This is a genomic window from Lysobacter sp. (assembly GCA_013141175.1).
Taxonomy (GTDB): domain Bacteria; phylum Pseudomonadota; class Gammaproteobacteria; order Xanthomonadales; family Xanthomonadaceae; genus Lysobacter_I.
On the sequence record JABFRN010000001.1, the window covers coordinates 852437 to 910107 of the forward strand.

At 62.8% G+C, this 57671-nt stretch carries 39 protein-coding genes, 1 tRNA gene, 1 pseudogene and 2 riboswitches (2 of these 43 running past the window's edge); of the genes and pseudogenes, 22 read left to right on the forward strand and 19 right to left on the reverse strand.

The annotated features are described in order from the left end of the window. From HOP03_03990 to HOP03_04010, 5 genes and pseudogenes are all read right to left on the reverse strand, one after another. Window positions 1-4302 carry the 5' portion of a hypothetical protein gene (locus HOP03_03990; protein NOT87325.1) on the reverse strand. It extends 975 nt beyond the left edge of the window, so the window shows 4302 of its 5277 coding nt (coding positions 1-4302); the start codon lies at window positions 4300-4302; its stop codon lies off the left edge, out of view. Window positions 4303-5209: 907 nt separating this feature from the next. After that, the gene (locus tag HOP03_03995; protein NOT87326.1) at window positions 5210-6904 is read right to left on the reverse strand and encodes a cellulase family glycosylhydrolase; all 1695 of its coding nucleotides are present in this window, start codon (window positions 6902-6904) and stop codon (window positions 5210-5212) included. A 4476-nt stretch (window positions 6905-11380) separates the two neighbouring features. Beyond that, window positions 11381-11656 (reverse strand): annotated as a pseudogene (locus HOP03_04000) (hypothetical protein). Between the two features lie 99 nt (window positions 11657-11755). Next, the gene (locus HOP03_04005; protein NOT87327.1) at window positions 11756-13384 is read right to left on the reverse strand and encodes a hypothetical protein; all 1629 of its coding nucleotides are present in this window, start codon (window positions 13382-13384) and stop codon (window positions 11756-11758) included. 263 nt (window positions 13385-13647) lie between these two features. Then, window positions 13648-14499 (reverse strand): hypothetical protein, encoded by an 852-nt coding sequence (locus HOP03_04010; GenBank protein ID NOT87328.1) that lies wholly within the window; start codon window positions 14497-14499, stop codon window positions 13648-13650. Window positions 14500-14785: 286 nt separating this feature from the next. On the opposite strand from HOP03_04010, the gene HOP03_04015 reads away from it, so the two are divergent. Both HOP03_04015 and HOP03_04020 read left to right on the forward strand, forming a co-directional pair. Next, window positions 14786-18793: an amino acid adenylation domain-containing protein gene (locus tag HOP03_04015; protein ID NOT87329.1), complete on the forward strand. Its 4008-nt coding sequence runs from the start codon at window positions 14786-14788 to the stop codon at window positions 18791-18793. Between the two features lie 170 nt (window positions 18794-18963). Continuing rightward, window positions 18964-19110 (forward strand): hypothetical protein, encoded by a 147-nt coding sequence (locus HOP03_04020; protein NOT87330.1) that lies wholly within the window; start codon window positions 18964-18966, stop codon window positions 19108-19110. Between the two features lie 432 nt (window positions 19111-19542). On the opposite strand, the gene HOP03_04025 is transcribed toward HOP03_04020, so the two are convergent. The 5 genes from HOP03_04025 to HOP03_04045 all read right to left on the reverse strand — a co-directional run bounded on the left by HOP03_04025 (window position 19543) and on the right by HOP03_04045 (window position 28499). Beyond that, window positions 19543-19764, reverse strand: coding sequence for a hypothetical protein (locus HOP03_04025; GenBank protein ID NOT87331.1), 222 nt, complete (start codon window positions 19762-19764; stop codon window positions 19543-19545). A gap of 248 nt (window positions 19765-20012) precedes the next feature. Beyond that, window positions 20013-20936, reverse strand: coding sequence for a hypothetical protein (locus HOP03_04030; protein NOT87332.1), 924 nt, complete (start codon window positions 20934-20936; stop codon window positions 20013-20015). A 211-nt stretch (window positions 20937-21147) separates the two neighbouring features. After that, complete coding sequence (locus HOP03_04035) at window positions 21148-23649, reverse strand: prolyl oligopeptidase family serine peptidase (GenBank protein NOT87333.1); 2502 nt, start codon at window positions 23647-23649, stop codon at window positions 21148-21150. 95 nt (window positions 23650-23744) lie between these two features. Next, a complete protein-coding gene (locus HOP03_04040; protein ID NOT87334.1) occupies window positions 23745-25553 on the reverse strand; it encodes a hypothetical protein in 1809 nt (602 codons plus the stop codon). A 6-nt stretch (window positions 25554-25559) separates the two neighbouring features. Beyond that, window positions 25560-28499 (reverse strand): hypothetical protein, encoded by a 2940-nt coding sequence (locus HOP03_04045; GenBank protein NOT87335.1) that lies wholly within the window; start codon window positions 28497-28499, stop codon window positions 25560-25562. A 195-nt stretch (window positions 28500-28694) separates the two neighbouring features. Further along, window positions 28695-28779: riboswitch (S-adenosyl-L-homocysteine riboswitch) on the forward strand. A gap of 48 nt (window positions 28780-28827) precedes the next feature. Between HOP03_04045 and HOP03_04050 the strand changes: the two genes are divergently transcribed. The 4 genes from HOP03_04050 (at window position 28828) to HOP03_04065 (ending at window position 32593) form a co-directional block, all read left to right on the forward strand. Continuing rightward, a complete protein-coding gene (locus HOP03_04050; protein NOT87336.1) occupies window positions 28828-30270 on the forward strand; it encodes an adenosylhomocysteinase in 1443 nt (480 codons plus the stop codon). 489 nt (window positions 30271-30759) lie between these two features. After that, on the forward strand, window positions 30760-30954 hold the full coding sequence (locus tag HOP03_04055) for a hypothetical protein (GenBank protein ID NOT87337.1): 195 nt from the start codon (window positions 30760-30762) through the stop codon (window positions 30952-30954). Then, window positions 30951-31892 (forward strand): RimK-like protein, encoded by a 942-nt coding sequence (locus HOP03_04060; protein ID NOT87338.1) that lies wholly within the window; start codon window positions 30951-30953, stop codon window positions 31890-31892. Before HOP03_04055 ends, HOP03_04060 begins: the two co-directional genes overlap by 4 nt. Next, complete coding sequence (locus HOP03_04065) at window positions 31889-32593, forward strand: hypothetical protein (protein ID NOT87339.1); 705 nt, start codon at window positions 31889-31891, stop codon at window positions 32591-32593. The genes HOP03_04060 and HOP03_04065 overlap by 4 nt, the downstream gene beginning before the upstream one ends. A gap of 93 nt (window positions 32594-32686) precedes the next feature. Here HOP03_04065 and HOP03_04070 read toward each other — a convergent pair whose 3' ends face one another. Then, a complete protein-coding gene (locus tag HOP03_04070) occupies window positions 32687-33244 on the reverse strand; it encodes a DUF3228 family protein (GenBank protein NOT87340.1) in 558 nt (185 codons plus the stop codon). 154 nt (window positions 33245-33398) lie between these two features. On the opposite strand from HOP03_04070, the gene metF reads away from it, so the two are divergent. Then, entirely contained in the window at window positions 33399-34220 is an 822-nt protein-coding gene (gene metF, locus HOP03_04075) for a methylenetetrahydrofolate reductase [NAD(P)H] (protein NOT87341.1), read from the forward strand. Window positions 34221-34332: 112 nt separating this feature from the next. Here metF and HOP03_04080 read toward each other — a convergent pair whose 3' ends face one another. The 4 genes from HOP03_04080 to HOP03_04095 form a co-directional block, all read right to left on the reverse strand. After that, entirely contained in the window at window positions 34333-35265 is a 933-nt protein-coding gene (locus tag HOP03_04080) for a hypothetical protein (GenBank protein ID NOT87342.1), read from the reverse strand. 9 nt (window positions 35266-35274) lie between these two features. Beyond that, window positions 35275-36222 (reverse strand): NAD(+) diphosphatase, encoded by a 948-nt coding sequence (gene nudC, locus HOP03_04085; protein NOT87343.1) that lies wholly within the window; start codon window positions 36220-36222, stop codon window positions 35275-35277. Window positions 36223-36229: 7 nt separating this feature from the next. Further along, window positions 36230-36607, reverse strand: coding sequence for an iron-sulfur cluster insertion protein ErpA (erpA, locus tag HOP03_04090; GenBank protein NOT87344.1), 378 nt, complete (start codon window positions 36605-36607; stop codon window positions 36230-36232). Window positions 36608-36687: 80 nt separating this feature from the next. Beyond that, window positions 36688-37371 (reverse strand): hypothetical protein, encoded by a 684-nt coding sequence (locus HOP03_04095; protein NOT87345.1) that lies wholly within the window; start codon window positions 37369-37371, stop codon window positions 36688-36690. A gap of 623 nt (window positions 37372-37994) precedes the next feature. Here HOP03_04095 and HOP03_04100 point away from each other — a divergent pair. The 4 genes from HOP03_04100 to HOP03_04115 all read left to right on the forward strand — a co-directional run bounded on the left by HOP03_04100 (window position 37995) and on the right by HOP03_04115 (window position 43898). Then, window positions 37995-38579 carry a DUF4126 domain-containing protein gene (locus HOP03_04100; GenBank protein ID NOT87346.1) on the forward strand — a complete coding sequence of 195 codons (585 nt, stop codon included), beginning with the start codon at window positions 37995-37997 and terminating at the stop codon, window positions 38577-38579. Window positions 38580-38693: 114 nt separating this feature from the next. Then, window positions 38694-40565 (forward strand): EAL domain-containing protein, encoded by a 1872-nt coding sequence (locus HOP03_04105; protein ID NOT87347.1) that lies wholly within the window; start codon window positions 38694-38696, stop codon window positions 40563-40565. Between the two features lie 160 nt (window positions 40566-40725). Then, window positions 40726-43230, forward strand: coding sequence for a response regulator (locus HOP03_04110; protein ID NOT87348.1), 2505 nt, complete (start codon window positions 40726-40728; stop codon window positions 43228-43230). A 167-nt stretch (window positions 43231-43397) separates the two neighbouring features. Continuing rightward, entirely contained in the window at window positions 43398-43898 is a 501-nt protein-coding gene (locus HOP03_04115) for a CZB domain-containing protein (GenBank protein NOT87349.1), read from the forward strand. Window positions 43899-43996: 98 nt separating this feature from the next. Here the strand turns inward: HOP03_04115 and bfr are convergent, their stop codons facing one another. The 3 genes from bfr to HOP03_04130 form a co-directional block, all read right to left on the reverse strand. Then, on the reverse strand, window positions 43997-44467 hold the full coding sequence (gene bfr, locus HOP03_04120; GenBank protein NOT87350.1) for a bacterioferritin: 471 nt from the start codon (window positions 44465-44467) through the stop codon (window positions 43997-43999). Window positions 44468-44531: 64 nt separating this feature from the next. Beyond that, the gene (locus tag HOP03_04125) at window positions 44532-44732 is read right to left on the reverse strand and encodes a bacterioferritin (protein NOT87351.1); all 201 of its coding nucleotides are present in this window, start codon (window positions 44730-44732) and stop codon (window positions 44532-44534) included. A gap of 96 nt (window positions 44733-44828) precedes the next feature. Next, complete coding sequence (locus tag HOP03_04130) at window positions 44829-45389, reverse strand: RNA pyrophosphohydrolase (GenBank protein ID NOT87352.1); 561 nt, start codon at window positions 45387-45389, stop codon at window positions 44829-44831. Between the two features lie 159 nt (window positions 45390-45548). On the opposite strand from HOP03_04130, the gene HOP03_04135 reads away from it, so the two are divergent. From HOP03_04135 to HOP03_04160, 6 genes are all read left to right on the forward strand, one after another. Continuing rightward, a tRNA-Met gene (locus HOP03_04135) sits at window positions 45549-45625 on the forward strand. Between the two features lie 62 nt (window positions 45626-45687). After that, window positions 45688-46041, forward strand: coding sequence for a 6-carboxytetrahydropterin synthase QueD (gene queD / locus HOP03_04140; GenBank protein ID NOT87353.1), 354 nt, complete (start codon window positions 45688-45690; stop codon window positions 46039-46041). Between the two features lie 173 nt (window positions 46042-46214). Beyond that, window positions 46215-46616 (forward strand): phasin family protein, encoded by a 402-nt coding sequence (locus tag HOP03_04145; GenBank protein NOT87354.1) that lies wholly within the window; start codon window positions 46215-46217, stop codon window positions 46614-46616. Between the two features lie 205 nt (window positions 46617-46821). Next, the gene (locus HOP03_04150) at window positions 46822-47610 is read left to right on the forward strand and encodes a helix-turn-helix transcriptional regulator (GenBank protein NOT87355.1); all 789 of its coding nucleotides are present in this window, start codon (window positions 46822-46824) and stop codon (window positions 47608-47610) included. Then, window positions 47607-48827, forward strand: a complete 1221-nt coding sequence (locus HOP03_04155) for an efflux RND transporter periplasmic adaptor subunit (protein NOT87356.1) — start codon at window positions 47607-47609, stop codon at window positions 48825-48827. Before HOP03_04150 ends, HOP03_04155 begins: the two co-directional genes overlap by 4 nt. 81 nt (window positions 48828-48908) lie before the next feature. Further along, window positions 48909-52064 (forward strand): MMPL family transporter, encoded by a 3156-nt coding sequence (locus HOP03_04160; GenBank protein ID NOT87357.1) that lies wholly within the window; start codon window positions 48909-48911, stop codon window positions 52062-52064. A gap of 17 nt (window positions 52065-52081) precedes the next feature. On the opposite strand, the gene bioD is transcribed toward HOP03_04160, so the two are convergent. Next, window positions 52082-52783 (reverse strand): dethiobiotin synthase, encoded by a 702-nt coding sequence (gene bioD, locus HOP03_04165; GenBank protein ID NOT87358.1) that lies wholly within the window; start codon window positions 52781-52783, stop codon window positions 52082-52084. 77 nt (window positions 52784-52860) lie between these two features. On the opposite strand from bioD, the gene HOP03_04170 reads away from it, so the two are divergent. The 5 genes from HOP03_04170 to HOP03_04190 all read left to right on the forward strand — a co-directional run. Further along, entirely contained in the window at window positions 52861-53355 is a 495-nt protein-coding gene (locus HOP03_04170) for a GAF domain-containing protein (GenBank protein ID NOT87359.1), read from the forward strand. A gap of 41 nt (window positions 53356-53396) precedes the next feature. After that, window positions 53397-53777, forward strand: a complete 381-nt coding sequence (locus tag HOP03_04175) for a TfoX/Sxy family protein (protein ID NOT87360.1) — start codon at window positions 53397-53399, stop codon at window positions 53775-53777. A gap of 40 nt (window positions 53778-53817) precedes the next feature. Continuing rightward, a riboswitch (cobalamin riboswitch) is annotated at window positions 53818-54059 on the forward strand. A gap of 133 nt (window positions 54060-54192) precedes the next feature. Next, window positions 54193-56040, forward strand: a complete 1848-nt coding sequence (gene btuB, locus HOP03_04180; GenBank protein NOT87361.1) for a TonB-dependent vitamin B12 receptor — start codon at window positions 54193-54195, stop codon at window positions 56038-56040. A gap of 174 nt (window positions 56041-56214) precedes the next feature. Further along, window positions 56215-56715 carry a hypothetical protein gene (locus HOP03_04185; GenBank protein ID NOT87362.1) on the forward strand — a complete coding sequence of 167 codons (501 nt, stop codon included), beginning with the start codon at window positions 56215-56217 and terminating at the stop codon, window positions 56713-56715. Window positions 56716-56747: 32 nt separating this feature from the next. Next, window positions 56748-57671: the 5' portion of a S8 family serine peptidase gene (locus tag HOP03_04190; GenBank protein NOT87363.1), read on the forward strand. It continues 744 nt past the right edge of the window; the window shows 924 of its 1668 coding nt (coding positions 1-924); the start codon lies at window positions 56748-56750; its stop codon lies beyond the right edge, outside the window.

The following is a 57671-nucleotide window of genomic DNA, read 5'->3' on the forward strand; positions in this document are numbered from 1 at the left end:
AAAGTGACGTATCAATGCGTGCAAAATTGGAAACGGCCCTCCCGGGAGGATCGAGATTCCGCCATATCCCCAAATGAGGCTACTGCTCTCAGGATCGCTATCTGCTGCCGACGTTTCCGGCTCCTCATCTCCTTGTTCATCACCATCGATGGTTTGGATGTCCTTGGCTTCAGCCCGGAGCCAGCTTCTCATTGTCTCAATGAGGGCGTCGCTCAGAGTTACATTTCGGCTCAACATTGCTTCGATGGCTCTCGCTGCTGAAGCCTGAAATTCGAGACTCCCAAAACCTCGTTGGGCTAAGGCAGCAATCAGTACCTGCAGCTCATTCGGATCAACTACCTCAGCCATTTCCGCTATAGCGGCTCCTGCACCGCGCTCGCCGAATGTCGGTTCAAAACGGGAAATCAGGCGAAGCGTACGCTCGGGGTTTGACCTAGAAAAATTGGCAAACTCCCTAGAAAGTTGGATATTTCCACCTTTGCGGTGGTCACTTGGATGATCCCAATCAGTGGCATCGGGAATCTCTCTGAACGCATTCAAGATGTCATCGTCTTTGGCCCGGCCCATAGCAACCGCGCTCATGACCGAAGCCGGCGAGTAGACCCCGCTGAACGTTACTCCTAAGCGTCTATCCCCAATTGCACGCTCCTCCGTGCGAACAAGTTCTGCAGTTTCACGAGCTCGCTTGTTCGTTGGTAGCGCTCTCAGCAAACCCAGCCGTCGAATCCGTAATATCCGACTCCAGCTCCTACGTCCCTCAGGATACTGAAGATCAACTGGCACACTAGGCTTGTAGTCTCGTATATGCTGCTCGTAAGTAGCGATTTGTCCTGACGTCCAAAATGGGGCAACGGTAGAAACTAGGTCTGTCGTCGTCGCACTGGGGTCCCCTAAGTGACCAAGCGACCAACGGCGTTCGTCGGCAAGGATATAGTCGAGCGCATCGGCGGCGAACGCGGATGGGTTGCTACGGAAGGCATGCGCAATCAAGCGATGGACGGGCATATATTGCAGATCTCTTGCCGACGAGATCCAAGCCTTCAACCTATCGATGTCATGAGTCGCGAGCTGCTCGATGGCTATTCTAAGGGCAGCTGGGATCGAAGGCTCTGGCAGGTCCAAGCCATCCTCGCCCTCGAAGCGGAAATCTGCCACATACTCCAGAGCATAGTACGGGCGATCGCGGATCTCATAATAATTTGCGAGCGCGTCAAGTGCTTTCACGAACCAAGGCCAGAGAATCTCAATGGTCTCGAAGGGTGCTCGCTCGCCCAGTGAACGGAGCATGTCCCATTCGTTCGACGTCTCCAGCAGATGCTTAATCGGCTGCCTTGGATCGTTGCGTATCCTCCAGACAGAAAACTGCTCTGTATCGACCTCATTAGGCGGGGTCTCTGCTGCCAGCTTTGCTCCCTCGGACTGAGCTTCGGCAAGCGCGCGATCCAGCGCAGCTCGAACGAGCAGTAGAGCCTCGCGCGGCTGTTCGACGCCCAACGACCCAACAATATGATCGAGATACAAGGATGCGACCTTCGAACGACGAAGAATTACGATCCCCATCTCAAGCATAGCTTCGTTCCACGAAGGCGCATCTTGGAGCGCTGACCACGACCGATAATCATTCTCTGGAAGCGCGAGCCAGTGCCGCTTGATGAGGTCGACCACCTCGTCCGGCGAAAAATGGATGGCGGCAGACAGCACACGAACCACACAATCGAGCTGCGTTCCTTCGCCTGTCATTGCCTGAGTAATCACTGAATGCTTGAGCCTCGCGAACCAACCAGGGCTGCCGGCGATCCCGCGAAAAGCAAACGAACGATCATCGTTAAGGGCAAATGCCGATAGCATCAAGAACTCTTCGCCATTTGTCGGCTCGCGCTGCTGGCCTAAGAACTCGATCAGAAGTATGCGTAGATGGCGTCGCAAGTCATTAGCGTTCCATAGCAAGCCGACTTCTTCTTCGTAACCTTGAGGATCAGCGCCCCGGAGATAGGTGAGCCCAGCCCAAACCTTTGGCCGGCAAAATATCGAGGCTTGCCGTTCAAGAACAAACGCGGACAGCCTGCCTTTTTCCTTTGCGAAGGCGCGTGCAAGCGCATAGTCGAACACTGTCTGGTGAGCAAAGCCAACGCTTGATCCGGCAGCATTTGGCGTGAGGATACCCATCCCGATAAGCGCATCTACCTCAGCCTTCATGTCATCCAGCTTGGCACGCGGCAGCCACAGACTTTCTTCATCCGCCATCTGGTCGGCGAGACCAACTGCAACGCGGGAGCGCTTGACGCCATCCAATCCTGACAGGACCCGCTCATCCCAGAGTCGGTCGAGCATTGCTTGGTAGCTAAGAAGCGGCTCGGAACGCACCCTCTCATCCAATTGCAGGTAGATCGCGAGGGCTTGAGGAGCACGGAGAACCTCTTGCGCATCAATCGGCCAACCTGCGGCAGCGATGCCTTTCGCTTGGAGCAGTTCCAACACTACGCTCCAGCTCGGTAACTGCAATTGTAAGCTTTCCGCTGATATCGCACGCAAGCGCACATCATGCTCGTACTCGAATTTTCTTACTGATAGCACTATGTGAATGTTGTCGGTCTTACCAAGACAACGCACCAAATTGAGGAGGGCGTTCAAGCGGCCGGTGCGGATATCGAGATAACCTGCCAGTGCATCAAGCTGGTCGATCAGTAAGAAAGTCGGCCGCAAGGCCGAAAGTCGAGTAAGGAGCGACGATGGACGATTAGACAGCCCCAGTCGCTTTTGCAGGTCAACCTCGTTGGTGATGTCGGTATCGAGTAGGTCCGCCTTGATGGCGAGGACCGGATGGCCGGCCTCAACCAGACGTTTGCCAAGCATGGCGAGAAGCGCGGATTTGCCTGATCCAGGATCCCCGATGACTGCAGTCACAGAGCGGTTGTGCTCGATCGGGAGCGCGAGGAGCTGCTGCAGCTCCGGGCGTTCAAACCGTTCACCACCAGGCAGTGTGTCAGGCCAATGGAGGAGATCGTGAGAAGCGATATGCAGTTCATTCTTGACTTCTCTCAGATCTTTCAGACTTTTCTCGGGCACGAAACCTAGAAGCTTTAATGAGAAGCGTTTCTCAAGTTCATCGCGGAGCCTATGCGAACCAATCGCCTCAAGCGTCGCCGTAGGATCACATACGATCAGTCGCAGTGAGCCCTCTTCAATACGTTCTACTGAGATGCCGGGCTCACCCGCGAGTTCGCGCAGCAACACCTCAATAGCGGCGATGCGTTCGGCCGAGACCGACCCCACCTCGGCGTCAATGTTAAGTACATAGCGAGCGACAGGCGCGTTAGCGCCCGGCTCACTTAAACCAGTTGGAGCCTCTGGTGGACTTACAATTTCTGGAATCGACTTTACGTTACTTATTGGGAGTGTGGGTTCTCTGGGATATAACTCTGCCCACCACGCGATCAGTTCGAATGCGAATGCGGCTGCGTGGGCAGCAGCTATCGGTTGGCGAATGGCATCAGTATCTGGGTCCTTGTACTCGGCCATATCTGATACACCGCGGATGACAATTGCGGGGACCTCTTCTCTGGATGCAGAAAAGAGGGAGCCATAGCCCTCCATCTCGACTATGCACGCATCGCCACAGTGAATCGCAATTAGTTCCTCCAGTTCGCTAGCCGGATTCGCAAGCACAGCCTCCACCGACACAGCTGGCGCTATCTCTGCTAGCGGCGGAAAATTACAGGGATAGCTCTCAAATGGTGGGATCGTGCGATCAGCAAGGTGAGTAATCCGATCTATCCATTTCTTGTCACGTCGTACTTTCTTGGCTACTCCAAGAACGCGATTGTTGACATCAATGGCGTGCGGCCTAGCCGAGAAACCACTTTCTCCATATTTTCCGCTATATGGCCAATAGACTCGGCTTGTGGCAACAACACTGCCGATAGGAACATCTTTCTTGCGTGATCCTGCGATACCTACAAAAATCTGTAGTTCGGGTTTGACCTCCATGCGCCCAAGTGCTATGTGAGCATTAGTCGCAGCAATTTGAGCTTCGTGATTTCCCGCGCCCGTCTCAACTACGACGACAAGCCATTCGTGTCCAGAATCCCGAAATATGCCGCATTCATAAACAGCGCCGTCGCGCCCCTTCACCGACGTGATATCGTTGATGTGAGGTAGCACCGCCTGAAGCTCTTTGTCGAGCGCGGTAAGGACGAGAACCGTCCTCCACTCTCTGGCTTTCGCTTCTGCAAAAAGGTCGTTGATTGGCTTAAGTCCCATACAGATCAAGATAGCGACTCGTTCCCTGAATTGCATCTTCACGGATCTAGCGACCTGCCGTGACCCACTTCTTGCCGAAGTCCGCCTCTTGAGACGATGGGATACTCGCAGGCTGTTAAACCCCAACCCTGTAAGAAATGACAGGGCCACCTACCGGCCGGTGAACAAATTTGGCCAGGATCACTTGCTAGTGTCCGCTCCGGGTCGCAACCAACCACTCAAATCCCCCCTCCCCTCACACCCAAACCTAACTCCAACCCCTGTCGCGGCTCCCGCCGCCCCTACGAAAAGCGCGGCAGCCATCGTGGCCTGCGGCAATGAGTATTCCGGTTTCGACGGATCGAGCCGGACGATGAAGTCTCTGGCGGATGCGTGGATCGCTGTCGGATGATGGGGCATCGATCGTATGAAGCGAAAGCGCCATCTTGACCGCTGCGCGAAGGCATCGCGGCTCCCGCCGTTCCCACAAAAGCACACCGCCACCGCCGAATGCAGCGGTAATCGATATCATGGTTTCAATTGATCGCATCGATCGAATCAGCCTGCTGCGCATGGATTGACCCAAGTCGGGCAGCAGATCGTTGGCTGCACAGGGCCTTCGCCGATCACTTCAAGATCATCCGCTTCTGAAAACCCAGCGAAGCGGTGAAAGACAAAAGCGTCGAGGCTGAAGCCCCTCCCACAAGTGCGATGGCGTCGCGGAATGCACGGCGCTTTGATTGTCGAAAATCAGCGTTGTGGTGAAGAGGGAGAGCGTTGCGTCTTCCGGCGCTCCTGCAAGAGAAAGAGCATCGGGACTGAAGTCCCTCCTACAAAAGCAAGAGCATCGCGGCTTGCGCCGCTCCTACAAGAAGACAGGCATATGGGGATCTTGTTCGACCGTTGAGTGGTTGGTCGGTGTTGTCAGCCGCGGAACGGCGCCGCGATGCGGCGCCGTTCCGTCGAAGCGTTACAAAGCGCAGGTGCCGGTGCTCGGAATGACGATGCCGTTGCTGAGCTTCAACGCGATGTCGTAGGTGTACGCGGGTACCGGGTAGGTGCGGCGGACGCCGTCGGCGAGGACGGTGAAGGCGCTGCCGATGCGGTTGCCGGTGGCGGGGTTGATCCACTCTGCGGTGTAGTTGGTCGCAGCGGCGGCGGGCTGCAGGTCGATCGTGTTCAGCGCGGTGATGCTGGCGGGTTTGACGTAGGCCTTGAAGCCGTCGCTGGACAGGGTGCTGTGGTGGAGATACAGCACATAGGTGCTGCCGTTCTGCTGCATCGCGCTCCAGTAGACGTTGCTGGATCCGCGCGCGGTGCCGAAGGCCGGCAGGTTGGGCGCCCATGTCGGCGGGTTGTTGATGGCGCGCGCCATGTGGCGCAGATACGGGCCGAGTGCGGCGAGGAAATCCGCGAGCTTGCCCAACTGCACGCGGGTCTGCAGCGGTTCGCCGGTGCCGCTCCAGTCGGTGGTGTAGTGGTTGTAGAGACCGCCCTCGCCCAGCATGAATTCCCAGGCTTCGGCGCGCGCTTCGTCGGGCGTGATGTAGTCGAAAGTGGGCGTGGTGCGATAGGACGGCGTGGGACGGCCTTCGTTGAAGCCATGGACGCGGTTGATACCCTGCAGCCCGCCGTTGAGATAGGTGCGCTGTTTCTCGGTGGCGGACAGGCGGCCCGCGTCGCGCACTTTGATGTAGTGGCCGTTGAGGATCCTCACCTCGGGCGCGTAGGCGGGGCTGACGATGGTGCGGAACGGCGCGAGCGCGGTCTGTGTGTGGTAGTTCGCGGCGATGAGGTGACGCTTGGGCGCGGCCATCGTGCCTTCGGCATTGCGCAGGATGTCGGTCATGCATTCGTGCCATTTGACGATGCGGGGCACGCTGACGGTGTCGTCGACCACGGCGCCGCTGGAGTTGTATCCGGCATGCACGATCGACAGCTCGGGCTCGTTCGCAAGCTCCCAGTAGATGTTCTCGTAGTTGTTGAGTTCGACCACGAGCTTTTCGACCAATGCCTGCTGGCGGCTGTAGATATTCGTCGGGCTGCTGAAAGGCTTGCAGGTGGTGCCCGGCGCTGCGGTGAGGGTCCATTCGTCGCTGAGGCCCACGTAGCCGTTGGTGTTCTTGCCGAGGTACCAGGGGCTGGTGCGGAAGTCGCCGCTCAAGGCATCGAACAGCGTCAGCTCGACGACGACGTTCTTCGTCTGCGCGTATGCGACCACCTCTTCGAGGCGATCGAAGAAGGTCTGGTTCCAGGTGTACAGATCCCACTTGCCGAGCGCGGCGTTGTAGGCGAAGGGCTGCTCGTGCGGCAACGGCCCGGCGGCACCGCCCGGACTGTGGCCCAGACCGACCCAGACGCGCAGCACGTTGAGGTGCTTGAGCGCGAGATCGTCGATCACGCGCTGGAAATTGCGCTTGCCGGTGCCGGCATCGAGATTGTAATTGCACAGCTGGGTCACCTCGGGGGTGCCTGCCCGTTGTTCGAGATGGCAGATGTATTCCGGCGTGTAGCCGACCAGCGGCGTGGTCTTGCCGTTGTAGTGGAAATACTGGGGATTGACCGCGTCGATGCACAGCGGCGCCGCCGAGGCGATGCTGTTCGACAACATGCCGAGGCATGCGGCCAGCGCGATGTACGGTCTGGTTTTCTGCGAAGTGATCATGAGCGGTCCTTGTGCCAGCGATGGGAGGGAGGAATCTTCTCGTCGTCGGCGGATGCGTCCGCGCGCATCCATGCAATGAAGCGCCGTGCCGTGCACAGGCGATACACGGGAAGATGTCCTTTCCGCAACCGGCGCATTCCGCGTCTTCGACACGACCATCGGACACCCGGCACGCGAACGCGGCAATGAGCGACCTTGGCCGCAGTCCCCCGTCGAAAGTCATGCGCGATGCGGAGGATTCAGCTCTGCGTCGAAAAATCACGCAGCCGATTTCATCCAGAAGCACGGCAATCCGCAGTTTCAGTCGAAACCGCTTTTGATCTTGATCTTGATTTACCGGGGCCCCTGGGCGCGGCGGGTTTCGTGGATCAGGCCCGCAGGGCGCGCGGCAGGACGCCGCGCGTTTTTCGACAGGACAGGGATGTCCTGTCGAAAAACCCCGCGAAACCTGCGGACCCGGCGCAAAGCGCCGGGCGCGACCGACGGGGTGTGCTTTCTTTTGGTTATCTTTTCTTTGCACAAGCAAAGAAAAGTAACTCGCTCGCGACAGCGAGCGAAACCAAGGCCGGATCAGGAATCTTGCCGTTAGCCTTCGTTCCGAATTGCAGTCAAACCATTGAAAAACCGGCTCCCCTCTACAGCTCGCCACGAAAAGCATGCGTTGAATCTGCACAAACCGATAATTCTTCAAGAGAAAACTTGGGAATACATCAGAGCAGAAGTGCTGCCTTCTTCATGGCGATCGGACGCACATGCCATCGGTGGCATGCATGGATGCATCCATCAGGCATCGCGCCGCTCGTCCGCCGGGTGTCCCGGCGATTCCTGCACGGGCATCGGCGCCGCGCGTTTTCGCTGTCTGTTCGCGATGCGTTTGCCGCGCGCGGAGTCGTTGCGCGCGCGTTTGATCTTGATCGCGCGCAGGCGCAGCGCTTCGAGCTGCTGGGCGATATCGCGGGCGGTGCGATTCCGGCAGACGCCGGCAAGGCCGTAATAGCCCGAGCGGATGTCCACTTGCCTGATCGTGTACTGGTCGATCAACAGGCCCATGAATTCCGCGCCGATGCCCAGCCCACGGACATGATCCTGCACGCGCAGCAGGCGCAGGCTGTGATCGGACAGCGCGGCGACGCCGAGCGTGGTGTCGGGGATGCGCGTGCCGGTGCGTGCGAGCACGGCGGTCCAGCGCAGCCGCAGCAACAGCAGTTTGCTCGGCGGTGCGCCAGCGTCGTCCAGCATCGGCTCCGAGAGCAGGATGGCATGTTCGATGTGATTGATGCGGCCGTCTTCGACCAGTTGGTTGCAGTGCTGCGCCCAGGTCGTACCGTCCGCCGGCGATGCGTCCTCGATCCGCAATGCGCGCTGTTCCCGGTCGTCGTTGTCGAGTCGCGGAAATTTCAGGCGCAGTTCGCAGAACGCCACGAAGCGCGCGCCGAAGGTCGGTGCGCCGACCGCCCAGGCGATGCGGAACATCGGTGCGCCGCTCCAGTGCCGGAACGCATTCATCCAGCCGCGATTGTCCGGATGGTTCCAGGCGTGCTCCATATCCAGATCGTGGTAGACGGACTCCATCAGCCGCACCATTTCCTGGCAGAAATAGAAGCAGGCGCGGAAATCCGCCGCTGCCGGCATGCGCGTGCGACGCCCCACCGGTTTCGCCCCGTCGCTGCCGGTCGCGGCCGGATCGGCGGCCACCAGATCGGTCCATGCCGGATAGAACTGCGCATCCAGCACCGCCAGCGCCGGCGTCCCGCGCAGTTGTCCGAACAGGCGCGACATCGCCGTGGCGTGCAACGCGAAGCGTTCCGCGCCGCCGGGCAGCGAGGGCGCCCATTGATGTCGCAGCGCGATCAGGATCTTCTCTTTCAGTTCCGAATCCTGCACGCCCAATTCTTCGTGGCGCACTGCACCGACCTCGGCGCCGACGCGCTCCAGCACCGGTTCCAGCGCACGCATCATCACGTCCTGACCGAGCCTGCGATAGCTTTCGAACTGGGCCTCGTCGAAGTATTGATCCGCCGTCGGCTCGTGCGGGAAACTCGGATGGGCACGCGCGTAGTGCTGGATGTCGTTCGGCTCTTCGCCGGTCAACGTCGGCTTCACGTACAGCAGCGTGCCGCGACTGCCGTCGCGATACTCGATGGTGCCGACCGCGCAGCTGCGCGCCGCAAGGCCATCGGCCTGTGGCCGGAGCGCGCTCACGTCGAGGTTGATATCCACGCCGAAATCGACGCGGCATTTCTGCACGGCGTTGCCCAGATCGGCGAAGCCGCGTTCGGGATCGGCGGCGGCATCCACGCAGAGGATGAAACGACAGCGCCGACGCACCAGTTCGTACAGCCCCAGATTCTCGAAATGCCCGCCGTCGGACAGATGCACGTATTTGCCGCCGTCATGGGTGCGGCCGAGCATCTCCGCGATCAGCCAGCGCCCGAAGAACGGCGTGCTGTCGGCCTGCGGGCGCATGAGGTGGCTCGGGTTCGGCAACCACCAGCCCAGCCGCGCGTCGAACAGCGTCAGCAGGAACGTTACCGCCGGCGAACTGTGGTAACCCATGTTGGGATTGACCGCCGCGCCGGAGATCGCGATCGCGCTGCCGAGGGTCAGCGTCGAGGCCAGCGACTCGCCGACGTGGCCGGTGATGGCAGTGCCGGCCACGTCCGCGCGCAGATCGCCGACCACCCGTGCGCCGACGCGCGAAGTCGGCGGCAGATAACCGCAGAATCCCGGCGACAGACAGAACGACGCGGCTTTGCGGTCCTGCCAATCCAATTGCTTGGCCGCGACCAGATTCAACGCCGTGCCCACCAGCGGGAACAGCGGTCGATAGCCGTTGAGACGCTTCACTTCGACAAGATCGGCGAGCACCAGATCGTCCTGCACATCGAAGTTGGTGGTCGGTTCCGGATTGCGCGCGTCGTTGCTCGCGCCGAGGTAGCAGCGCACCAGGCGATTGCGGTAGAAGGCGTTGAGGCTGAACTCGTTGACGTTGACCGCCCAGCCGAACAACAGCCAGGTCGCCACCGCGAGGACAGCCACCAGGAACAGCGAATCCAGGTGTCGGGTGACATTGCCGTCGAGCCACAGCAGATGCTCGCGCAACGATCCGTGCCAGGGTCGGTACTGTTGCGCTGCGGATTCGAGAGTCGAGCGCGCATGCCAATCGATGAGCATCTGCCCGGCGAGACTCAGCGCGACCACCAGGCCGAGGATGAACACCCACGGCGCGATGCGCGCGACCAGATCAAGCGCGCGTCCGCGCTTCGAAGCGCCCGCGATACCGCTGCCCCCGGCGCTGCGACCCACCAGCAGACCGACGCCGGTGGTGGACAGCCACGCCACCGCGCCAGCCCAGCCCAGGCTGCTCCACTTCGCGCCGCCCAAGGCCAGCGATTGCATCAACAGCCACGGGCCGTAGACCGTCAGCGCAAGCGTCAGTGTCACGCCCAGCACCACCAGACCGGCGGTCTTGCCGCCGACCCGCGCCCAGACCTCGCGCTGCAGGTCGCTCAGGGCCGGCCCCGCAAGGCCCAGATGCAGGACGCCGGTCAGCACCACCGCAACCATCACCACAGTCGGGCCGAGGATCATCACGTGCCAGTCGTTGTAGTCGTCGGCGAGGCCCTGCTTCAGCACCGAATGGACGACGACGATGGCGACGCTCGCGAAGATCGCGGCCCCGAGGGTGGCCATCAGGAAGCGGCCGACATGCAGTTGCATCGACGACGGCGGCAGGTCGTCGATGGCGATCTCCGCCTGCCAACGGTCGAACAGCAGCCAGGCCACCCACATCAGCGCGTACAGCACGCCGCTGGCCACGCCGAGGCGCAGCACCGGCGCGAGCTGCAGCGGCGCCAGTGCGGACTCCAGCAGCGCCGGCAGATGGTCGTAATGCGCAAGACCGATCGCACCGACGAACGATGCGGCGGCCAGCAGCACGATGGTCGTCATCGCCGCCAACGCGATCCGCGCCGGCGGCGCTTCGGCGACAGCACCGGGCGCGCGCGGACGCCGATGGATGTACGTGGTGACGTAGGCGAGCAGCGCCACCGCCAGCATGCCCAGCAGACCGGCCAGCGTCGGCGTCAACGCCGGCTGCGCGCGCGCCGCACCGATGAATCCGGCGTACAGCAGCAGCGGCAGCAGCGTCATCGCCAGGATCAGGGCGCAAAGCTGCAACTGGATCAGCAGCACGTTGCGCACATAGGTGCCGATCATGCCGAGGGTGTCGCCGGAAAACGGCGACTTGCGCGGACTCAGGTAATTGCTGTACTCGCGCAGATGCTGGATCGGCCGGCGGTCGTGCGCGTCGCGCTGCGTCTGCGTTGCGGCATCCGCAAATTCATCGCGCGCTGCCACATCAGGCTTGGCCTCATCACGCGCGACATCGGCAGTCGCGGCAGCATGCGAGCTGCGGCGTCGGCCCAGCGCCACGAACGCATTTTCGAAACCGCGCCGCCGGATCAGGCCCTGCAGGAACGCGCCGATATAACCGCCGCCGGACACCGTGGACTGGTAGTGGAAACAGCCCAGCAGATCGTGCCGCGCCAACGCCTGCAGCACGCCCAGGCCGAAGGTCGCGCTGCGGATCCCGCCGCCCGACAGCGCCAGCCCCCACAGCTCGACATCCTCGGGATCGTAATGCGCCTGCTCGCCGAGGATGACGCGCAGTTCCGCCGCCTTCACCGCCTCCACATCCACCGGCGCATCCGCCGGCGCGCGACCCAGCCGCACTTTCAACGACGACACCATGGCCTGTATCTGCACGGCAGCCTCCTGCGTTCGGCCCAGTGTCCACGCTCGATCGCACCGCCGCCAGTGCGTCCGCGCCGGGCATGCCGGTGCGGATCGTCAGTGGTCGAAACGGATGTAGTGCGGCAGCTGGATGTTGTTGCCCATCGCGTCCCTTTCGTTGGTATAGCCGCCGGCGACCCACTCGTTGCCTTTCGAGCCCGAACGGCGGGCGGTGCTGTAATCGCCCCAGCGGCTGGTCGCGCGCGTGCTCAGGCGCGGATAGTAGACGACGAAATCGCCCCACACGCCGACCGCATGACTGGCGTAGAACGGCCCGCCGCCGAACCCGATCGACATGCCGAGTTTTTCTTCCGAGTTCGTCGACAGGTAAGGATCGAGGAACGCGATGTCCGGGTTCCAGACCTGCACCTGTTCCTCGAACGCGAACGTCGAGGTATTGAGCCTGACCAGTTGCACGTGCGGCCTGGGAAAACCTCCGCCGTCCGACGCCAGCCAGCCGAACCAGACGCTGCCGCGCTGGCGCGCATTGCCGTAGACGTAATGCTTCCACGACTCGAACGTCAGCCAGTCGGTGCCGTCCGGCGCGGCATTGGTGTTGGTACCGTTCGGCCAGCTGTTGATGGTGACGTTGCGCCACGAATAGAAACCGTCGGCATCGCGCATGCTGAACACGCGCAATTCGCTGTTGCTGGCGTGGCCCGCCCAGAACACCGCATCGGTCGCGTTGTGGGTGACGTGCGACCACAGCGCGTCGGTGCCTGCGGTGTATCCGAAATTCACCGTGCCCATCGCCGCCAGCTGGTTCAGCGGAACGCGCACGACGACGCGTCCATCGGCCTGCTGGCTGGTCCAGTAGAGATTGTTGTTGCCGAACGACATGTCGTTGTAATCCAGCGTGCCGGTGGGATGGAAGACATCGCTGACGAAATCCCAGTACGTCCAGGCGGTGCCTCCGGAGGCGACGACGTTCGCGGTCGTCTGCACGGCGATGCGGATCCGGTTGTCGTCGCCGCTCTGCCAGTACTGCATCAGCCAGACGAACATGTCGTATCGCGGCACGTACTGCACGACCTGGTCGCAGCACAGGCCGCCGTCGTCCTGCGGAAAGATCGTGGTCGGATTGATCACATTGAAATTCGCGCCGCCATCGGTCGACAGCCCCATCCAGGTGTTGCCGGTCATCATCACCGTCCGTCCGTTTTCGGCGACGCTGATTTCCGGACAGCATGCGCTGGTCGAACCCGCCGCTTCGTCGAGTTCCGAATAGAAGGTGTAGCGCAGGCTTTGTCCGCGCCGATCGCGCGCCACCGGCGCCTGCATGTCTGTCTGCCGATCCTTGACCTGCATGCGCTTGTCGCCGGCCCCGGGGACGCCCTTCGGATCGATCTCGATCATTCGGCTCGCTTTGCTGAGCGGCTGCATCGACCCGATCTTCGGCCCTGTCGGCACCGGCTCGAAGCGGTCCCCAAGGTTCGGATCGCGTTCGATCCGGGGCGCGGCCGGATACGGCGCCCCGGATGTCTTCTGCGGCTTGACCGTGCCGGTCCTGAGCGCCTCGCGCTGCTCTTTGCCGACCACACCGGGCCGGCCGTCGCCCGACTGCGGATCGTCGTCGACAGGTGGCGTGGCGCAGGCCGCGAGCGAAAGTGCGAAGGCGGCTGCAAGCGCGTACTTCGTCCATGCTGTGCACAGCGGGCGGGCGACGGCGAAAATATCGGTATCCATGGCGCTCTCCTCGACGCGGCCTCAGGCCGGATGTTCGGATGCACATGCGTCGCCGCAGGGGCGACGCGCTACGGGAAGCGGTGCCAGCGCTGTCCCTCAACCGAGCAAACGCGAGACATCCGCAGCAACGGTCATGGGACGGCCGGATCGCGCGACGCGCACGCGGGCCCGCCGATGGCATCGCGTCTTTCGGGGCGATCGATCGATGCGGTCGATCCGGCACCCTGTCGCCGGCAAGACGACAGGGCGCCACGCAGCGACGATCAGCCGGGATACATCTTCTTGATCATGGTGCGATCGGTCGTGGACAGCTGCGTGTTCTCGTTGGTCGGCCCTTTGTTGTCCGCGAACAGCTCGGCATCGAACGCATACAACATGATCGATTTCGGATCGAAGGCCGTCGCCTTGATGCCGAAGGGCGAATACTTCTTCAGCACGTTGTGCTCGATATCGCCCTTGTCCCAAAAATTCGGAGGCCCCTGGAAATACTGCAGCACGGCCGCCTTGTTCCATTTGCGATCGAAGGTGGGCGACTGGTGCTCGTGAACGCAGCCCAGCGCATGACCGAATTCGTGGAGGATGACCGCGCGGTCCTCGTCGGGATCGGAATCGTCGCGGACCCAGCCGAAGTTCATCGTCGGCAGATGCGGCGGGAAATAAGTGGTGTTCAACGCATCGCGGCCCACCGCAGACCAGGAACCGTCGTCCGCGTAGAAGGAGATGCGAATCTCGGCGGGCGCACTGCTCACGAATCTGATCTTGATGTTGGCGTGCTTCTCCCATTCCTTGGCCAGTGTGCGCACCTTGTTCTGCATCTTCGCGCTGCCGTCCAGGAAGCGACAACGCAGCACGAAGCCCGACCCAAAGGTCGCCCAGCGTTTGGATGCCATCAGCGCCATCCGCGCCACGCGCCCCACCTCGTCGGCGCTGAGCGTGCGGCCGGCGGCGGCGACCATCTCGGTGCGCAGCGCCCTGCGCACATGCCGCTCCGGATCCTGGGCATCGGGAATGATGCGCTCGAAACAGATATGCGGTCGGCGCTGTGGTGCCTGCGATGACGCACTGCTCTTCGGCGATGACTTGATGTCTTTGGCGTTCTTCTTTTTCTTGACCATGGTGTTCTCCTGTGACGGGAGTATCTGCGGTATTCCACCCATGCATACGCCCGGATCGGGATCACTTCGGTATGGCCGCCCCGACAGAAATCGTACCCGGTGCATCAGGCACCAACGTCAAGCGCTGGCCGCATCGGCCAGCGGACTTGGTGCCATGGGGATCGGAAAGCCCCGGATCCGGGCGATGGCCTCCCGGGTGCCGTAATGCGACACCGGACCACCCGGCTGTAACAGAGCGCGTGTAGCCTTTCGCCGGAATGCGCATCGAAGCTCCCGATTGCTTGGCGTGGACACCATGAAAACACTACCGATATCGGAATATCAAAAACGCTTCTTCCTCGAGTGGGCCATCCGGCCGGAAGAAGACACTTACAACATTTTTGGCGTTTACCGGATCAGCGGACATCTGGACACGGACAGATTCAGACGCGCGTGCGAACTGTTCGTCGAACGGCACGAGGAAGTACATGCCCGATACCATCAGGATGGCAGCGAATGCTACTGGTCGAATTACGGCATCGACGATGTCTACAGCCGCATCGCGGCGGACTCGGACGAGTACGCCCATCAGCGCCTGAAGGATGTCCTGGGAACTCCGTTCCATCTCGAACAGCAACCGCTGCTGAGGTTGCGCCTGATTTCCAATGGAACAGAAGGCGAATATTATTTCGCGCACGTCGCGCACCACATCATCTGCGACGCCGAAATGCTGAGGATCATCGGCGAACAAATCTCCGGCCACTACAATGCCTTGGCCGACGGATGCGAAAACGGCATCGTCGACGTGGATTCGCCGTTCAGCGCTGCGGTCGAAGCCGAAAAACTTCTTCTCACGGAACGATACAACGACGACGCCAGGCGGTATTGGCTCGACTTCATCGGAGACGTGCCGATTCACGTGAAGCTGCCCTTCAAGTCAAATGCAGACCCCAACGTCATCAGCAACAGGACCGACGGCAAACTGGGGAAAAGCATTTATTTCGACCTGCCGAGCGAGCAGGCAGGGGAGATACGGAACCATGCCGACGCGCGCGGGACGACCACATTCGTCGTGTTCGCGGCGATGTATGCGCTCGTCCTTTCGAAATACTGCAATCAACAGCGATTCTTCATCAGCTACCCGGTCAATGTCCGGCCGCCCGGACACGCGAACGCGGGCGGCAGTTTCGTGAACAATGTCCCTTTGAAGGTCGAAATCGACAGATACGAAGCACTGGACGATCTGATCGAAGGCCTGAAAGCGCAAAGAACCTCGGCAAAGGCTTGCCAGCACTATTCATTCACGAGGATTGTCCGCGATCAGGCAATCGAGAACGATGCGGACATCGACAATTGCATGAACGTCGGCTTCGTATCCACCAACCTGCGCGCCAGCAACGTGCTCGGGTTGAACGGCCTCGAAACCGAAGTCGTCGACGTCCCGAGGAAACACTCGATCTTCAACTTTTCCTTGCTGTACGACAGTCGCGATGCAGGGGGCATCAAGTTCAGGCTCGACTACATGACGGAACTGCTCGATGAGCAATTCGCACGGAATTTCATCGCGTCGTTCCGCAAGCTGATATTCGACGCCGTCGCTTCCGGAACCAGGGTCGTCCTGAAGAAGTATTGCGTCCTGGACGACGCGTCGCGCGCCAGCCTGGCCCGCGCTTCGGGTTCGGACGACCGGGACTATGAGACCGATGCGCCCATCCATGCGCTGTTCGATCGGCAGGCGCGACGCACTCCCGGCGCGATCGCGGTCATCGACGGGAACAATATCGGGCATACCTACGCCGATTTGCGGTTCGATGTCGAGCGGTTGGCAATGCGCCTGATCGCGAGCGAAGGCGCCTTGATCGGCATATTGAGCGAAAAAGGCTACAACCATGCCGTTTCGACGCTTGCCGTAATGAAGTCCGGACACGGCTATCTGCCGCTGAACGTGGATTGGCCGGCAGCGAGAATCGCGGACGTGCTGGATTGCGGCGATGCGGTTACGTTGCTGGTGTCGCGTCGGCAGCGACAGGCCGTCGAATCCGAACCACATCTGTTCAAGCGATACGAGATCATCGAAATCGAAGAACTGCTCGATACTCCGGATGGCATGTCCGCGAGTGCTGCAGCGGCCTATCCCGCGGTGGCCGCGCACGCGATCGCATATGTGATCTTCACATCCGGTTCGACCGGAAAACCCAAAGGCGTCGCGATCGCTCACTCCGGCGCATTGAATACCATCCATGCCGTGAACGAGCGGTTTTCCGTCGGCGGCGCAGACCGGGTGCTTGCCCTGTCCGACCTGAGTTTCGATTTATCCGTCTACGATCTGTTCGGACCGCTGCTTGTCGGCGGAGCCGTCGTCTTTCCCGAGCAATCGGAGACCCGCAACTGCGAATACCTGGCCGGGCTCATTCATCGATGCCGGGTCACGATCTGGAATTCCGTGCCGCAACTGGCGGATCTTCTGGTGAACGCCACTCCGCTGCGCGATGGCCAATTGGATTCGTTGCGAGTGTTGATGCTGAGCGGCGATTGGATACCCGTCGGCTTGCCTGCGGACATCAGGAGGCATTGCGCCGGAGAGCACGCCGAGATCATGAGCCTGGGTGGCGCGACGGAAGGCAGCATCTGGTCGGTCTGGTATCCGATCCACGATGTCGATCCGGAATGGACGAGCATCCCCTACGGCCGTGCGATGCCGAACCAGAGAATGTACGTCCTGGATTCCAACGATGCGATTCTGCCGCCCGGGACGCTTGGCGACATCTGCATCGGCGGCGCAGGCGTTGCGATCGGCTACTGGAACGATGAAGAAAGAACGGGCAAGAGCTTCTTCGATCACGAAACGCTGGGGAGGCTGTACCGCACCGGAGACCTGGGAAAATCGAATCACCGGGGCCATATCGAGTTCGCGGGCAGGAACGATTTCCAGGTCAAGATCCGTGGCTACAGGGTGGAGCTGGGCGATGTCGAAGCACACTTGGCTTCGTATCCGGGGATCCGGCAGTCGATCGTCCTGGCAAGAAGCAATCCCGGAAGCAGGAACAAATACCTGGTCGCCTATTACGTGTCGGACCAGAGACTGGACGAGGCCGCACTCTTCGCATACATGAGCGACAGGCTGCCTGATTACATGCTTCCGGGCATGTTCGTTCATTTGCTTCAGCTGCCGCTGACGAACAACGGAAAGCTCGATCGCGAAAATTTGCCGGCCCAGGCATTCGTCGGTCGCGAGGACGAGCATCATGGCCCTGAAAGCAGGACCGAAGAAGCGCTAGTGCATTTGTTTTCCACAGTGTTGTCTGCCAACCCCGCAAGCGTCTCCGTTCATTCCGACTTCTTCAGGCGAGGCGGAGACTCGATTTCCGCGGTCAAACTGGTCGGAAAGATCAACCATGCATTTCCGGAATCCAGGATCAAGGTCATCGATGTATTCAAATACAAGACGGTCCGAAACCTGTCCGATTACATCGAAAAGAATTCCGACGAGCGACATTCGATCATCAAATCGATGAACGATTCATCGGCGGATCGACTGCTGTTCATGATCCATCCGGCCACGGGTGGGTGCGAGGTGTACTTCGGATTGGCCGAACTGCTGGTCGATCAGTACAAATGCTACGGCATCGACAACTACAACCTGCACAATGCCGAGCAGGTATCCGACCTTTACGAACTCGCAGGCATCTACCTGTCCTGCATGAAATCGGTCAGGCGCGGGATGAACATCCCAGATGACGCTGGCTACCACATGACCGGCTGGTCCCTGGGCGGGCAATTGGCTTTCGCGATCGCAGCCATCCTGGAATCGGAGGACGCGACCGATATCAATATCATCAGCCTGGACGCCATTCTCAACGATGGCGACGAGGTGCTGCAACGAATCAGGCGCGGTATCGAAATCGACAGGGACGGTTTCCGCAAGGGACTGGAAGCCAGAAGACTGGAAAGCAGCAACTACGAAAGCAACGACCACATCGAAAAGATACTCAACATGATCCACACGGAGAAAACGCTCGCACTCGGCCCGATCAATCGCGAACTGCGTCACACCAACGTACTCTTGTTCAAGACGATGAAGCCGTATCTCAACATCGACATCAATCCGAATGCCGCCGAACTGAGCGACCATGTGTCCGGACTGCCCTGCAACAACGTCCGGAATGTCGTGCGCGACCGCAAGAAAATCCGCGTTTTCAATATGGACTGCGATCACGGGACCTTGCTGCGCGAATGGGACTACATCGCGAAAACGATCCGGCTAGTGGATTGTTCAGAACGCGTCGAAAGCGAACTGTCGCCGATGGTGTTGTAAACGCCAGCCGGGCGCAGCGATTGGTCTGGCAATCCATCACCCGGACCTGGCCATCGGAGAGATCCAGCAGCGTAGCCCGGGTAAGCGAAGCGCACCCGGGGATCTTCGTCGACCCTCCCGGGTGCGCTTCGCTTACCCGGGCTACTTGCTGCAACAACGTCCGGAATGTCGTGCGCGACCGCAAGAAAATTCGCGTTTTCAATATGGACTGCGATCACGGGACCTTGCTGCGCGAATGGGACTACATCGCGAAAACGATCCGGCGCGTGGATTGGTCAGAACGCGTCGAAAACGAACTGTCGCCGATGGTGTTGTAAACGCCAGCCGGGCGCAGCGATTGGTCTGGAAATCCATCACCCGGACCTCGCCATCGGAGAGATCCAGCAGCGTAGCCCGGGTAAGCGAAGCGCACCCGGGGAGCTTCGTCGACCCTCCCGGGTGCGCTTCGCTTGCCCGGCCTACTTGCTACTTGCTGCGATAGCGAATCGCATCCGCAGTATCACCCATAGGGTGCTGCCTTGGCGTACCGCTTGTGGACGCTGGCAATTGAATCTGACCCCGTTTTTTTTGCGAATGGCGGGTTTGAGCCCGCCCTACGAAATGTGGCTCGCGGATGAGGCCGCTTTTGTGGGAAAGCACTAGCCATCGTCGCCGCAAGTGACTGCTGCGGCGACGATGTCCAATCTTCCATTCGCGGAATCAATCAGCATCGTGTGCGGGTCACCGATGACGGCACTCGCATCGACAGTTCAATTTCCGCGACTGACGTTGCCGACGATGCGCACAGGCGGCGACATGCCTCTGCAATACCAGTAAGCGTCTTCGCACTCGAACATGTCGTAGCCGGCTGCGATACAGGCCTGATATTCGCGGAAGCAGACGCCGGCGCCTGCGTTTGCAGTACCGGATGGCATCGAGAAAGTCAGTGCAACGGCAGCCACCATCAGGCCAGTCTTGAGCATGGTCTTCATATGCAACTCCTTTTGTCGAATGTCCCCTGCCGAATCAACATACAGCAGTTTTATCTTTGCGCCAGTGCACCATGCCTGCTCGGAAAAGGCGACTGCAGAGGACGAAAATCGATTCATGGTTTGCATCGCTACCGACTCGGAATCCGGTGATATCGAACGCGACTCCATTCAGCGCACTCGATATGTTTTTCATACGCTTCACAGATTGTCGATCGCCCGCATCAATCGGCACAACCCACACCCAACCCCTACAACGACTTGGGACTATGCGTTTCCGCCACCACCGGCACGCTCGATGCTGCGATCGACACGGGTGCCATCGCTGAATGCAGGTCCGCAGCTTCGCGGCTGCTGAATTTGAGCGGGGCCTCCTCGACCTGGCCCATTTCGACGAACGCGGACTTGCCCGCGTCGGCGCTGCCCTTGAGCACGAACACGCGGTCGCTGTTGTCGCCTGCGCCCAGACTCACCTCATCGGCACTGTCGATGCCCTTGCGCAGCGCGCGCACGGTCAGTGCGGCGGCGATGCTGTTCTTGTCGCCGAAGTCGTCCACTTCCTCGGGCATCTTGGCCAGGATCGATTTGTACAGGCCATTGGCGGGATGCGCCTCGCTGCTCAGCAACGGCCCGGTGTAGTCCTTGTCGGCCTGCGAAGGATGCGGCAGGCCGGCGGCCTTGGCGTCGCCGGACAGTTTGCCGCGATGGCTCATGCCTTCGGGTTCATCGGTGGACGTCTTGAACCCGTAGCGATACAGATCGGCATCGACATCCTTCTTGAGCGTGCAGGCCAGATGGCCGTCGGCGGCGGTCATCGTGCAGCCGTTGTCTTTGCGGATCTCGACTTCGGTGCCTTTTTCCTCGAGCCAGCCTTTGAGTTTCTGCGGCAGATAGGCGCTGCTGCCCGCCGTGATGTCGCCTTGCGAACACACCAGTATGGCCTTGCTGCCGTGCAGGTCGCCCATGCCGGAGGCGGTGAGCGCGGCGTCGAGTTTGCCTTTGTAGGCGTCCCAGTTGTCGGCGGTGCAGTCCGAATAGACGTGCGAAAGCGAGATCTTGTCGCCCTTGGCCAGACCCACCGCGACGCAACCGGAGAGGCCGTCGGTCATCAGATCGGTTTTGGTGCTGTCGGCGACGATCCATTCGTCCAGACCGACTTTGACTTTTTCGTTCATGGTGGAGCTCCCTGTCGAAGTGCGCGCGATCCACTGCGCATCTTACCGGTGATCAAGTAGGGTGGAGTCAGCGCAGCGCAACTCCACCATGGGATCGGAGAAACAATTTCATGTGCGCATGGAAAGCGATCGCTCCGATTGACGCACATCGGGCCTGCGACATGGCGATGGTGGAGTTGCGCTGCGCTGACTCCACCCTACTTGCTGCGATTCATTTCGCGGGCGCTGCAGCATCGGCAGGCTTCGCGTTCTTCACATATTGATCCAGCCATGCGTCGGTTTCCGCCAGCATGTGCAGGATCGATTCGCGGGCGCGGTAGCCGTGGCTTTCCTTCGGCAGCATCACCAGGCGCGCGGTGCCGCCGAGGCCTTTGACGGCGGCGTACATGCGTTCGCTCTGGATCGGGAAGGTGCCGGAGTTGTTGTCCTCTTCGCCGTGGATCATCAACAGCGCGTCCTTGATGCCGTTGGCGTAGTTGAACGGCGACATGGTCTGGTAGGTGTCGCGGGCATCCCAGTAATTGCGCTCTTCGGCCTGGAAACCGAACGGGGTGAGCGTGCGGTTGTACGCGCCGCTGCGGGCGATGCCGGCCTTGAACAGGCGCGTGTGCGCAAGCAGGTTGCCGGTCATGAACGCGCCGTAGGAATGGCCGCCGATGGCGACGCGGTTGCGGTCGGCCACGCCGCGACGCACCACTTCATCGATGGCGGCTTCGGCGCTGGCGATGAGCTGCGGCAGATAGGTGTCGTTGGGTTCCTTGTCGCCTTCGCCGACGATCGGCATCGACGGATCGTCGAGCACCGCATAGCCGCGCGCGAGGAACGGATGCGGGCCCCAGTAGCTGATCGCGTTGAAGCGGTACGGCGAATCGGTGACCTGCGATGCGGCCTCGGCGGATTTGAACTCCGCCGGATAGGCCCACATCAGCAGCGGCAGCGGTTTGTCCCGACCCGGCTCGAAGCCCGGCGGCAGGTACAGCGTGCCGGTGAGTTCGACGCCGTCCTTGCGCTTGTAACGGATCTGCTCTTTCTTCACGTCCTTGAGCTGCGGCGTGGGATGCGGGAAGTGAGTCAACGCGACCGGTGCGATCTTGGTGGCGAGATCGATGCGATGGTAATTCGCAGGCTCGGTCGGCGATTCGCGGGTGATCAATATCTTGCTCGCACTGTCGTCGAGCACTGCAGCGACCGCCGAATAATGCGGCGCTTCGGAGCGGAACAGGCGCTGTTTGCTTTTTTCGTCCAGATTCCAGCGATCGAGGAACGGGCGGTCGCCCTCGGCGGAAGCGCCATCGCCGATCAGATAAACGCTCTTGCCATCGGGGCTGAACATCAGGCGCTGGAAGCCGTTGGCGTCGCGCACGGTGACCGCGTTGCCGGGATCGTTGTAGCGGTCTTCGCTGGAGCCATCGAACATGAGCTCCGGCGCGGTGGCGGGCGCATCGGGGGCGATTTTCCACGAGCGGATCCTGCGCGTCTTCCACCAGTATTCGCCGACCAGCGCGACATCGCCGCGCCCCCATTGGGTGCCGACGTAACGCGCGGCGAGTTTCGCCAGCACCGTGGGCGCCTTGTCGAACGGCGCGGCCTGCATCAGCACGTGGTCGCGGATGTCGACGGCTTTCGAAGGATCGCCGCCATCCTGTGCTTCGGCCCAGACCAGCGTGGCCGGCGCGTCGCTGCGCCATTCGATGTTTCGCACGCCGGTGGTGGTGGCGTCGTTGCCGCTGGGCAGGCCTTCGAACAGCGGCAGCTGCGCGACGCTGTGCAGCGGCTTGCCGGCGGGATCCAGCACTTCGATGCGGCGCGGAAAGAAGTTCACCGGCACCTGATACGAGAACGGCCGTTCGATGCGCTGCGACAGCAGGTGTTCGCCGTCGGGCGACGGCGACAGGCCGACGTAGAGATCGGGTTTGCCGATGTTCGCGACCTTGCCGTCCACGCCCACCAGCGCCGGCTGCACGCGCAGGTAGTGCTCCAGCGTGCGCGCGTCGCTTTCGTTGCGCAGCATGTCCTGGTAGGTGCGCAGTTGGCGCACGCTGCCGGTACCGCGGGTTTCCTGGGTGTTGGGGCCGGCGGGCACGATCTCGGCCGCAGGCGCCCCGCCCTGCCCCACGCGCAGGTGCACCAGCAGGCGTTTGCTGTCGGGCATCCAGGTCATCCCGCCGCGAACCGTGTTCAGCGGTTGATCCAGCAAACGGCGCGCCTTGTGCGTGCCCACGTCGACCAGCCACAGCGCGTTGCTGCCGGTGTTCGGGTCCTGCTGGTTCAAGGCGAGGTATTTCTGGTCCGGCGACCACGACACCGCCGCCAGCGACAGCGGCTGCGGCAGGCCGTCGATGCGGGTTTCCTTGCCGGTGGCCACGTCCATCAGCCACAGATCGTTGACGAACGAGAAGCGGCTGGGCGCATAACTGCGCGGATTCAGGCGCAGGCCTGCGAGCTTCAGCTCCGGCTGCGCGACCAGCGCGATCGACGGCAGCGGCGGAACCTGCTGCAGCGCGACCAGGTCGCGGTGCGGGCTGAGCGACAGCTGCGGCGGACGCGCGGCGTCGACGATGGCCTTGAGTTCGGCGACGGGTTCGCGATAGCCGGTGGCGGACCGGGCCTGCGGCGCGGCGGGCTGCTGGGCGAAACCGACCGGCGCGGTCAGCGCGAGGGCGAGCAGCGCCGGCAGGACGAGCGGACGGAATGCGGAACGGCGTGAAGTCATGGCGGCGACAGCTCCTGGGACAGCCAACAGGCAGTCGCCCATCATGGCCCCGACCCTGCGGCGGCGGATGCGCCACAGGTCATGGCCTGCACGGCTCAATGCTCGCGGTGGAGATTCCGCTGCAACCGCGCCGAGACCATCGAATTCTCGTGCCAGGCGGCGTCCTGGATGTGTTTCGGCTGGCCCCGCAGCCAGCCGCGCTGCGCGGCGAGCCGGTTCTTGCTGCCGGCATGCTTGGCGATGGCGTAGCGCACTTCGCCCTCGGACGAGACCACGATGGTGGAACCGCCGAGGAACCAGCCTTCGCGCACCCGCGCCTTCTGCACCACTTCGGCGACCAGATCGAACGCGACATCGCCGCGCAGCGATACCCGGCGCAGGGTGCGCAACGACAGCAATCGCGGTGGCGCGAACGCGCCGCCGGGTTCGACCAGTCCGAAATCGTGCGCGTGCCTCGGCGTGCAGATGGTGTCGCCCAGTGCCTGCGCGGCGCGGCGCACGGAACCGCCGTCGTCGTCCTGAGGCCAGTCGCAGAAACCGTCGTCGAAGGTCAGCCCGAGATTGCGGAAGCGCAGCTGCGGAATCACGATCCGCCCGGACTGCGGGGGTTTCCACAGCAGGCTTTCGACGCTGAGCGTGGGCACGTCCGGCACGGTCACGCCATAACGCCGGAACGAGCCGACGATGACTTCACGGTACGCCGTGCCTTCCTCGCCGACCAGGTCGTAGTCAGCGGTGATCAGCGCGCGCAGGTATTCGCCGAAGGTGCAGTGGAACGGCGGGCAGTAGTCGATCGCGCGGATGACGATGTTGAGGAATTTCCGCGCCAGCGTCGAAGCCTGCTGCGCCAGCCAGTGGATGCCTTCGTGCGAGAGCCGGCCCTGATAGGTCGCCAGCGAACGTTTGATCTTGCCGGTGCGGCGCTCGAACACTTCGCAGAACGCATCGAACACCGCCGACAACAACACCGCGCCGAGGTCGTGCTCCTCGTCGTAATGCGTGTACATGTCGCTCTGGGCGATGGCCTCGTCCGGGCCGGGCGTGGTGATCGCGGTACGCAGCGGATTGTGGCCGTCGACCTGGGTGAAGCCGAATTCCTTGCCGATCGACACCAGCAGGTCGTCCTTGATCCCGCCCTGGCTCTTCTCGATCGCGCGTTCCACCATCTCGCGCTGCGAAAAGCGCATGAACACCGCGACCAGATCGGAAAAGCCCTCATGCAGCGCCGACACATCCGGGTGCGTCGGGCGCATGAAATTCGGACGCAGGCCATCGAGCAGCGCATGGCTCATCTCGTGCGCCACGATCTCGCGCGACAGTGCGGTGTAAACCAGCGCACCGGGCTGGCTCGGGCCCTTGGCGAAACGTTCGGCGGTGGCGTAGCCGAATTTCAGCGCGCCGCTTTCGCGATCGTAATAGGCGTTGGCGTCCTTGAACGCCGCAGGCGCGACGCGCAGCTTGCCGTCGACGTGGCCTTTGCCGCCCAGCGGGCCGAATCCGGGATCGCGCCCGAGCGCGCGCACGAAGCGTTCGTAGGTTTCCATGCCCACGGCGTAGACCATCTGCTGGATGAAAGCGCGATTGGTGCTGCTCGGCGGCAGGCCGTCCTCCATCAGCACCGCCGGGCGATCCAGATCCACGCCGTCGTAGGGCGTCTGCGTGCCCTCGTCGAAATCCTGCACCACCAGCACCGCGCCCTGCGGCCCGGGCTGCAGGGGTTCGTAGGGAATCGACACTGTGTAGATCGCGCCGTCCTCGGTGCCGAGGCTCGGATCCTGCGCGTACACGCGCAACTTGCGCCGCGCCGGCATCTCGCGGTTCTGCAACGCCAGCCGCGCGCGCTTGCGGCTGAGACTGTCGTGGACCATGAAGGGCCAGGGTTTGTCAGTGCTCTTACCTGCCATGAGCGATCACTCCCCGCCGAACACACGCCGCTCACTCAACCCGGTCGCCGGTTTCAGCAGCAGCGGATGCTGGCGGGGACGCGTGCCGAACTTCGCAACGATCGCATCCATGAACGCGCGGTTGCTGCTGCCGTCGCGCGCCGCCGTCGCCAACAGCGCGCTGGCATGCCGGGTGAAGTCGCCCTGGCCGTTGCTCTCCCACGCGTATTCGTCGTCGCGACAGGCGGCGAAATGGACCACGCCGGGCAGCGCCGGACGCTCTCCAACGCCGCGCGCGCGCACCGACTTGCCCTTGCGCAACGACAGGAACTTGCGGCGCACGTCGTCGCTCAGCCGTAGAAAACGCACGCGTTCGTCGCTGCCGCGCTTGCCGGTGGCCGGGAGCCCCGGCGCGAAGCGGCTGTTGCTGCCGGAATGGCAGCAGTCCATGAACATCGTGAGGAACGCGCCTTTGGGCAACGCTTCGGTCTGCAGATGGAAATCGTCGTCGATCAGCAGCGCGCCCTTGTCGTAATCGATCGGCACGAACGCCTGGTCGAGACCGCTGGCCTCGTCGCCGTCATCGTCTTCCACCTGGGTGCCGTGACCGGCGTACTGGAACACCAGCTCGTCGCCTGCGCGCGCATCGACGATCAATTCGCGCAGACCCTGCACGATCGCGCTGCGCGTCGCGTCGCGGTCGACGATGCGCCTGACCTGGAACCCGAGCCCGTCGAGCGTGTCGGCCCAGCGCTTGCTGTCGTTGACGCAACCGCTCAACGGCTGGCCGGCGTAGCTGTCGATGCCGATGCACAGCGCGAGTTTGCGCGCATTGCGTTTGCGGTTGCCGCCTGCCGGAGATGGGGATGAAGGCATGGCATCGCTCTCGCCGGCAGCGTCATCGCCTACGGAATCGTCGTCGCCATCGGGTTCCACATCGTCGCCGAACCGGGCCGGCGATTCCGGTCCGTTCATGCAGCAACAGCAGCAGCCCGAACCGCCGTTTCTCGATTCCGTCGCGACGGCCGCCTCCGGGTCGAGGCTGCGACTTTCGATGCCGCAGCGGTCGAATGCATCCTTGCTGGGGAACTGCGTATTGTCGTCGGTGCGGAATATCGGATGTTCCTTGACGTGGCCGCTGGCGAGGATGCGCCTGAGCACCGATGTCATCGTCGCGGGGTCATTGTCGAAACCGCCATGGGTCACGGCGCGGGTCTTGTCGTTGAATCGCCCGGAGTCGTGGGATGGCGACAGCTCGAGCGCGCCGCGGGCCTCGAAGCTCAGTTCGCCGAGCGCCAGCTTCGTCACGCCGAAGCAGTCTGCGATGTCGTTTTTCCTGCCTTTCGCGACGCCATCGAAAACATCCTTCGCCAGACCGAGAATCCGACCGTCGGTGTGGTCTTCGCAGGCTTCCCGCACGAAATAAAGCAGCGATTTCCGGTAGACATGCGCGACCGAGTCGTCCTGCTCGGCTTCATCGGTCATCGTGTACATCGTCAAGTCGTTGATGCGCGGGACTGCGCCATTCGGCAAGTGCGGCATGACGCGCTGCGCAAACACATCGGTGCGGATCGCGGGTGCGAGATAGGTCAGCGTTTCGATGTCGCAGGCGGACGCGTCTGTGGCCGACGTTCCATGCAGCAGCGGCAGGAATTTCGACAGCAGGATCGGCCCGGTACTGTGCCCGATTGCATGCACCTTAAGCTTGCCCTTGTGCTTTTGCAGCAAGGGCTTCAGCAACTCGGCGAACAACCATGCGCCGCCGGGGCGGTTGTCCAGCGCGGGGATGCTTTTCAGCGATGCGTTCTCGGCATCGGTCTTCATGCGCGCCCAGACCTTGCGCGCAGCGCGCTGGGTCAGACCTTCGAGCAGCCGATCCCACAGATCGCCCAGTCCACGCGCTCCGACGGCGCGCGGCGTGTTGCGCAGGGTATCGAGCAGTCCCGACTCCCAGATGAAGAAGACCGGATAGACATCATGCGCGAGCCACCATCGCAGCATGCTGCGCGCGTAGCAGAGCGCGACCTTCTCGTTGTTGAGGCCGCCATGCACGTAGAACACCAGGTGCGGCGTCTTGTTGTTCTGCAGACGGCGCTCGATATAGGCCGGCAGATGCGTATCGACGATCGCCTTCAGCGAGGAACGCGTGCAGGAGAAGCCGGACAGGCTGCTGGACAGATCACCTTCGCTCGACAGCACGCCCTTGGAGAGATTGATCACGTGGGGCAGCAGCGGGTGGACGCTGAAATCGACTCCGCGGGCCGCCGCCGGCGCAAGCGCGCCGCGTTCGATCAGATCGACGAGGAATGCCTGACGCTGCAGCGAATCCTGATCCTCGGGCACTTCGGCGAATGCCGGTTCGAGATCGAGACCATCTTCCGCGGACGGGTCGCGCGACCGGGGGCCATGCCAGCCGCGGATCGCCTCCCCATCCAGCACAGCATCCGACTGGGCAGGCAGCGTCGGATCGGCGCCCGCGAGCAGTGCGGTGATCGCGGCGCATGTCGCCTTGGCATGCTTGGGCATATCCCTCGGGAACAGCACCGCTTTCCGATTCAGGTCGAACCGCTCCAGCAGGGCCCGGACCACCGCGAGAAGAACGTCCTGCTGCGGGCTTTCGAGTTTGTCGTTGCCATCATCGAAGTTGCCGATGATTTCGATCATGAACGGCCCTTTGCGGCGCGATCCGTTCTGGCCGCTGGCACTGGCAGGCGGCATCTCGAACGCGCGCCCGGTCCAGATGCCGCCGTGGGGATCGATGCTCAGATGTTGGGCGATGTCGGCCAGACCCACATGCTCGGTGTGGTATCGCCGCATCGCTTCGAGGCTGACCGCGCCACGGAAGTCGCGCTTGGACGGCATCCGCGTGTGGTGCAGATGGATTGCGTCGATCTTGCGTCTGGGCTGCTCCCAGGACTCAAGCAACCGCTCGAAATCGACGAGTCCGATCTTCTGGATCGCGGCCATACGTCCTCCGTGTCCTTGCCCGATGGGTCATCACGACAACGTAATGTGACGACAGTCGCGGTCATCATGCCGATTGGCATCCGGGCAGGCGGACTCTCTGCGGTATCAGCCCGGAATCGTGTTTCCGGCGGGGGCTGGCCTGGCGTCCAGCTGATTCATCCTTTCATCGCGAGATAGCGATACAATGCCCGCCTCTGCGCCGAGGGGCGCTGCAAGCCCGGCTTTCTGGTCCGGGATCAGGCTCGGCGGAGGCTTCACTCTGGAACGGCGCCCGTTCACTGCGCACCCGGCCATCCGCCCGGGCGCACTCGACGGAAGAACCATCGCCATGAACGCACAAGTCAAAACCCACCCCGACTACAAAGTCTCCGACATGCAGCTCGGCGAAGCCGAATGGGGCCGCAAGGAAATCGATATCGCCGAGCACGAGATGCCGGGCCTGATGTCGATCCGCAAGAAGCACGCCGCCGCCAAGCCGCTCAAGGGCGTCCGCGTGACCGGTTCGCTGCACATGACCATCCAGACCGCCGTGCTGATCGAAACCCTGAAGGACATCGGCGCCGACGTGCGCTGGGCCTCGTGCAACATCTTCTCGACCCAGAACCACGCCGCGCAGGCGATCGCCGCCACCGGCACCCCGGTGTTCGCGTGGAAAGGCGAGACGCTGGAAGAATATTGGGACTGCACCCTCGACGCGGTGACCTTCCCGGGCGGCAAGGGCCCGGAGCTGGTGGTCGACGACGGCGGCGACGTCACCCTGCTGATCCACAAGGGCTACGAGCTGGAACAGGGTTCGACCTGGGTCGACGAACCGGCCTCGTCGCATGAAGAAGGCGTCATCAAGAATCTGCTCAAGCGCGTCGCCAAGGAGCGCCCGGGCTTCTGGACCAATGTGGTCAAGGACTGGAAGGGCGTTTCCGAAGAAACCACCACCGGCGTGCACCGCCTGTACCAGATCGCGGAACAGGGCAAGCTATTGGTGCCTGCGATCAACGTCAACGACTCGGTCACCAAGTCGAAGTTCGACAACCTCTACGGTTGCCGCGAGTCGCTGGCCGATGGCCTGAAGCGCGCGATGGACGTGATGCTGGCCGGCAAGGTCGCGGTGGTCTGCGGTTACGGCGACGTCGGCAAGGGCTCGGCGCATTCGCTGCGCGCGTACGGCGCCCGCGTCGTGGTCACCGAGATCGACCCGATCAACGCCCTGCAGGCGTCGATGGAAGGCTTCGAGGTCAACACCGTCGAATCCACCCTCGGCCGTGGCGACATCTACGTCACCACCACCGGCAACAAGGACGTGCTGACGCTCGAGCACATCTCGCAGATGAAGGATCAGGCCATCGTCTGCAACATCGGCCACTTCGACAACGAGATCCAGGTCGACAAGCTCAACGACTCCGACGCCGTGCGCCTGAACATCAAGCCGCAGGTCGACAAGTACACCTTCAAGGGTGCTGATGGAAAGCCGGGCAACAGCATCTACCTGCTCGCTGAAGGTCGCCTCGTGAACCTCGGCTGCGCCACCGGCCACCCGAGCTTCGTGATGTCGAACTCGTTCGCCAACCAGACCCTCGCGCAGATCGACCTGTGGGCCAACAAGGGCACCTACGAAGCCAAGGTCTACATCCTGCCGAAGAAACTGGACGAAGAAGTGGCGCGTCTGCACCTGGAAAAGATCGGCGTGGTGCTGACCGAACTGACCACCGAACAGGCCGAATACCTGGGCGTGTCGAAGGACGGCCCGTACAAGCCGGAGCATTACCGCTACTGATCCACGGCGGTTGCCTGCAAAACGAAAACGGGCGCTTCGGCGCCCGTTTTTTTTGTTTTTGGCTTGTCGTAGAGCGGAACCCCCGAAAGCGATTCCGCCATCCATGGATACCCTGTGGCCAACGGCGGAATCGCCTTCGGCGGTTCCGCCCTGCGCATGCGCCTTACGGCCTTACGTACGTCTCGGAAGGTGTTTGGCGCCTCACTTATAAACCCTACTTGCTGTCAGAACTGACAGGGTGAAAATCTCACTCTAGCGGCTTAGAAAAAACGGATGTACTCTTAAAAATATAATTGCTCTGTCCAACTGCATATCGGGCGGATTGCCATATTGACTGAAGATGAGATTTTGAAAAAAGTCGCTGTACATTGTTGCTAAGCAGATCAAGTATTGCCGCTTCGCTAAGTTGAAACGCCTGTAAGGCTCTAGCACTTCACCTTGGGTGAACTACTGTAGTAGCCTCAGCACTAACAAGTATGGGAGAAATTAATGCATATTCTTGAGATGCTTGCTGTGAGCTCGCCAGCGCGCGACTCGACGCCGATGCCGATTGGTTGTCAATATGACTTTGCCGCTGGGATCTGGAAAAGTGAGCATGGCGCGATTTTGGCGCTGGACCCTGCTTTTGAGCAGCAGACGAAGAAAATGGATTTGGAAACAGGAGAGGATCAGAAGGGTCAATGATGAGGCCCACTGTTCTCATACTCGCGGATCTCCATGATTTTTCAAGTGATAAGGTCTGCTTGGCACTTGCTCAAAAAGGTATAACATACCTTCGACTGAATCGAGACCAGCTGACAGATCTTCGCCTTTGCCTTGATCCTGTTGCACCGCGACTCAAGGTAGAATTTGAAGAGCAAACTTGGGTCGTAGATGAAACCTTGAAAAGCGTTTGGTATCGTCAGCCCACTTACCTTCGCAACTCAGAGGGGCGGGCTCTCTTACCGGCGGAGCAGCTGTCTAGATCTCAATGGATGGCATTCATGCGTGCGCTCAGCGTATTTGACAATGCACTCTGGGCGAATGATCCTTCTGCCACTTTTCGTGCCGAAAATAAGGCTTGGCAGCTCCGCATTGCAAGTGCGATTGGCTTTGATGTTCCTGAGACGCTAATCTCAAACGATTCCGCTGCCCCAGTGCTCGAGAAAATCGGTGACATAGTGGCGTTGAAGTCTCTCGATACGGTACTTCTTAGAGAGGGCGATACACAAACCTTTGCTTTCACGCAGATTGTGCCCTGGTCCGCTTGCGCGAGGTCTGAATTTCAAAAAATACCCTCAACGCTTCAAGCTGTTCTTCGCGACAAGCTTGATTTGAGGGTTACAGTCGTTGGTGAAAGGTTCTGGTGTGTGGCGATCCGTTACAAAGAGAATGGTATTGAAGGCGATTGGCGACTCAACAAGAAGGACGAGCTTACCTACGAGGATTTTGAATTGCCTGATGAAGTGGCAGAATATTGTTTTGCACTAATGCGACGAATGGGCCTTGTTATGGCAGGAATTGATCTTGCACTCAGTGGCCATCGCTATTGGTTCATCGAAATCAATCCTACGGGCGAATGGGGCTGGCTTGAAAGCCGTACACGACCAATTGCGAGCGCTATAGCTTCTGTGCTCACATGATAAAGAAGATCAAATACATATTAGGAGCGCCGTTAGATGAATTTTTATTCCATCTCACGCCTCCGCTCGCCGTCGTACTAACAAATCGTCGGGTTCAAAAGCCGACGCAAGAACGCGTGGCGCGCTGGCAAAAACTATCACCTGAGGTTTTACTCAAAGCCATCTCGGATGAGTGGGATCGTGCAAAATCGCTGGATGATAAGTTGACCAAGACGACAGCAGCACTTTCAATAGCTGCAGCTGTAGGCGGTTCAGCTTCCCGGCCATTGCTGGATGGACTCGCAAATTCCCCGATGAAGACAGTCGTTCTTATTTGTGTACTATTTTCAATTCTTTCGCTCTTCAGTGGAATCATCATGGGTTTCGCAGGTCTGCGTCCAAAACCACGCGGGGGAATTGGCCCTGACTTTGCTGTCATGATGCAAGATGGAGGCGAAGCCTCAATAAGAGCTTGCGTCGATGCGCTTTCTGGGTTTGAGGTATCAAATGCGCGGCGTGCAAACGAAGCTGCTGGCGCCAATGCGGCAATTAGGAATGGCATACTTTCGTTCGTCTTTGCGACCCTTTTGGCGATATTCGCACCGCGCGAAGCAGGAAAGCCCGTCGTGCCGAATTTTGACGTCGACATAGTCATGCCTGTTATCGGAACTGCCGAGCCGCCGAGCATTCAGCAGCAAGCAATAATAGAAAGCCAAGCCTAATAAAATTCTTAACCTCAATGCCAAGATTTATTTGAACTGATGTCGGACCTCAGTCCGTACGCTGGGTCATGGACCCAGCGTACGCATTTCGCCTCACGGCCGCCAACCGGCATTCGCCTCCCAAAACCCCACACTCCGCAAATAAGCCTCACGATCCAGCGGCACCCCCGAACCACCCTCCTCCACGCCCAGCGCATTGCGCATCATCGTGATCGGCGTCATCGGGGTTTCCTCGGGCATCATCGTGTACAGGCAACCGACCACGCCCCAGTCGGCGTCGATGGGCGTGCCTTCCTTGGCCATCTGTTCGCGGCTGTAGAGAATCGGAATCAGATATTCCGCGACCGGCGGCTCCACGCCTTCGAACCAGCGCACCAGCACCGGCAGTTCGTCCTTCGTGCGCGCTTCGTAGGCCGTGCGCAGTCGATTCCGATTGTTGTCGTCGATCGGAATCGTCATGCAGCGCGTCGTCGTCCAGTTGCGATGCACGTGCAGCTTGCAGAACAGCGCGTAGCCATCGAGCACCGCCAGCGGCGTTTCCGCATTGAGGCGATGCTCGAACGCTTCGGGCGTGCAGTCCTGGAGGGTGTTGCGGCGGGGTTCGCGGGGGAACAGGCGCGGGCGGGCGAATTCGGTCAGAACGATGGACATCGCGGGGGGTCGGGAAACGGAAGCGGGCTTCAGAGTAACGCCGCCGCGCCTCGACCCCATGACCAGGGCCGACAAGTTTCGGCGCCGCCGGCACATTGATGCACATTCATCGCGATAAAGAGATATTATGCCGACGACACGACTGGACGCCGTCATGACCGCCATTTCCTTCGAGTTCTACCCGCCCAAGACCGACGAGCAGCGCGCGCTGCTGGACCGCACCGCGCAGAAGCTGAAGTCGTATGCGCCCGACTACGTCTCCTGCACGTTCGGCGCCGGCGGCTCGACCCTCAGCTATACCTCCGAAACCGTGCGCCACCTCAAGCAGGAGCACGGTTTCGACGCCGCGCCGCACGTCTCGTGCATGGGTGGCAGTCGCGAGGAGATCCGCGAACTGCTGCGGCTGTATCGCGCACTCGGCTGCAAGCGCATCGTCGCGTTGCGCGGCGACCTGCCGTCGGGCATGGGCCATCACGGCGACCTGCGCTACGCCTCGGACCTCATCACGTTCATTCGCGACGAGCACGGCGACCACTTCCATATCGAAGTCGGCGCGTATCCGGAAACGCATCCGCAGGCCGAGGATGCACTGGCCGACCTGCGTCATTTCAAGACCAAGATCGATGCCGGCGCCAACGGCGCCATCACCCAGTATTTCTACAATCCCGATGCGTATTTCCGCTTCGTCGACGACGTGCGCAAGCTGGGCGTGACGGTGCCGGTCGTGCCCGGCGTCATGCCGATCTCCAACTTCACCCAGCTCAAGCGTTTCTCCGAGAGCTGCGGCGCCGAGATTCCGCGCTGGATGGGCAAACGCATGCAGGCGCTGGGCGACGACGCCGACGGTGTCCGAGAATTCGCGGCGGATCTGGTGGCGACGATGTGCAAACGCCTGATCGACGGCGGCGCACCGTCGCTGCATTTCTACACGTTGAATCTGGCGAAGCCGACGCAGGCGGTGTTGGCGAGGATGTGACGCTTCTTTGCAGGAGCGACGGGAGTCGCGACAGGCCGCGGAAAAATCACTGGCGGTTCGTCGCGACTTCCGTCGCTGCTACAAACAGCGACCCCATGCCGTGCGAACGGCCTCAGCTTACCCAGCCCGCTACGACGAACAGCGCCAGGATCGCGAGCCACAGCAGCAGGATGCGCCACACCAGGCTCATCGCGTCGCGCAGCTCCGGAGCATCGCCGAGTTGCACCCAGGCATTGCCGGGGCTGGCGCCTTCTTCGATGAATTCCCGGGTTTCCTCGGCGATCTCGCAACGCACGCTGGCGCGGGCGGCGGCGCCGAGATGGGCGTGATCCAATCGCAGCGAGGCGCCGTTGGCGTCGCGCCAGACGCCCAGGACGGTATCGAAATTGCCGACCAGCGCGAGCGAGAGCGTCATCGCCTGCGCGACCGGCCAATTCAGCAGTGCGAAGAAGCGGCGCGCGCCTTCACGGGTGGGCGCAGGCAGCGCATCGGCGAATTCGCCTTCGGCGGCGAGCGCGGCAAGACGGTACAACATCGCGCCGACCGCACCGAGGAGCAGAAACCAGAACAGCACGCCGAACCAGCGACGCAATGCGCTGGCGAATACGCCCTCGACCATCGCGGCGGCTTCGCCGAGGCCGCCATCAAGATGGGCCCCCAACCGGATCGCCGCAGCGCGGCGCGCGACCGCATCCTCCGCATCAGCCACTGCGGTGACATCCGCATCCAGATCGCGCGGGCCCCAGACGTGGAACAGCACCGCAACGCCGAACAACAGGCCGACCACGCCAGCCAACGGCGAGTGCAGCGCGAACTGGAACAGGCCGACCAGGAGCACCGGCGGCAGCAACGCCAGCGCGATGCCGTAACGGCCACGCCGGAATCCCGCGTCTTCATCGACATCACCCGCATGATCGCCGCTGCGCGCATTCAGCCAACGCAGCCACACGCCGAACCAGTCGTATCGGCGCACGGCCGTCGCCAGGGCCGGCGCCAGATGGCCGAGCGCGAGCGCGAAGATCACGGCGATCAGGGTCGCTGACATGGCCGCAGTCTAATCCACGCGGCCGGTGTCGATGCGGGCATGCCAGCATTCGATCAGCCAGCGCGAGATCGAAATGGAGGGCGACAGCAGCAGCCCGGATTCGAGGGTTTCGCCGCGCAGCGCCGCACCGACTTCGTCGTGCGTGAACCAGCGCGCATCTTCGAGCTCTTCATTGGCCTGCGGCGGATCGGGCTCGGCGTCGGCGATGAAACCGAGCATCAGCGACGACGGAAACGGCCACGGCTGCGAAGCGAGGTAACGGCTGCTGCGCACGCGTACGGCGGATTCCTCCATCACTTCGCGCGCGACGGTCTGTTCGAGCGTTTCGCCGGGCTCGACGAATCCGGCGAGCGTGGAATAACGGCGCGCAGGCCAGCTCGCCTGACGGCCGAGCAGAAGACGTTCGCCGTCGGTGACGGCGACGATCACCGCGGGATCGGTGCGCGGATAGTGTTCGAGCCCGCACTGCGCGCATCGGCCCTGCCAACCGCCGCGCTGGAACGCGAGCGCGCCACCGCAGGCGCCGCAGAACCGGTGGCGCTGCTGCCAGTGCAGCACCGCGCGCGCCTGGGCGAAGACGGTCGCTTCGAACGGCGACCATTTCGCCGCAGCGGCGCGCAGATCGACACGATCGCCGGCCGCGCTTTTCGACTCGAAGGACGCGGGCGCGGCGGACATGGCATCGACACCGGCTTCGGCCTGTGCGAACCACGCCTCATCGCCGCGCATGCCGAGGAAGATCGCATCGCCGTGCTCCTCCGCGACCTCGCTGCCGCGTGGCGTGGAGAGACGACCCTGTGCGTCGACGCGGGTTCTGCCATCGCCGTCGACCTGCAGTACCCGCGCGTTCGGCCAGTAGGCATGCAGCGCATCCGTGTTGTCGCGCAGCGCGTCGGCGCGATCGAGCGCGCCCTCGACGAACGCGAAACGTGGCGGCGGTGGTTGATCGCCCGACATCGTCCGATCAGGCGCTGAAGCTGCTGCCGCAGCCGCAGGTGGTCTTCGCATTCGGGTTGCGGATCACGAACTGCGCGCCGTGCAGGCTCTCGGTGTAATCGACCTGGGCACCGACCAGATACTGCAGGCTCAGCGGATCGACCAGCAGGGTGACTTCGTCGGTGGCGACCGCGAAGTCGTCCTCGTTCCGCTGTTCGTCGAATTCGAATCCGTACTGGAATCCGGAGCAACCGCCGCCTTGGATGTAGACCCGCAGCTTGAGCGCGGGGTTGCCTTCTTCGCGGATCAGTTCGCGCACTTTGGCGGCGGCGGCAGGCGTGAAGTCGAGCAGGTGCGCCGGGGAATCGCCCGCAGGCGAGGCAGATGCGGTGGTGTGGATGTCCATGGCGACAGGATGGGGGGATGCGACCCGGGGTTCAAGGAGCAGACGCGAGCGGATGCCCGCAGATACCGGCAACCCGCGCTTCAGCCGCCGCCACGCACGGTTTCCGGCCATGGGAAGGATTGTTCCACCGCGCTGCCGCCTGCCGGCACCAGCCGCACGGTCACCCGCAGCGGCTTGAAGTCTTTCGGCAGCATGACTTCGCCTTCCACCTGCTGGAAATACTTGAAGGAATAGCCCGCCCCGGGCGCGTTGGCCTGCTTGCGCAGGCTCGACCACGACAGTTTTTCGAGGCGGTCGTTGCGGGTCCCTTCGATCGACAGCGTCACCCGCCCGGTGTTGACCGCGCCGCGGTTGAGGTTCTGGGTGAGCGTGGCGACGAAATGCCAGGCGTCGCCGCTCTGCAGCTGCATCTCGAGATCATGGACGCTGAGGCCGCGACGCTGGCCGGTGGCGCCGACGAAGCGCTCGTAGAAGGCGATATCGGCGCGCAGACCGGCGATCTCCTCGTCGCGCTCGGCAAGCGCCCGCTCCAGGTCCCGGTTCGCCTCGCGGCTGATCTGGTCGGAACGACGCAAAGTCGACACTTCCTGACTCAGCTTGTCACTGCTCGCGCGCAGCGCGGTCGCGCTTTGGGTCGAGGGGTCGCCGCCAGCGAACCAGGTCGCCCACACGCCCCACAGGCCGAAGCCCAGCGCGAGCAGGAACACCCCGAGGCCGAGGTAGACCCAGTGATGATGGCTGGGCTCCGGTTCGGCATCCGACACCGGCGGATGGCCGTCGCTGGGCGGCGCATGGTCGGCGGGCGGCAGGTCGACGAAGACCGGGGCGTCGTGTCCGGTGTCGTCCGATGCCACCGCTCCGATCTCCGCAGCGTCCCCGGACGTCGGTTCGACGGACGTTTCGACGACGGCGACGATTTCGACGTCCGCCTCGGCGGGCGGTGGTTCCTGGGCTGCTTCTGGCTCCGGTGTCGCTTCCGCGATCACGATCCCAGCCTCGAGCGGCGGTTTCGGCTTTTTCGCGCGCTGGCGCGGCGGGCGACGCCGGGTCGCCGGGTTCGGCAACGCGGTCGTCGCTGCCGCGTCCGTCGCCGCCTCCGGCATCGATTCCGGCAATGGTTCCGGGTGCAGCGCCTGATCGAGGATGGCCTGGACCGCCGGCTCGTTGACCACGACCAGCGTCTTCGCAGCCTTGCGGGGGGCGCTGCGTCGGCGTTTGGGCAGGGTGTCGTCGGGCGTGTCGTTCATGGGTCGCCATCCTAACGCGACGACCTTAAGGCTTCGTCAAGCAAGGCTTCTGATACTGTCCCCCCGTGCGGCCCGCTTGGCCGTGGCTCGCGCTCCGTAGGTCATGCCATCGGGCGCGCTGTTGGGGAAAACAGATGGTCATTTCCGAAGCTCACGTGTTCGCCATCGGCATCATGCTGGCCTGGCTGGCGGGTGTCCGTGCCTATCTCACGGTGTTCGGCGTGGGTATCGCCGGCTTTTTCGGCTGGCTGGATCTCCCGCCCGCCCTGGAAGCCACCACCTCGCCGTGGGTCCTGGGCGTTTCCGGCGCGCTGGCGCTGGCGGAATTCTTCGCCGACAAGATTCCGGGCGTGGATTCGGGCTGGGACCTGCTGCAGACCCTCCTGCGGGTACCGGCCGGCGCGTTCCTCGCCGCTGCGGCGATGTCGCCGGATGGCGACCTCGGCGCCGGGATGATGGCCGCCGGCGCCGGCGCGGCGCTGACCAGCCACGTGCTGAAGTCCGGCACCCGCGCGTTGCTCAACACCTCGCCGGAGCCGATCAGCAACTGGACCGCTTCGATCGCAGAGGACACTGCGGTGATCGGCGGACTGGCGCTGGTGTGGTCGCACCCGTGGATCGCACTCACGGTCGCGGTCGGCACCGGCCTGACCATCGCCCTCGTCGTCTGGTGGCTGTGGCGCAAGCTGTATCGCGGGGTCTCGCGGATCCTCTCGACCGGATGACGGTTCGGCGGCATCGCCGACCGCTCCGGCGACGCCGGTGCATCGCGGGCTTCCCAACCGGGCTTCCCAACAAGGAGTGAACACGCATAATGGGTGTTCAAGCAGGGAGCTTCGATGTCTTTTGTTCCTCACGAGCGTAGTTCCGCCGCATCCGGCGGCCGGACCGGCGGCCCCGGCGCGCAGGTGCGCGCCGAATCGCCGCCTGCCGGTTACTGGCGCCGCTGGTGCGAGGACGCACCGCAGCCGGCCATGCAACTGCTCGTCGATCCGATGGCGGCGGAAACCGCGGAGATCGAAGCCACACCGCAAGTGGTGCCGGCCGAACAGGGGGAACCCGCTTACCGCATCCTCATCGTCGAGGACGACCGCAGCCAGGCGATGTTCGCGCAGGGCGTGCTCAAAGGTTCCGGCATGGACGCGGAAGTCGTCCAACTGGCCAGCGAAACCATGGCCACGCTCGATCGCTTCCATCCCGATCTGGTGCTGATGGATCTGCACATGCCCGGTATGAGCGGCATCGAACTGACCGCGCTGATCCGCAGCCACGCCGCGTACGCGCACATGCCGGTGGTGTTCCTGACCGGCGACACCGACCCCGAAAGCCATCTCGAAGTGCTCGACAGCGGCGCCGACGATTACCTCAGCAAACCGGTTCGTCCGCGACACCTGATCGCTGCCGTGGAGAACCGCGTGCGCCGCGCCCGCGCGCTCAAGCTGCAGCGCGAACAGGAAGTCCGCCGACACCCGGCCACCGGCCTGCTGACGCGCACCTACATGCTGCAGCAGTTGGCGCTGGCGTTCCCGCAGCAAAGCATGGGCGCCCTGCATTTCGTGGTGATCGAAGGCACATCGGCGCTGCGCGAGCATTACGGTTACGCCTCGCTCGACGCGATCCTCACCGACGCCGGGCGGCTCATCGCCGGGGTCGCAGGCGAACACCCGGCGTCGCGGCTCAACGACAACACCTTCGTGGTGTATTGGCCGGGCTTGCCGCCCGATCGCCATGCGATCTGGGCGCGGCAATTGCGCGATGTTTTCATCGGCCAGAATCTCGCGATCAACGGGGACAATATCCGGCTGCGCGCCTGTGTCGGCTATGTCGATCTGGCGCTCGGCTTCAAGGATGCCGGCACCGCGCTCGGCGCCGCCGAGGAAGCCCTGCGGCTTGCGCGCAACGAGCCGAACGCGATCGCCGCCTACCGGCCGCAATCCGACGCGGTCTCGGAACACGCCGCGAAGTTGCTCGCCCAACTGCAGGATGCATTGAAGAACGAGCGCCTCGAACTGGCGTTCCAGCCGATCGTCTCGGTGGTCGGCGGCGATCATGTCCAATACCAGACGCTGGTCCGGCTGCGCGACGGCAGTGGACAGCTGCATACCGCCGCGGAAATCGTGCCGCTGGCCGAACGCGCCGGACTGGTGCACGAAATCGACCGCCGGGTCATGACCCGGGCCATCGCGATCCTCGGCGAGCAGCGCGGGACCAAGTCGGCACGGCTGTTCGTACCGCAGGCGGCACGCAGCCTGGGCCAGGACGGCTATGCGCAGTGGCTGCTGACCTCGCTTGCCGATCTCGGGATCGAGGGCAAGCAGCTGGTGGTCGATGTGCGGCTGGCCGACGCGCTGGTGCATTCGGTGCTGCTGCGCGAGTTCTGCCAGCGGATGGTCAGCGCCGGCGTCCGTCTGTGCCTGGGTCAATACCAGACCAATGCCGAGGCCGACGCCCTGTTGTCCCAGCTGCCGCTGAGCTATGTCCGCCTGTCGCCGCACTACACCAACAAGATCGACCAGCAGGCGATCCAGGACGAGATGCGGCTGGCGATCGAGCGTGCGCATCTGCTCGGTTTGCAGGTCATCGGCCAGCACGTCGAAGATCCGCAGACTGCAGCGACCCTGTGGCTGAGCGGAATCGATTTCATCCAGGGCGATCTGGTCCAGCGCGCGGCCGACGCGATGGATTTCGACTTCCAGCATTCGCTGCTCTGACGGATCTTCGGCGGCGCGCGGCGGCGGCCGACAGGTCCATACGCTGGTCAAGCTGGCGCTTGGTGCGGCATGATCGGGATTCGGCCCACGGCCGGCCAGGCGCATCGCGGTCCAGAGCGGGCCGGATGCAGGGCACCGTTCCCAACCCAGGTATATCGATTTGAACGATCCGAAGCCATCGCTGCTGACCTTCCGCTGGCTGGCGCTGGCTTTCGCGATCGGCGCCACCCTCGCGCTGGTGCTCGATGTCACCATCGGATCGGGCCCTTGGCGGATCGTTGCACTGACTCTGGCCGCGATCACCGCCGCCATCGTCGGTTTCCTCGCTTACGCCTCGCGCCATTACGAGCAGCACATGGGCGAAGCGGCCGAGATCGCCGCCCGCAGCGACGCCGAACGCAGTGAGCTGCAGCGCGAGCTGCAGCGCCGCAACCAGTTGGAACAGCAACTGCGGCAGGCCAAACAGGACGCCGAATCGGCGGTGATGGCCAAAGGCGAATTCCTGGCCACCATGAGTCACGAAATCCGCACGCCGCTCAACGGCATCGTGCCGATGCTCGACCTGCTGATGCACAACAAGCTGCCGGCCGATCAGGCGGAGATGGTGCACACCGCCTTCCTGTCGTCGCAGCAGATGCTGCGCATCGTCGACGACATCCTCGATTACTCGAAGCTCGAAGCCTCGAAACTGCAGCTCGAATCGACCACCTTCAATCTGCGCGAGACGCTGGAATCCGTGATCCAGTTGATGGAGCGCCCGGCGCAGAGCAAAGGCCTGCGCCTGAGCCTGCAGATCGATCCGTCGGTACGGCTGCCGGTGCGCGGCGATCCGGTGCGGCTGCGCCAGGTGCTGTCCAACCTGATCAGCAATGCGGTGAAATTCACCGAACGCGGCAGCATTTCGCTTAACGTGCGCAAGATCGGCGACACCAGCGCACAGCACCAGTTGCGCTTCGAAGTGCGCGACACCGGCATCGGTATTCCGCAAGCGGCACAGGATCGGCTGTTCCAGGCCTTCAGTCAGGCCGATGCCTCCACCACCCGGCTCTACGGCGGCACCGGCCTGGGCCTGGCGATCTCCAAACGCATCATCGACCTGATGGGTGGCCGCATCGGGGTGGAATCCGACGCCGGGCAAGGCGCGATGTTCTGGTTCGAGATTCCGCTGCTCAAGGTGCAGGGCGACATCACTCCCGCCAGACAGGCCGAATCCACCAGTGGCCGGGTCTTGCTGCTGACCAGCGACCAGCGCCTGCGCCTGCGCCTGAGCATGTTGCTGCCGAACTGGGGCCTGCGCATCACCAGCGTCGAAACCACGCAGGAAGCACTGGAACGCATCCGCTCGGCCGTGAGCCAGGGCCCGACCTGGGCCTACACCACGGTCATCGCCGACCTCGCCAGCGTGCGCAGCACGGCCTTGGCCCTGCAACGCAATCTCGAACGCCAGACCATTTACGGCCAGGTACGGCTGATCTGCCTGCAAAGCGACGAACCCGTGCCCGAAGAATTGCAGCAGGTCGTCACCCTGCTGCAGCGCCAGGCACCCGACGCGGACCTCCGCGCCGCGCTGCTCGGTACGGTCGAGCCCGTCGGCGAACCGATGGCGGAGGATTTCAGCAGCCACACCGCGACGACGGCAATGTCCAGCGGCAGCACCGGCACGGGCGGGACCGACACGCCCCTGGCTTCCGAACCGACACGCCCAATGCGGGTTCTGCTGGTGGAAGACAATCCGGTCAACCTGATGGTCGGCCAGCGCCTGCTCAGCGTGCTCGGTACCCACTGCGACAGCGCCACCAACGGCGAAGCCGCGCTGCTGCGGATGTCCGCCTCGCGCTACGACATGGTGCTCATGGATTGCCAGATGCCGGTGATGGACGGATACACCGCGACCCGACGCTGGCGGGAACACGAAGCCGCCAGCGGCGGTCGCCGACTGCCGATCGTGGCGATGACCGCCAACGCCATGGCCGGCGACCGCCAGAAATGCCTCGACGCCGGGATGGACGACTATCTCGCCAAACCCGTCACCCGTGGCGAACTGGAACGCTGCCTGTTCCATTGGCACCAGATCTCCTCGCAACAAGCGCATGCCGAACCCGCCGCACCGGCTTCTGCCGACAACGAGCCGGCAGCGCTCGCATCGACGCCTGTCGTGGCCCCAGCTACGCCGATTCCGCCGGCCGCGACGCCCAACGCCACGCTGGAAGCCGCCGCCAACCGTCCCGTCATCACCGCAAATCCCTTCGTGACCTCCCACCCTCCTGCAAAGCCCGATTCGCCGCCGCCTGCGGCGCCGGCACGCCGAACCGACCCGTTGCCGCCGATCATCGACCCCGAAGTGCTCGAAGAGCTACGAAGCATCCTCGGGACCGAGGTCGACCGGCTCATCGAAGTCTTCCTCGACGACACCCCGAGGTTGATCGCTGCGCTTGAAGCCGCTGCGGTCGGTCCGGACTATGAAATGCTGCGCAACGCCTCGCACACGCTGAAATCGTCCAGCGCCAATCTCGGCGCGATGTCGCTGTCGAATGCCGCCAGGAAACTCGAATTGGCCACCCGCACCCAGACCCTGGAGCGTCCGGCGGTCGCCGTGGCGCTGATCGCGAACGAATTCGCGCGCGCCCGCCAGGCGTTGCGCGCGAACATGTCGCAAAATGCCTAGGGGCTGACACGGAGCGACAGATCTTCGCGGCATGAGGGGCTCCGGGGCATTCGGAGCAGGCCAGCTCCCACGCGGGCTTCGCATGTAGCTCCATCCGATGCTTCGCCCCGGATCATTGTCCGGGCGGCCTTCCCGCCCCAGTCGCGACTCGGTGGCACGATTCTTGCTTGGAGAAGCATTACCGTCAGACGACCACGGACATCCAGGCGAGAAGAGCAATGGGACTATTCGATTTCCTCAAGAGCTTCGGCTCGAAGAAAGAACAGGAAAAAGCGCGGGAGGATGTCAATCAGGCATTGACCGCACTCGACCTCGACGTCGCGATCGGCGCGCACAGAAACTGGAAGGACCGGCTGACCAATTATCTCGAAGGTCACTCGAGCGAGGATCTCCGGCCTGAAGTCATTTGCCACGACGACCGCTGCGATCTGGGCAAATGGATCTATTCGGATGGCCAGAAGCAGCTTGGACAGTACCCGATGTTCATCGAGCTGCGGGCTGTGCACAAGATATTCCATCAGCAGGCCTCCAGCGTGGTGGCACTGCATCAATCCGGAAAGATCGATGCCGCGAAATGGCTTCTCGACGGCGAGTACACCAAGACTTCCAATCGGATCGTCACTCGACTCGAAGACCTGAAAATGATGAACAGCAGTATCGGCGAATAAAGTTGCGTATCGACGCGAATTTGCTGGAATCCACGCGATACGGATGAAAAAAAAACGGCGGCCTTGGGCCGCCGTTTTTGCATCCGCGATATGGCAAGTCAGCTCGCCAGCTTGGCCTGCAGGTAATTCTGTTCGCCCAGCCGCTGGATGAGCGACAACTGGGTTTCGATCCAATCGATATGCTCTTCTTCGGAATCGAGGATATCGGCGAACAGCTGCCGACTGACGTAGTCGCCGATCTTCTCGCAATGCGAGATCGCTTCGCGCAGCAGCGGCACGGCGTCCAGCTCCAGCGCCAGATCGCATTCGAGCAGTTCCCGCGGAGTTTCGCCGATACGCAGCTTGCCCAGCGCCTGGAAATTCGGCAGCCCATCGAGGAAAAGAATGCGCTCCGCCAACGTGTCGGCGTGCTTCATCTCGTCGATCGACTCGCGGTACTCGTGCTCGGCGAGTTCCTTCAGCCCCCAATTCTTCAGCATCTTGGCGTGCAAAAAATACTGGTTGATCGCGGTCAGCTCGTTGTAGAGCGCCTTGTTCAGGAATTCGATGGTCTTGGGATCGCCTTTCATGGCGTGCTCCGTGTGTGCGATGCGCCACTGTAACGCGCGAACTGCGACCAAGGCCGCGACGGCATCAGGCTGCGTCCGCCATGTCGCTGCCCGTCGCCACGGTGGCGTGTACCTCTTCCAGCAATGCAGTCGCCATACAGACACAACTGCCGCAACCCGCACCGCAGCCGGTACGCATGGTCAGCTCCACCATGCTGCGGCAACCTGCGATTGCGGTCTGACGGATGTCGCGCTCGGTAACGCCGTTGCAGAGGCATACGTACATGGGAAAGCACACTGTTTGGGAATCGCTCTCATTTGGCCACGCATGAGAATGATTGTCAATTGATGGCTCGGCAGTGCCCAGCCCGCCCCGCCTGCTTCAAGGCGCCGCAGGACGCTGCTGGCCGCGTGGCCGCAACCAGCGCCTGGGCTCGATGACCGCTGAAGGAACCGCCTGGACACCCGCCACCTGCCTGGCATACGGCGCCAGATGATGCAGTGCATGGGTGTAGACCATGCGCTTGAAGTTGACCACGTGCTCCAGCGGATACCAGAAATCGACCCAACGCCAGTGATCGAATTCCGGTGAATCGGTCAGATCAAGCTGCAGATCGCTCTCCTCGCCGGTGAACTGCAGCAGGAACCAGACCTGCTTCTGCCCGATGCAGACCATCCGGTCATGGCGGCGTACCGCGCGTGGCGGCAACCGATACCGGAGCCAGCCCGGCGTGTTCCCAAGCACATCGACATGTTCAGGCAGGAGCCCGGTTTCCTCGCGCAACTCGCGATACATCGCCTCGGTAGGCGTCTCGTCGCTGTTCATCCCGCCCTGCGGGAACTGCCAACCATCACGACGGACACGACGCGCCCAGAACACCCGTCCATCCGGGCGCATCAGGACAATCGCTACATTCGGTCGATAACCGTCCGGATCGATCACGATGCGGACTCCTGAAATCTTTGGCCTTAAGGCCGCTGTCACCGACTCTGCCATGGGCGCCCGACAAGGACAAGCTCGAACAGCAGTACACGGGTCGGATTGACGTGAGCGCCCCGGACATGGACAATTTCCGGCTCACCGCACCTGCGGCGGCGTCTTGGCTATGTAGCTCAGCCGGTTAGAGCACAGCACTCATAATGCTGGGGTCGGTGGTTCGAGTCCACCCATAGCCACCATTTTCACTGTCCAGGCCCACGAGCAGCGCTCAGCGCGGCTCCGCGATCCGCAGAGCCAGCCCATGGACATTTTCAAAGTCTTCACTCTCGAAGCCGCGCATCGGCTACCCAATGTCCCGCCCGGGCACAAATGCGCGCGCCTGCACGGGCATTCATTCCGAATCGAACTCCACGTCAGCGGCGAGATCGATCCGCAAACCGGCTGGGTGATGGATTTCGCCGACATCAAGATCGGGTTCAAGCCACTGTACGATCGCCTCGATCACCATTACCTCAACGAGATCGAAGGCCTCGAAAATCCGACCAGCGAACGACTGGCGGTATGGATCTGGGAACGCCTGAAGCCGGTATTGCCGCTCTTGAGCGAGGTTGTGGTCCACGAAACCTGCACCTCTGGCTGCCGGTATCGCGGTTGATCTTCCGGCAAACCTGATCTGTCTTGTATCCGCAAGCTGCTGATTTCCGAAGAAGTATGAACGCGCGGACTGCCGTTCGTCGGTTCATGTTGCAGTGCAACAAAAAGAGCGTTATGTTGCACCGCACAACACCGGCATTCCCTGCCGGCATTCCCAAGCCTCAGGAGCCCGCCATGTACCAGCAGTTCAACGACCAGTTCACCAAATCGACCCGCCAGTTCGCCGACACATCGGCCCAGGTCGGTCGTCTTGCCCTCGAAAACACCGAGGCCGTGTTCGGCCTGCAGCTCGCCACCATCGAAGAGAACATGAACGCCACGTTCGCCTTCTGGGGCCAGTTGGCTGAAGCGCGCGACTTCGATGCCCTCAAGGCTGTCTGGCCGAAGGGTGTGCAGGTTGCCCGTGAAAACGTCGAGCGCAGCATCGGCGCCGGTCAGGAAGTCTTCGGCCGCACCGTGAAGACCAACGAAGCCATTGCCCAGATCGCCAAAGGCCAGTTCGAAACCGTCGCCGCCAATGTTCAGGCCGACGTCGAGAAGGTGACCAAGGCCGCCGGTCGCAAGACCACGCGATAAATCGGAGCTGCAGCCCGCGAAATCGCGCGTTGCAACCGTTCTTCAGACCCGGCAGCGCAAGCTGCCGGGTTTTTTGTTGCCTGAAGCAAAAAGCCGGCAAGGGCCGATTACCTCGAAAAACAATACAGCATCAATCAAGAACCACTATTGATCATATTTTGAATTCAATTCAAAATACGCCTACCGACACACTTCGGCCGTCACCATGAGCACCAAGGACCGCCGCCTGCGCGAACGCGGCGAGCGAGAACAGCGTTTCCTCGACAAGGCACAGGAGCTGATCCAGCGCGACGGTCTCCTGTCGCTGCAGATGGCCCGCATCGCCGAAGAATGCGACTACGCCATCGGCACGCTGTACCAGCATTTCGCCAGCAAGGAAGACCTGCTGGTCACGCTGGCCACCCGCAACTGTCTGAGCCGCGTGCACCTGTTCGAACGTGCCGCACATTGGCGCGGCCCCAGCCGTGAACGCATGCTGGCGATCGCATTGGCCGATCTGATGGTCATCCGCGCACAGCCCGAGCACTTCCGCCTTGCGCAGTTCGTCTGGACCGATGTGATCTGGGGCGCCGCCTCGGCGCTGACCCGGCAGCGCTCGCTGGAAGCCAGCGCACCCTTGGGCGCGCTGATCGACGGCATCGTCGAGGATGCGATCGCTGCGGGCGACCTGCGCGCCGACATCGGCCTGTCGCCGCAGGCCGTGACTATCGGGCCTTGGACGCTTTCCATGGGGATGCATACCCTCACCCATGCCGAAGGGCTGCTCGAAGCATATGCATTGGGCGACCCGTACCGGCTGCTGATGAAACATCTGCACTTCCTGCTCAACGGCTACGGTTGGCAACCCTTGTTCGACCCGGCCGACGACATCGCGCTCGACGCGCTCAATGCGCGGCTCTGCCAGGCAATTTTCGACAGCGAGTGCCCCCGGACACACCGCACCGCCACGTCACTCACCGCCGCGACCGCACTTCGCTCCGAGGTTTCCCCATGACCGACCAACACGATACGACCCGCCATGACGAACACCGCGCAGCGCAGCGCAAACCGTCCTCGAAAAAACGGATGGTGTGGATGTTGATCGGCGCGACCATGATTTTCGGTGGCGTGTTCGCGGTGAAAGCCGTCATGAATACCGGCATGAACGAATTCTTCGACAACATGCCGCAGCCGCCCGCATCGGTCAGCGTTGCGGTCGCGAAAGCGGAACGCTGGCGCGAAGGCGCCGAAGCCGTGGGCACCTTCGTCGCGGTCAACGGCGCCGATGTCACCACCGAAGCCGGCGGCGTGATCCGTGAAATCCTGTTCGAACCGGGCCAACGGGTGAAAGCCGGCACGGTGCTGGCGCGACTGAACACCGCCAACGAAGAAGCCACGTTGCGCGCACTGGACGCCGCCGCGAAACTCGCGGTTTCCCAGCGCGACCGCTGGCGCGAACTCGGTCAGCAGAAGCTCGTGTCGCTGGCCGATGTCGAACAACGCGCCGCCGATGCCGCATCCGCACTCGCGCAGGTCGAAGCGCAGCGCGCGCTGATTGCGCAGAAAACCATCCGCGCGCCCTTCGACGGCACACTCGGCATCCGCAAGGCGAATCTCGGCCAGTTCATCGCGCCCGGCAGCCCCATCGTCAATCTGCAGTCGATCAGTCCGATCTTCCTCGATTTCACGTTGCCCCAGCAGCGCATGGATCAGCTCGTGGAAGGCACGATGATCCGCGCGACCGTGGATTCGCTGCCTGGACGCACGTTCGATGGCCGGATCACCGCGATCGAACCGCTCATCGACGCGGAAACCCGCAGCGTCAAAGTACAGGCGACCTTCGTCAACGGCGACAACGCATTGCGCCCCGGCACGTTCGCCAAGGTCGGTTTCGACCTCGGCGGCGAGCAATCGGTGATCGTGATCCCGCAGACCGCCGTCAGTTTCAATCCGTACGGCAACGCGGTGTATGTGATCCGCGAAACGCAATACGGGCCTGACGAGAAAGACATGCAGGGCAAACCGCTGACCGGTGTCAAGCTCGTGGTCCAGCAGCGCTTCATCAAGACCGGCGCGACGCGTGGCGACCTGGTCGCGGTGACCGACGGTCTGAAGCCGGGCGAACGGGTCGTGACGAGCGGTCTTCTGAAACTGCGCAACGACGCCGTTGTGACCATCAACAACAAGGTGCAACCGGCTGCGGATTCCGCGCCGAAGCCCGACAACAGCTGACGCGACGGCACACGCCGAAACCATGCCCTTGCCTACCGCCCCTACCCACCCTGCGCCGTCCGCGATGCACGGGAGACCGCGATGAAATTCACCGACATCTTCATCAACAAGCCCGTGCTCGCGGTCGTCGTCAGCCTGTTCATTCTGCTGTTCGGATTGCGGGCGTTCAGTGCGCTGAACGTGCGCGAATACCCCGAACTGCAGAATGCGGTGATCAACGTCAGCACCACGTATTTCGGCGCCGACGCGGACCTGATCCAGGGCTTCATCACCACGCCGCTGGAGCGCGAGATCGCCAGCGCCGAAGGCATCGAGTATCTGACTTCATCCAGCTCGGCCGGCGTCAGCACGATCCAGGCGTACATCCGTCTCGATCAGGACCCGAACGAAGCCTTGACCCAGATTTCGGCCAAGATCAACAAGCTGCGCGGCCAATTGCCGCAGGAGTCCGAGGACCCGGTCATCGATCTGCAGCAGGGCCAGCAGATCGCTGCGATGTACGTGTCGTTCGCGAGCGAGCGGCTGGACAACAACCAGATCACCGACTACCTGACCCGTGTGATCCAGCCGAAGCTGGTCACGGTGCCCGGCGTGCAGCGTGCAGAGATTCTCGGCGCCGGCTCGTTCGCGATGCGCGTGTGGCTGAAACCGGAGCGCATGACCGCGTTGAAAGTCACCGCCAGCGATGTCGACGCCGCGCTGCGCAACAACAACGTGCTGTCCGCGCTCGGCTCGACCAAGGGCCAGATGGTGTCGGTGGATCTCACTGCGCGCACCGACCTGCGCACTCCCGACGAATTCCGCGAACTGGTCATCCGCGAGCAGGACGGCAGCATCGTGCGCCTCGGCGACGTGGCCGATGTGGTGCTGGGCTCGGAGAATTACGGCACGTCCGTGCGCATCAACGGCCAGGCCGCGACGTTCATGGGCATCTATGTTTCGCCGGATGCGAATTCGCTGGACGTGATCAAGGACGTGCGCAAAGCCTGGGACGCGGACATCATCCCGCAGCTGCCCGAAGGCATGGTCGGCACCATTCCGTACGACAGCACCGAGGCGATCCAGGATGCCATCGACGAAGTGATCAGCACGATCATCGAAGCGGTGATCATCGTGATCGTGGTGATCTATCTGTTCCTGGGCTCGTTCCGCAGCGTGCTGATCCCGGCGGTCACGGTGCCACTCTCGCTGGTCGGCACCCTGTTCCTGATGCTGTTGATGGGCTTCACCATCAATCTGCTGACGCTGCTGGCGATGGTGCTGGCGATCGGCATCGTGGTCGACGATGCGATCATCGTGCTGGAGAACATCCACCGGCATATCGAGGAAGGCATGTCGCCGCGCGACGCGGCCTTGCGCGGCGCGCGCGAGCTGGCCTGGCCGGTGGTGGCGATGACCACCACGCTGGTCGCGGTCTATCTGCCGATCGGTTTCCAGGGTGGCCTCACTGGCGTGTTGTTCACCGAATTCGCATTCACGTTGGCGGGCTCGGTACTGTTGTCGGGCGTGATCGCGCTGACGCTCTCGCCGATGATGAGCGCGAAGATGCTCAAACCGCACAAAGAAGGCGGCAAGAGTCGATTCGAAACCTGGCTGGATGTGCGTTTCGACCGCCTCCGCCATGGCTATCAGCGCCGGCTGCACGGTGCGCTCGATACCAAGGGCGTGATCGGCGTGTTCGGCGCCATCGTCTTCGCTTCGTGCGTCTTCCTGTACATGCAGTCGCCACAGGAGCCGGCGCCTGCCGAGGATCAAGGCTTCATCTTCTCGATCGGCAGTGCCGACCCGTCGTCGACGCTGGACTATGTCGAGCGTTACACCGAGGAAGTGACCAGGATCGCCAAAGGCGTTCCCGAGGTCGAGAACTACTTCCTGTTCAACGGCGGCTTCGGTGGCGGTGGCGCCAGCAACAGCGCGATCGCGGGTTTCGTGCTCAAGCCGTGGAGCGAGCGCACGCGTTCGACCAAACAGGTGCTGGAACAGGATCTGCAGCCGAAGATCGCCGAAGTCACCGGTCTGAACGTGTTCGCACTGATCCCGCCCGCGCTGCCCAGCGCCGGCGGCGACGGTGGCGGCGAATTCGTGATCGGCGGCATCGGTTCGCTGCAGCAGTTGCAGGAACTGGCCGATGCCGTGCTCGCGAAGGCCTACGCCAGCAAGCGCTTCATCTTCCTCGACAAGGATCTGAAGATCGACAAGCCGCGGATCGAAGTGCAGATCGATCGCGACAAGGCCGCCGCGCTCGGCATCGATATGCGCACGCTGTCGGCGGACATGTCGGCGATGCTGTCGGGCGGCTACGCCAACCGCTTCGCGATGCAGAACCGCTCGTACCGGGTGATCGCGCAGGTGCAGCGCAGCGACCGCATCAACGCCGATCAGCTCACCAATTACTACACCCGCACGCGCAGCGGCGAACTGATTCCGCTCTCGACCATCGTCACCCTGAAGGAATCGGCGCAGCCGCAGGTGCTGAAGCGCTTCCAGCAGCTGAACGCCGTGTCGATCACCTTCGCGCCGCGTCCCGGCGTGTCCAAGGGCGAGGCGCTGGCGGTGCTGGAACAGGCCGCGAAGGAAGTGCTGCCGCAGGGCTACAGCGTGGATTACGCCGGCGAGTCGCGGCAGTTCAAACAGGAGGGCACGACCATGCTGGTCACCCTGCTGTTCGCGCTGATCATCATTTTCCTGGTGCTGTCGGCCCAGTTCGAGAGCTTCCGCGACGCGCTGATCATGCTGATCACCGTGCCGATGGCGATCTGCGGCGCGCTGCTGGTCATGAATGTGCTGGCGATCGCCAGCGGCATCCTCGGGCTCCAGGGCATCGAAGCCTTCCCCGGCATGAGCATCAACATCTATACCCAGGTCGGCCTGGTGACGCTGGTGGGCGTGATCACCAAACACGGCATCCTGATCGTGGAGTTCGCAAACAAACTGCAGATCGAGAAAGGCCTGTCGAAGCGCGAAGCGATCGAAGAAGCCACCGCGATCCGCCTGCGTCCGGTACTGATGACCACCGCGGCGCTGGTGTTCGCGATGATCCCGCTGCTGATGGCCAGCGGCCCCGGTGCGGCTGCGCGTTTCTCGATGGGCACGGTGATCGCTTCGGGCATGACCATCGGCACCGCGTTCACGCTGTTCGTGCTGCCGGCGTTCTATCTGTATCTCGCGCGCGACCATTCGCATGACACTGCGGATGCCGCCGCTGGCGACAACGTGTTGGAGACGCAAACCGCATAGGCGGGCCAGGGCCCGCCCTATGCAAACCCCGTGGGCAGCGACAACCGCGATGCCATCGCCGCTGCATCGGGCGATTCCGCGTACTGCAACACGCCAAGACACGGCGCTGGCAGCGCAACGCGCAGCAGTTCGACGTATTCATCGCATTCGGCGAACGCGGGATCGACGCGGTTGCCGATCCAACCGATCAATCGCATTCCGTCGCTCCGGAGCGCGCGCGCGGTGAGTCGCGCATGATTCAGACAACCCAGGCGCAGGCCCACCACCAGCAGCACCGGCAGATCGAGTTTGCGCACAAGATCGACCTGATCCAGCCCGTCGTCCAGTGGTGCGGCCCAGCCGCCGACGCCTTCGACCACTACCGCGTCGGCCAGCGCGGCAAGACGCGCGTACGCATCGTTCAGATGCGACAGGTCCACATGTATTCCCATCGCGCATGCCGCGAGCTGCGGTGCGGTCGCCCGTTCCAGCGCATACGGATTGACATCCCCGTATCCGGGCTGCGGATCGCTTGCGGCCTGCAGGCGCAGCGCGTCGTCGTTGCGCCAGCCATCGGGCGTGTGTTCGCAGCCGCTGGCAACCGGCTTCATGCCGACGGTACGCAGGCCTGCGGCACGCAGGCGATGGATCAACGCAACGCTCGCCACGGTCTTGCCCACACCGGTATCGGTACCGGTGACGAATACGCCACGCGTGGCTTCGGAAACAGAAACCGTCATGCGTCCGCCGTTGTGCGCCCGAGTGGAGGGATGATGCGCATGGTAAACGCCACAGGCGCCGCTGCTACACTGGCCGCATGAGTTTCGCATCCATCCCGCTCTCCGGCAGCAAACCGGAGCAGTACGCCCAGCTCGCCGCGCAGGCCGGGGCGCTGCTGTCTGGCGAACACGATCGCATCGCCAACGCGGCGAATCTGTCCGCACTGGTCTATCACGCGCTGCCGGATCTGAACTGGGCCGGTTTCTATTTCTTCGATGGCACAGAACTGGTCGTCGGTCCGTTCCAGGGCCTGCCTGCCTGTGTCCGCATTCCGCTCGACAAGGGCGTGTGCGGCGCTGCCGCAAGTCGCCGACGGACGCAGCGCATCGCCGATGTCCACGACTTCCCCGGCCACATCGCCTGCGATGCCGCATCGCGCTCGGAGCTGGTGATACCACTGGTATTGGACGATGCGCTGGTCGGCGTGTTCGATCTCGACAGTCCGGTTCCCGGGCGATTCGACGTTGAAGATCAGGTAGGGCTCGAAACCATCGCCGCACTGTTCGTACGCAGCCTGCGCGCGAACGCGTAAGCTGGCGCGAGCCCCGCAACTCCTCTCCACGACGGAACCGCATGGCCACTCCGCTGAAACTCCGCAATATAGGCCCGAAAAGCGCAGCGTGGCTGCGCCAGGTCGGCCTGCGCACCGAGGACGAGCTGCGCGCGATCGGCGCGCTCGAAGCCTTCATGCGCGTCAAGCGCGCCGGCTTCAAACCCAGTCTCAACCTGCTGTATGCGCTGGAAGGCGCCCTGCTCGACTGCCACTGGCAGGATGTGCCCAGCGAACGTCGCAGCGAGCTGTTGATCGCCGCCGATGCGGCCATCGCGCTGCTGCCGCCGCCGCGCGGCCGGCCGGCGGCCTCGCCGGTCACCACTACGCATACGATGCGCGAAGAAGACTCGTCGCCCGCATTCAACCTCTTCGACGAACCCGACAGCGGCCACGCCGACTAGGCCGTCGAGCGCGCACGGGCCTCCTACGCCACGATCGGTTACACTGCGCGCGCTTCGAGGTGACCCGAGGACGTTCGTCCGAAGGTTGAAACGGGAAGCCGGTGCGCGCCATTCATGGCGCAATGCCGGCGCTGCCCCCGCAACGGTAAGTGCGTCAAGCCATCGCATCCGCCACTGTGACCCGTCATTGCTCGATGACGACATGGGAAGGCGCGACGGCCGAACAGGCATCGCCTTGTTCGCGCATGAGCCCGGAGACCGGCCCTGGAGTTCACGGTTGCGATGCGGAGGGCATTGCGGCGATGTTGCCGCCTTGCCCATGCCTTGCATGCGCCTCGCCGGCCGCTCGCTGTTTCTCTCCGTTCGCGACTCCAACCCATCTCACCGCGCGCGGGTGTGCGCGATGGAGTCCCGCATGTCTTATTCGAAATATCCTCTGGCCCTCGCGATCGCGGGTGCCCTTCCCTTCGCTGCGTTGGCGCAATCGAACGATGCCGACGCCCTCGACGAAGTCGTGGTCACCGCCACGCGTACCGCAATCACCACCGACGCCGCGCTTGCGCCGGTCGAAGTGATCGATCGCGACGCGATCGCGCGCAGCCAGGCCGGTTCGCTCGGCGAACTGCTGCGTGGCCGCGCCGGCATCAATCTCAGCAATCAGGGCGGCAGCGGAAAGCTCAGTGCGTTGTTCGTGCGCGGCAGCGAATCGGATCACGTCCTAGTGCTGGTCGATGGCGTGCGCATCGGATCGGCCACCTCCGGTCTCGCCTCGTTCCAGGATTTGCCGGTCGCGCTGATCGACCGCATCGAAATCGTGCGCGGTCCGCGCTCCAGCCTCTATGGTTCGGACGCCATCGGTGGCGTGATCCAGGTCTTCACCCGTCGCGATCGCGGCGACACGAACGTTCGCTTCCATCTGGGCGCCGGCAGCCACGGCCGTCGCGAAGGCAGCGTCGGTGTCGGCGGAGGCGGCGAGCGCGGTTGGTTCGGTCTCGATACCGCCTACCAGCGCACCGATGGCATCGACGCCTGTCGCGGTTCGAGCACGCTGTTCGCCGGCTGTTTCACCGAAGAACCCGACCGCGACGGTTACGACAGCCGCTCGGTGTCGCTGCGCGGCGGCGTGAACATCGGCGAATCCCTCGAACTGCAGAGCAACGCGCTGCACGTGCGCGGACACAACGACTACGACGGCAGCTTCGTCAACCGCTCCGACATCGTGCAGCAGGCGCTCGGCGCGCAGTTGCGCTGGAAGGCGAACGATCGCATCGATCTGCGCTTCAACATCGGCAGCAATCGGGATGCCTCCGACAACTTCATCGGCAGCATCGCCAACGGCGACTTCGCCAGCCGCCGCGACAGCGCGTCGGCGCAGGCCGATCTCACGCTGGCCGAAGCGCATCTGCTGACGCTCGGCGTCGACTGGCTGCACGATCGCATCGACAGCGACACCGATTACGACGACACCCGTCGCAGCAACCGCGCCGCGTTCGCGCAATACCAGGGCCGGCTCGAGACGGATGCGTTCGGCACGCACGACGTGCAACTGGCGCTGCGTCGCGACGACAACGACCAGTTCGGCGGCGAAACCACCGGCACCGCGGCGTGGGGCCTGGACTTCGCCGGCGCTTGGCGCGTCACCGCCAGCTACGGCACTGCGTTCAAGGCGCCGACCTTCAACGAACTGTATTACCCGTTCTTCAGCAACCCGGCGCTGCGCCCGGAGTCGTCGAAGTCCTACGAGGCCGGCCTCGCCTGGCGCGGCGACGCCGCCCGCGTGCGTCTGGACGCGTTCACCACCGATGTCGACGATCTGATCGCCTTCGACGCCACCCTGTTCGTGCCGAACAACATCGCCCGCGCGCGCCTGCGCGGCGCGGAATTGCGCGTGGACAGCAGCGCCCTCGGTTGGGAGTTCGGCGCGAGCGCCAGCTGGCTCGATCCGGAAGACCGCGCATCGGGCCACGATCTGCCCCGCCGCGCGCGCAGCACCGCGCGGCTGGAACTGGATCGCGGCTTCGCGAAGTTCCGTCTGGGTTTCACCGGTATCGCCGAGGGGAGCCGCTACGACGACCTCGCCAACACGCGGCGGCTGGGCGGCTTCTCCACGCTTGATATACGCAGCGAATATGCGTTGGCGGCCGATTGGACCCTGCAGGCGCGGGTCGCCAATGTCTTCGACAAACGCTACGAAACCGCAGCGTTCTACAACCAGCCCGGGCGCGAATGGTCGCTGACGCTGCGCTATCGCCCGATACGCTGACTCGACGCGCTGATCGACCGACAGCGGAACCGGGAGGCAAGACACCGTCTCCCGGCTCCGCCGTCCGTTCAGCTGGCACCCGCACGCGGTTGCGCCTGTATCTCAGGCTATGATATCCAGTGTGCTGCGCCGAACCTGCGGCACGTTCCATACCCCGCTCCTCCGAAGGGCGTCATGTCGTCCAGCTCCGAACACATCAGCCCCGGTCTCTTCGTCGTCAGGCCTGTCGCCCCGACGACTCCGACCGCCGGTCTTTCCCGCCTGGATGGCCTGGCCAGCGTCGAACCGTTGGGCGGGCGCATGCCCGGCTGGGTCGTGAAGCTGAACAAGTCGCCAAAGAGCGCACGCGCGGGCTGGCGCGACCTGCACCGCCTGCTCGGGCGGGATTTCGTGGTGCTGCCGGCCATGGTCGATGAGGATGGTTGTTATCGCTACCCGACCGGCCTGCTGTCGCTGCGCTTCGACAACGATGCCAGCGAACAGAAACTGCGCAGCGTCGCCAGCACCTACGGGCTGGAATTCGTCGGCCGCGCCAAATTCACGAAGCAACAGGCGCTGTTCAAACCCGCCGGCGGCAGTGACGTTTTCCTGCCCGACGTGAGCGGCAAGATCGAAGACGACGAGCAGGTCGAAGCCGTCTGGTTCGACGCCGAAAGCGCGTATACCCGCTCGTAATCCCCGCCCTCCTTACAGGACGTGAGGCCGCAATGAATTCCCTTTTCGCCGATCCGGCGGAACACGCACCGATGATCGTCGAAACCGCGACCCGCTCCGATGTCGGCCTGCGCATGGCCAGCGGCGAATGGATCGAACTGGACCGCCTGCCGCTGAGCTTCGAAGCCGTCGACGGCGAAACCATCGCACGTCTGTCCGGCACCGCCGTCGCGGCGATGGTAACGGGACGGGTGATGCGCGCGGCACAGACCTTTTTCGAGGTGCCCAGTCGCGGCGCTGCGAAAGCGCCGACCGCCGCACGCACCAGATCGGCGACCAGGGCGCTGGGCAACGTGCTGGAACGCAAGACGATCACCGCTTACATGGATCGCGAAACGCAGTTGATGCGGATCCTCTACAAGGAAATCGTGCTGCGCTTCAAAGCGCAGGTGCCGGCGAAAGTCCGCAGCGCGATCCTGCGCGACAGCGGGCTCACGCTGCATCTGCGCAATCCGATGATTCCGGATCAAATGATCCTCTCCGACACCGCGCTGCGCCATCCCGGCGAAGAACTCATCCGCCTGGCGGCACGACTGAGCGCGTTGGACGAAGTGGCGTTCGCTGCGCCGAACTTCGTCTCCCAGTTCCGCCGCAGCGCAGCAGCGTCGAACGCCCCTTCCTCGAAGCAGTGGCATTTGCGCCTGGTCGGCGCCGGCAAGGCATGGGAGATCACGCGCGGCAAACGCGCGATCACCATCGCAGTGCTCGACGACGGCGTCGATGCCGAACATCCCGAGCTGCGCGGCAATCTCCTGCGCAATCCCGACCCGGACGAGTCGCGCGATCTGTGCGGCCGTGATTTCTATCTGCCCGACGACGATGTCGATCACTTCAATCCGCGCCCGAAACGCTTCCGCGCGCCGTTCGAGCTGATGAGCGGCAACGATATCCACGGCACCTGCTGCGCTGGCATCGCG

Bases quoted from the DNA above. Each gene is read 5' to 3' on its own strand.
- HOP03_04145 (NOT87354.1), top strand. From the start codon at position 46,215: ATGTACCAGCAGTTCAACGACCAGTTCACCAAATCGACCCGCCAGTTC.
- HOP03_04050 (NOT87336.1), top strand. From the start codon at position 28,828: ATGAACGCACAAGTCAAAACCCACCCCGACTACAAAGTCTCCGACATG.
- HOP03_04010 (NOT87328.1), bottom strand. From the start codon at position 14,499: ATGGTCAAGAAAAAGAAGAACGCCAAAGACATCAAGTCATCGCCGAAG.
- HOP03_03995 (NOT87326.1), bottom strand. From the start codon at position 6,904: ATGATCACTTCGCAGAAAACCAGACCGTACATCGCGCTGGCCGCATGC.
- bfr (NOT87350.1), bottom strand. From the start codon at position 44,467: ATGAAAGGCGATCCCAAGACCATCGAATTCCTGAACAAGGCGCTCTAC.
- HOP03_04005 (NOT87327.1), bottom strand. From the start codon at position 13,384: ATGGATACCGATATTTTCGCCGTCGCCCGCCCGCTGTGCACAGCATGG.
- HOP03_04150 (NOT87355.1), top strand. From the start codon at position 46,822: ATGAGCACCAAGGACCGCCGCCTGCGCGAACGCGGCGAGCGAGAACAG.
- HOP03_04160 (NOT87357.1), top strand. From the start codon at position 48,909: ATGAAATTCACCGACATCTTCATCAACAAGCCCGTGCTCGCGGTCGTC.
- HOP03_04065 (NOT87339.1), top strand. From the start codon at position 31,889: ATGATAAAGAAGATCAAATACATATTAGGAGCGCCGTTAGATGAATTT.
- btuB (NOT87361.1), top strand. From the start codon at position 54,193: ATGTCTTATTCGAAATATCCTCTGGCCCTCGCGATCGCGGGTGCCCTT.
- HOP03_04070 (NOT87340.1), bottom strand. From the start codon at position 33,244: ATGTCCATCGTTCTGACCGAATTCGCCCGCCCGCGCCTGTTCCCCCGC.
- HOP03_04045 (NOT87335.1), bottom strand. From the start codon at position 28,499: ATGGCCGCGATCCAGAAGATCGGACTCGTCGATTTCGAGCGGTTGCTT.
- HOP03_04080 (NOT87342.1), bottom strand. From the start codon at position 35,265: ATGTCAGCGACCCTGATCGCCGTGATCTTCGCGCTCGCGCTCGGCCAT.
- HOP03_04155 (NOT87356.1), top strand. From the start codon at position 47,607: ATGACCGACCAACACGATACGACCCGCCATGACGAACACCGCGCAGCG.
- HOP03_04105 (NOT87347.1), top strand. From the start codon at position 38,694: ATGTCTTTTGTTCCTCACGAGCGTAGTTCCGCCGCATCCGGCGGCCGG.
- HOP03_04185 (NOT87362.1), top strand. From the start codon at position 56,215: ATGTCGTCCAGCTCCGAACACATCAGCCCCGGTCTCTTCGTCGTCAGG.
- HOP03_04060 (NOT87338.1), top strand. From the start codon at position 30,951: ATGATGAGGCCCACTGTTCTCATACTCGCGGATCTCCATGATTTTTCA.
- HOP03_04035 (NOT87333.1), bottom strand. From the start codon at position 23,649: ATGACTTCACGCCGTTCCGCATTCCGTCCGCTCGTCCTGCCGGCGCTG.
- HOP03_04125 (NOT87351.1), bottom strand. From the start codon at position 44,732: ATGTACGTATGCCTCTGCAACGGCGTTACCGAGCGCGACATCCGTCAG.
- bioD (NOT87358.1), bottom strand. From the start codon at position 52,783: ATGACGGTTTCTGTTTCCGAAGCCACGCGTGGCGTATTCGTCACCGGT.
- HOP03_04170 (NOT87359.1), top strand. From the start codon at position 52,861: ATGAGTTTCGCATCCATCCCGCTCTCCGGCAGCAAACCGGAGCAGTAC.
- HOP03_04175 (NOT87360.1), top strand. From the start codon at position 53,397: ATGGCCACTCCGCTGAAACTCCGCAATATAGGCCCGAAAAGCGCAGCG.
- queD (NOT87353.1), top strand. From the start codon at position 45,688: ATGGACATTTTCAAAGTCTTCACTCTCGAAGCCGCGCATCGGCTACCC.
- HOP03_04055 (NOT87337.1), top strand. From the start codon at position 30,760: ATGCATATTCTTGAGATGCTTGCTGTGAGCTCGCCAGCGCGCGACTCG.
- erpA (NOT87344.1), bottom strand. From the start codon at position 36,607: ATGGACATCCACACCACCGCATCTGCCTCGCCTGCGGGCGATTCCCCG.
- HOP03_04025 (NOT87331.1), bottom strand. From the start codon at position 19,764: ATGAAGACCATGCTCAAGACTGGCCTGATGGTGGCTGCCGTTGCACTG.
- nudC (NOT87343.1), bottom strand. From the start codon at position 36,222: ATGTCGGGCGATCAACCACCGCCGCCACGTTTCGCGTTCGTCGAGGGC.
- metF (NOT87341.1), top strand. From the start codon at position 33,399: ATGACCGCCATTTCCTTCGAGTTCTACCCGCCCAAGACCGACGAGCAG.
- HOP03_04030 (NOT87332.1), bottom strand. From the start codon at position 20,936: ATGAACGAAAAAGTCAAAGTCGGTCTGGACGAATGGATCGTCGCCGAC.
- HOP03_04040 (NOT87334.1), bottom strand. From the start codon at position 25,553: ATGGCAGGTAAGAGCACTGACAAACCCTGGCCCTTCATGGTCCACGAC.